At 59.6% G+C, this 57,453-nt stretch carries 50 protein-coding genes and 1 pseudogene (2 of these 51 cut by a window edge); 30 read left to right on the top strand and 21 right to left on the bottom strand.

Features of this window, described 5'->3' with window-relative positions; genetic code table 11:
- Positions 1 to 1,010: the 5' portion of a glucan biosynthesis protein D gene (locus ACA071_RS05480; RefSeq protein WP_497643463.1), read on the bottom strand. The gene continues 616 nt to the left of window position 1, outside the view; 1,010 of the gene's 1,626 nt are visible here — the first part of the coding sequence; it begins with the start codon at positions 1,008 to 1,010; the stop codon falls past the left edge of the window.
- Positions 1,011 to 1,426: 416 nt separating this feature from the next.
- On the opposite strand from ACA071_RS05480, the gene ACA071_RS05485 reads away from it, so the two are divergent.
- Positions 1,427 to 1,612, top strand: a complete 186-nt coding sequence (locus ACA071_RS05485; protein WP_497643464.1) for a hypothetical protein — start codon at positions 1,427 to 1,429, stop codon at positions 1,610 to 1,612.
- 249 nt (positions 1,613 to 1,861) lie between these two features.
- Here the strand turns inward: ACA071_RS05485 and ACA071_RS05490 are convergent, their stop codons facing one another.
- Positions 1,862 to 2,374, bottom strand: coding sequence for a BRO-N domain-containing protein (locus ACA071_RS05490; protein ID WP_497643465.1), 513 nt, complete (start codon positions 2,372 to 2,374; stop codon positions 1,862 to 1,864).
- A 772-nt stretch (positions 2,375 to 3,146) separates the two neighbouring features.
- Between ACA071_RS05490 and ACA071_RS05495 the strand changes: the two genes are divergently transcribed.
- Positions 3,147 to 3,299 (top strand): hypothetical protein, encoded by a 153-nt coding sequence (locus ACA071_RS05495; RefSeq protein WP_497643466.1) that lies wholly within the window; start codon positions 3,147 to 3,149, stop codon positions 3,297 to 3,299.
- 5 nt (positions 3,300 to 3,304) lie between these two features.
- A complete protein-coding gene (locus ACA071_RS05500) occupies positions 3,305 to 3,862 on the top strand; it encodes a hypothetical protein (RefSeq protein WP_497643467.1) in 558 nt (185 codons plus the stop codon).
- A 104-nt stretch (positions 3,863 to 3,966) separates the two neighbouring features.
- Here ACA071_RS05500 and ACA071_RS05505 read toward each other — a convergent pair whose 3' ends face one another.
- The 8 genes from ACA071_RS05505 to ACA071_RS05540 all read right to left on the bottom strand — a co-directional run bounded on the left by ACA071_RS05505 (position 3,967) and on the right by ACA071_RS05540 (position 14,006).
- Positions 3,967 to 5,451 (bottom strand): APC family permease, encoded by a 1,485-nt coding sequence (locus tag ACA071_RS05505; RefSeq protein WP_497643468.1) that lies wholly within the window; start codon positions 5,449 to 5,451, stop codon positions 3,967 to 3,969.
- 252 nt (positions 5,452 to 5,703) lie between these two features.
- Positions 5,704 to 7,128 (bottom strand): gamma-aminobutyraldehyde dehydrogenase, encoded by a 1,425-nt coding sequence (locus ACA071_RS05510; protein ID WP_497643469.1) that lies wholly within the window; start codon positions 7,126 to 7,128, stop codon positions 5,704 to 5,706.
- Between the two features lie 146 nt (positions 7,129 to 7,274).
- Positions 7,275 to 8,102, bottom strand: a complete 828-nt coding sequence (locus ACA071_RS05515) for an ABC transporter permease (protein WP_497643470.1) — start codon at positions 8,100 to 8,102, stop codon at positions 7,275 to 7,277.
- Positions 8,092 to 9,039, bottom strand: a complete 948-nt coding sequence (locus ACA071_RS05520) for an ABC transporter permease (protein WP_497643471.1) — start codon at positions 9,037 to 9,039, stop codon at positions 8,092 to 8,094. The genes ACA071_RS05515 and ACA071_RS05520 overlap by 11 nt, the downstream gene beginning before the upstream one ends.
- A 1-nt stretch (position 9,040) precedes the next feature.
- Positions 9,041 to 10,078 (bottom strand): ABC transporter ATP-binding protein, encoded by a 1,038-nt coding sequence (locus ACA071_RS05525; protein ID WP_429528682.1) that lies wholly within the window; start codon positions 10,076 to 10,078, stop codon positions 9,041 to 9,043.
- 189 nt (positions 10,079 to 10,267) lie between these two features.
- Positions 10,268 to 11,419: a putative ABC transporter substrate-binding protein YdcS gene (gene ydcS / locus ACA071_RS05530; RefSeq protein WP_497643472.1), complete on the bottom strand. Its 1,152-nt coding sequence runs from the start codon at positions 11,417 to 11,419 to the stop codon at positions 10,268 to 10,270.
- A gap of 82 nt (positions 11,420 to 11,501) precedes the next feature.
- Positions 11,502 to 12,959: a gamma-aminobutyraldehyde dehydrogenase gene (locus ACA071_RS05535; protein WP_497645273.1), complete on the bottom strand. Its 1,458-nt coding sequence runs from the start codon at positions 12,957 to 12,959 to the stop codon at positions 11,502 to 11,504.
- 132 nt (positions 12,960 to 13,091) lie between these two features.
- The gene (locus tag ACA071_RS05540; protein WP_169371442.1) at positions 13,092 to 14,006 is read right to left on the bottom strand and encodes a LysR family transcriptional regulator; all 915 of its coding nucleotides are present in this window, start codon (positions 14,004 to 14,006) and stop codon (positions 13,092 to 13,094) included.
- 187 nt (positions 14,007 to 14,193) lie between these two features.
- Here ACA071_RS05540 and ACA071_RS05545 point away from each other — a divergent pair, with 187 nt between their 5' ends.
- The 10 genes and pseudogenes from ACA071_RS05545 to ACA071_RS05590 all read left to right on the top strand — a co-directional run.
- Complete coding sequence (locus ACA071_RS05545) at positions 14,194 to 14,916, top strand: tellurite resistance TerB family protein (RefSeq protein ID WP_497643473.1); 723 nt, start codon at positions 14,194 to 14,196, stop codon at positions 14,914 to 14,916.
- Between the two features lie 256 nt (positions 14,917 to 15,172).
- Positions 15,173 to 16,264: an acyltransferase family protein gene (locus ACA071_RS05550; protein ID WP_497643474.1), complete on the top strand. Its 1,092-nt coding sequence runs from the start codon at positions 15,173 to 15,175 to the stop codon at positions 16,262 to 16,264.
- Between the two features lie 96 nt (positions 16,265 to 16,360).
- Positions 16,361 to 17,983, top strand: a complete 1,623-nt coding sequence (locus ACA071_RS05555; protein WP_497643475.1) for a methyl-accepting chemotaxis protein — start codon at positions 16,361 to 16,363, stop codon at positions 17,981 to 17,983.
- Complete coding sequence (locus tag ACA071_RS05560) at positions 17,983 to 18,519, top strand: chemotaxis protein CheW (RefSeq protein WP_497643476.1); 537 nt, start codon at positions 17,983 to 17,985, stop codon at positions 18,517 to 18,519. The genes ACA071_RS05555 and ACA071_RS05560 overlap by 1 nt, the downstream gene beginning before the upstream one ends.
- On the top strand, positions 18,516 to 19,787 hold the full coding sequence (locus ACA071_RS05565) for a CheR family methyltransferase (protein WP_497643477.1): 1,272 nt from the start codon (positions 18,516 to 18,518) through the stop codon (positions 19,785 to 19,787). The genes ACA071_RS05560 and ACA071_RS05565 overlap by 4 nt, the downstream gene beginning before the upstream one ends.
- Positions 19,784 to 20,467, top strand: coding sequence for a chemotaxis protein CheW (locus tag ACA071_RS05570; RefSeq protein WP_497643478.1), 684 nt, complete (start codon positions 19,784 to 19,786; stop codon positions 20,465 to 20,467). The genes ACA071_RS05565 and ACA071_RS05570 overlap by 4 nt, the downstream gene beginning before the upstream one ends.
- The gene (locus tag ACA071_RS05575; RefSeq protein WP_497643479.1) at positions 20,464 to 22,755 is read left to right on the top strand and encodes a hybrid sensor histidine kinase/response regulator; all 2,292 of its coding nucleotides are present in this window, start codon (positions 20,464 to 20,466) and stop codon (positions 22,753 to 22,755) included. The genes ACA071_RS05570 and ACA071_RS05575 overlap by 4 nt, the downstream gene beginning before the upstream one ends.
- Positions 22,752 to 23,762: a chemotaxis response regulator protein-glutamate methylesterase gene (locus ACA071_RS05580; protein ID WP_497643480.1), complete on the top strand. Its 1,011-nt coding sequence runs from the start codon at positions 22,752 to 22,754 to the stop codon at positions 23,760 to 23,762. Before ACA071_RS05575 ends, ACA071_RS05580 begins: the two co-directional genes overlap by 4 nt.
- A 48-nt stretch (positions 23,763 to 23,810) precedes the next feature.
- Complete coding sequence (locus ACA071_RS05585; RefSeq protein ID WP_497643481.1) at positions 23,811 to 24,812, top strand: diguanylate cyclase domain-containing protein; 1,002 nt, start codon at positions 23,811 to 23,813, stop codon at positions 24,810 to 24,812.
- A 195-nt stretch (positions 24,813 to 25,007) separates the two neighbouring features.
- Positions 25,008 to 25,133 (top strand): annotated as a pseudogene (locus ACA071_RS05590) (diguanylate cyclase domain-containing protein); the annotation flags it as partial.
- A gap of 102 nt (positions 25,134 to 25,235) precedes the next feature.
- Here the strand turns inward: ACA071_RS05590 and ACA071_RS05595 are convergent.
- The 5 genes from ACA071_RS05595 to ACA071_RS05615 are packed head-to-tail and all read right to left on the bottom strand — an operon-like array spanning position 25,236 to position 33,318.
- On the bottom strand, positions 25,236 to 25,787 hold the full coding sequence (locus ACA071_RS05595) for an AP2/ERF family transcription factor (protein ID WP_497643482.1): 552 nt from the start codon (positions 25,785 to 25,787) through the stop codon (positions 25,236 to 25,238).
- Positions 25,777 to 26,841, bottom strand: coding sequence for a hypothetical protein (locus ACA071_RS05600; protein ID WP_497643483.1), 1,065 nt, complete (start codon positions 26,839 to 26,841; stop codon positions 25,777 to 25,779). Before ACA071_RS05600 ends, ACA071_RS05595 begins: the two co-directional genes overlap by 11 nt.
- Positions 26,841 to 30,563, bottom strand: coding sequence for a toxin VasX (locus ACA071_RS05605; RefSeq protein WP_497643484.1), 3,723 nt, complete (start codon positions 30,561 to 30,563; stop codon positions 26,841 to 26,843). Before ACA071_RS05605 ends, ACA071_RS05600 begins: the two co-directional genes overlap by 1 nt.
- Entirely contained in the window at positions 30,560 to 31,255 is a 696-nt protein-coding gene (locus ACA071_RS05610; protein WP_497643485.1) for a DUF4123 domain-containing protein, read from the bottom strand. Before ACA071_RS05610 ends, ACA071_RS05605 begins: the two co-directional genes overlap by 4 nt.
- A complete protein-coding gene (locus ACA071_RS05615) occupies positions 31,252 to 33,318 on the bottom strand; it encodes a type VI secretion system Vgr family protein (RefSeq protein ID WP_497643486.1) in 2,067 nt (688 codons plus the stop codon). Before ACA071_RS05615 ends, ACA071_RS05610 begins: the two co-directional genes overlap by 4 nt.
- A gap of 253 nt (positions 33,319 to 33,571) precedes the next feature.
- Here ACA071_RS05615 and prfB point away from each other — a divergent pair.
- The 7 genes from prfB (at position 33,572) to ACA071_RS05650 (ending at position 40,492) form a co-directional block, all read left to right on the top strand.
- A protein-coding gene (prfB, locus tag ACA071_RS05620; RefSeq protein ID WP_201195569.1) for a peptide chain release factor 2 occupies positions 33,572 to 34,667 on the top strand; the annotation gives its coding sequence in 2 pieces (ribosomal slippage) (positions 33,572 to 33,643 and positions 33,645 to 34,667; 1,095 coding nt in all).
- Positions 34,668 to 34,770: 103 nt separating this feature from the next.
- Positions 34,771 to 36,273, top strand: coding sequence for a lysine--tRNA ligase (gene lysS, locus ACA071_RS05625; RefSeq protein ID WP_497643487.1), 1,503 nt, complete (start codon positions 34,771 to 34,773; stop codon positions 36,271 to 36,273).
- A 102-nt stretch (positions 36,274 to 36,375) separates the two neighbouring features.
- Positions 36,376 to 37,092 carry a TetR/AcrR family transcriptional regulator gene (locus ACA071_RS05630; RefSeq protein WP_497643488.1) on the top strand — a complete coding sequence of 239 codons (717 nt, stop codon included), beginning with the start codon at positions 36,376 to 36,378 and terminating at the stop codon, positions 37,090 to 37,092.
- 145 nt (positions 37,093 to 37,237) lie between these two features.
- Positions 37,238 to 37,792: a hypothetical protein gene (locus ACA071_RS05635; RefSeq protein ID WP_497643489.1), complete on the top strand. Its 555-nt coding sequence runs from the start codon at positions 37,238 to 37,240 to the stop codon at positions 37,790 to 37,792.
- 36 nt (positions 37,793 to 37,828) lie between these two features.
- Entirely contained in the window at positions 37,829 to 39,106 is a 1,278-nt protein-coding gene (locus ACA071_RS05640) for a flavohemoglobin expression-modulating QEGLA motif protein (RefSeq protein WP_497643490.1), read from the top strand.
- A 145-nt stretch (positions 39,107 to 39,251) separates the two neighbouring features.
- Complete coding sequence (locus tag ACA071_RS05645; RefSeq protein WP_497643491.1) at positions 39,252 to 40,166, top strand: alpha/beta hydrolase; 915 nt, start codon at positions 39,252 to 39,254, stop codon at positions 40,164 to 40,166.
- Positions 40,163 to 40,492 carry a PA3694 family proteiin gene (locus ACA071_RS05650; protein WP_497643492.1) on the top strand — a complete coding sequence of 110 codons (330 nt, stop codon included), beginning with the start codon at positions 40,163 to 40,165 and terminating at the stop codon, positions 40,490 to 40,492. Before ACA071_RS05645 ends, ACA071_RS05650 begins: the two co-directional genes overlap by 4 nt.
- A gap of 174 nt (positions 40,493 to 40,666) precedes the next feature.
- On the opposite strand, the gene lptF is transcribed toward ACA071_RS05650, so the two are convergent.
- The 3 genes from lptF to ACA071_RS05665 form a co-directional block, all read right to left on the bottom strand.
- Entirely contained in the window at positions 40,667 to 41,455 is a 789-nt protein-coding gene (gene lptF, locus ACA071_RS05655; RefSeq protein ID WP_497643493.1) for a lipotoxin F family OmpA-related lipoprotein LptF, read from the bottom strand.
- A 55-nt stretch (positions 41,456 to 41,510) separates the two neighbouring features.
- On the bottom strand, positions 41,511 to 41,924 hold the full coding sequence (locus ACA071_RS05660; RefSeq protein WP_497643494.1) for a DUF4398 domain-containing protein: 414 nt from the start codon (positions 41,922 to 41,924) through the stop codon (positions 41,511 to 41,513).
- Positions 41,925 to 42,300: 376 nt separating this feature from the next.
- Positions 42,301 to 42,645 (bottom strand): pilin assembly protein, encoded by a 345-nt coding sequence (locus tag ACA071_RS05665; protein ID WP_497643495.1) that lies wholly within the window; start codon positions 42,643 to 42,645, stop codon positions 42,301 to 42,303.
- Between the two features lie 202 nt (positions 42,646 to 42,847).
- Between ACA071_RS05665 and ppc the strand changes: the two genes are divergently transcribed.
- The 7 genes from ppc to ACA071_RS05700 all read left to right on the top strand — a co-directional run bounded on the left by ppc (position 42,848) and on the right by ACA071_RS05700 (position 50,125).
- A complete protein-coding gene (ppc, locus tag ACA071_RS05670) occupies positions 42,848 to 45,478 on the top strand; it encodes a phosphoenolpyruvate carboxylase (protein ID WP_497643496.1) in 2,631 nt (876 codons plus the stop codon).
- Positions 45,479 to 45,766: 288 nt separating this feature from the next.
- A complete protein-coding gene (adk, locus tag ACA071_RS05675; RefSeq protein WP_497643497.1) occupies positions 45,767 to 46,414 on the top strand; it encodes an adenylate kinase in 648 nt (215 codons plus the stop codon).
- A gap of 93 nt (positions 46,415 to 46,507) precedes the next feature.
- On the top strand, positions 46,508 to 47,182 hold the full coding sequence (tsaB, locus tag ACA071_RS05680; RefSeq protein WP_497643498.1) for a tRNA (adenosine(37)-N6)-threonylcarbamoyltransferase complex dimerization subunit type 1 TsaB: 675 nt from the start codon (positions 46,508 to 46,510) through the stop codon (positions 47,180 to 47,182).
- A 221-nt stretch (positions 47,183 to 47,403) separates the two neighbouring features.
- Positions 47,404 to 47,712, top strand: a complete 309-nt coding sequence (locus ACA071_RS05685) for a hypothetical protein (protein ID WP_497643499.1) — start codon at positions 47,404 to 47,406, stop codon at positions 47,710 to 47,712.
- Complete coding sequence (locus ACA071_RS05690; RefSeq protein WP_497643500.1) at positions 47,712 to 48,572, top strand: DUF72 domain-containing protein; 861 nt, start codon at positions 47,712 to 47,714, stop codon at positions 48,570 to 48,572. The genes ACA071_RS05685 and ACA071_RS05690 overlap by 1 nt, the downstream gene beginning before the upstream one ends.
- A gap of 33 nt (positions 48,573 to 48,605) precedes the next feature.
- The gene (locus ACA071_RS05695) at positions 48,606 to 49,427 is read left to right on the top strand and encodes an isocitrate lyase/PEP mutase family protein (protein WP_497643501.1); all 822 of its coding nucleotides are present in this window, start codon (positions 48,606 to 48,608) and stop codon (positions 49,425 to 49,427) included.
- Positions 49,428 to 49,429: 2 nt separating this feature from the next.
- Positions 49,430 to 50,125 carry an extensin-like domain-containing protein gene (locus ACA071_RS05700; RefSeq protein WP_497643502.1) on the top strand — a complete coding sequence of 232 codons (696 nt, stop codon included), beginning with the start codon at positions 49,430 to 49,432 and terminating at the stop codon, positions 50,123 to 50,125.
- 4 nt (positions 50,126 to 50,129) lie between these two features.
- Here ACA071_RS05700 and ACA071_RS05705 read toward each other — a convergent pair whose 3' ends face one another.
- Complete coding sequence (locus ACA071_RS05705; protein ID WP_497643503.1) at positions 50,130 to 50,750, bottom strand: energy transducer TonB; 621 nt, start codon at positions 50,748 to 50,750, stop codon at positions 50,130 to 50,132.
- Between the two features lie 94 nt (positions 50,751 to 50,844).
- Here ACA071_RS05705 and ACA071_RS05710 point away from each other — a divergent pair, with 94 nt between their 5' ends.
- Complete coding sequence (locus ACA071_RS05710) at positions 50,845 to 51,627, top strand: class I SAM-dependent methyltransferase (RefSeq protein WP_497643504.1); 783 nt, start codon at positions 50,845 to 50,847, stop codon at positions 51,625 to 51,627.
- Between the two features lie 120 nt (positions 51,628 to 51,747).
- Here the strand turns inward: ACA071_RS05710 and ACA071_RS05715 are convergent, their stop codons facing one another.
- Positions 51,748 to 52,392 carry a TetR/AcrR family transcriptional regulator gene (locus ACA071_RS05715; RefSeq protein ID WP_497643505.1) on the bottom strand — a complete coding sequence of 215 codons (645 nt, stop codon included), beginning with the start codon at positions 52,390 to 52,392 and terminating at the stop codon, positions 51,748 to 51,750.
- 93 nt (positions 52,393 to 52,485) lie between these two features.
- Between ACA071_RS05715 and ACA071_RS05720 the strand changes: the two genes are divergently transcribed.
- Both ACA071_RS05720 and ACA071_RS05725 read left to right on the top strand, forming a co-directional pair.
- Positions 52,486 to 53,586 carry an efflux RND transporter periplasmic adaptor subunit gene (locus ACA071_RS05720; protein WP_497643506.1) on the top strand — a complete coding sequence of 367 codons (1,101 nt, stop codon included), beginning with the start codon at positions 52,486 to 52,488 and terminating at the stop codon, positions 53,584 to 53,586.
- A 6-nt stretch (positions 53,587 to 53,592) separates the two neighbouring features.
- Complete coding sequence (locus tag ACA071_RS05725) at positions 53,593 to 56,658, top strand: efflux RND transporter permease subunit (protein WP_497643507.1); 3,066 nt, start codon at positions 53,593 to 53,595, stop codon at positions 56,656 to 56,658.
- 148 nt (positions 56,659 to 56,806) lie between these two features.
- Here ACA071_RS05725 and ACA071_RS05730 read toward each other — a convergent pair whose 3' ends face one another.
- Positions 56,807 to 57,453, bottom strand: partial view of a DUF4197 domain-containing protein gene (locus ACA071_RS05730; protein WP_169371412.1) — the 3' portion only. Its footprint extends 43 nt past the window's final position; 647 of the gene's 690 nt are visible here — the last part of the coding sequence; its start codon lies beyond the right edge, outside the window; the stop codon is at positions 56,807 to 56,809.

Raw genomic sequence — 57,453 nt, forward strand, 5'->3', positions numbered from 1 at the left:
GTCTGCACCAGGCCAAAACCTTTCGGATTAGTGTCGGCGAAGGCATTGAACTGCAGGGTCGCCGGGTTGTTCAGCGGACGGCAGATCCACTCGCCGTTACCGCGCCACATAGCCAGGCGATCGGAGTCGTGGATTTGCGGGTGAATGGTGTCGCACATGCGCCGTTCGTGGGTGCCGCAGCTGAACATGCTGGTCATCGGCGAGATGCCCAGTTGCTCGATGGCGGTGCGCGCATTGATGTGTGCGTCGATGGCCATGACCACCTGGCTCGCCTGGCAATCGATGTCGAAACGGTAGGCACCGGTAGCGCTCGGCGAGTCGAGCAGGGCGTAGACCACGAAGCGGGTGCTGTCCTTGTCCGGCGTCTCGAACCAGAACTTGGTGAAATCCGGGAATTCCTCACGCTTCTTGGCATAAGTGTCGATCGCCAGGCCGCGAGCCGAGAGGCCATATTGGCCAGACGCATCGACTGCGCGGAAGTAACTCGCACCGAGGAAAGACAATATGTCGTGCTTGTCCAGCTCCGGGGCCTTGAACAACTTGAACCCGGAGAACCCCAGGTCGCCGGTGAGCTGTTTGGTGTCGACCGTGGTTTTTTCATAGTTGAACAGCGACGGACGGAAATGCACTTCCCGCGCTTGACGGGTCTTGGGATCGACGCTGTACATGCGCACGGGTTGTTTGAAGCCCATGCCGACGTGGAAAAACCGCACGTCCAACTGACCGTTCAAGTCGTTCCACAGCGAGTGCTTGCCGTCGTACTGAATCGCGTTGAATTGTTGCGGCGCCATGGTCGCCAGCGTCGGCGGCAGCACCTGCTTGGTGTCCTGATAGCGACTGGTGGCAAGCTGCTTGGCCTGGATTTTCAGCGCTTCGAAGTCGAAGGCCTGCGCGTCGCCATCAGCGGCGCCATTCCCGGCCCAGGCGCGGGCGGCCAATAGGCCAGTAGCCGACAGACCGGTGTAGGCCGCGATAGCCATGGACGCTTTGAGCAAATTCCTGCGGTGCATAAGTACAACCTGTCGTGAACAATCCCGCGCCGTTCCTGGCACTGCTGGGATCAAAAAAAGAGGTTCGGACATGCCTTCGGCCAAACGCAACGGACTCTTAACAGATGCCAAATAGCTTAAACCGTTCGGTCGTGAAGAAAAAATGATTGATAGCACAACGATGTTGCGGCAATGAAACAAGACATGTCCGGTAACGTTTCCCACAGTACTTTCTGTTTTATAAGGCATTTGTGCCTTTTTCGACTAATTACTCTAAAAACCACTTTTCAGCGCCGATTTAATTCCTATTCTATGGACATGACCGGTTTCGCGGCCCTTCAGGCCGGTGGGTTCAGCGCGCACCAAGCGACTGCTGAAAGTAGTAGGGCGATGCGGTTTTCTGAAGTTTTCTTTGACGTATTAGAAGGACATCGTCCATGTCGAAAGTACAAGGCATCACCGAACTGTTGGGAATCCTCCCGTGCCTGGCCACCGGTCGGCGCAGGCGTCGGCTCAATTCGGAGGAAATGAAACTGGTGGAGCGGTATCGGGAGTTGTCCGAGAGTGATCGGATAGCGATGCGGTATCTGGTGGATGCGATGAGGAGTGTTTCGAGGTTTTGAGGAGGGGATTTGGCCGTGACATGTGTTGCGGCCGAAACACAATCATGTAGCAGCTGGCGAAGCCTGCGTTCGGCTGCGAAGCAGTCGTAAAACCTGAACGCACGGTCTTCCTGAAGCACCGCGTCGCCTGACTTCACGACTGCTTCGCAGTCGAACGCAGGCTTCGCCAGCTGCTACAAGGAGGGTGTTTCGACTAACCAAAGGGGCGGGCCGTGAGGTCTGCCCCCTTTTCATTTGTTCACCTGATCTTCAACTGCAAGTGCCCATGATCTTGAATGGTCGCTGTACCTGCATCAGATCAGGCATATCCCGCCACTTGATCCAGGCCTGATGCTGCCAGTGCAGCAGCGGCACCGAGATGCCGGCCCACTGCAACGAACTCAGGCTCGGAATGTTATCCACAGATGTCGCGCTCGATTCACGCAGCATCGGGATGACTTCGTTGCTCAGCCATTGGCGCAGGTTTCGGTTTTCCGGGATGAAATGGTGAATCAGAAGGGCGTACATCCCGGATTCGCTGACCATCAGTGATTCGACGGTGTTACCGCTTTTCAGCAGCCGGACGTTTCGACGCTGATCGGGATCGAGTTTCAGGGTGAGGTGTTCGTCCATTGGGCGGCCCATTAGGCGACCGAGATCGTGGACGCAGAACCAGGCTTGGTTGTCTTGCATGAGGGTGTGGAGGAAGCGGTTGTGGCGGGTGAAGACGGTGGGGGTGAAATGCGGATGGATTTCAGGCTGACGTAATTTGTGATCAAACATCGTTCGACTCCAAGTTGAAATGGGAGCCGCTACTCAAAGGAGCGCGGTTGCGCCGTCTTGATTGTGTTCCGGCTTCGACACCGGGTCGCTGATTTGGCAGCGACGAGGTTAAGCCTATCGTCCAGGCGCTCGCGGCGCCAAGCCTACTCTGGCGCTGCGTGTTGTAGGAATTGGAGCTTTTTCCGGAAGGCTCGGTCTGTAGGAATTTCCTGTTTTTGCATGAGGGGCCGCGCTACGCGGTGGTCGAGTGGTATTTCTAGTTTTCGTTGCCTGTGGTCAGAGAGCGCCAAGGAATTTTCGGTGCTTAACGGACAGGCTTAAAAAATGGAGAATGCCTTGAAAGTATGCTTGAAACAGATAAGCGGCCCTTGGGACCAGGGATGGGTGCTGGACAAGCACATGATTAGTAGTACCTTTCTAGGGGATGATGAGCGAGGAAACCCACGCTTCGATAATCTCCGTACAGAGGTAGGGCAAGCGACCTACCAGCTCAAATACTCAAATATCAGAAGGATTGGAGTCAGGTGAGCCCACTTGCTCAAGCTGTAGCGACAAATGTCTTACCTAAGCTTGCTCAGGTAGGATTCGTTGTTCCTATGCCTGCCTCAAATGTACGTGCTAGACAACCAGTTACTGAGGTTGCCGTGGAGCTAGGACGAATATAGGACGACCTGTTTTCTCGGATTTACTCCGAAAGACTACTACGGGGCAATCACTTAAAGATTTGCATTCCAAGGCTGAAAAGGTTGCTGCTATAGGAACTAGCTTCAGTGTGAATGATGAAATTATCAATGCAGGCTGTTGGAATGTTTTGATCGTTGATGATTTGTTTGACAGTGGGGTATCAATGGATGCCGCCTGTGCTGTTTTACGTAAGTATCCCAAGGTCGGAAATATCTACGTCGCGGCATTAACTTGGAAGTAAGATAAATGACAACTGTATTTATTGCGGGCTCTATTAATATCAAGCACCTTGATCCGAAGGTTAAAGAGCGTATCAATAATATTGTTGATTCAGAGTTTGACGTCGTCGTTGGCGATGCAGGCGGAGCTGATACATCTATTCAAGAGTATCTGTTAAGCCTGGTTAGATCTAAAACTACTATTTATTGCAGTGGCATGGTCCCGCGAAACAATCTTGGAGAATGGCCGGCTAGGACAGTGGAAACCAAACACTCCAAAGGGTCGCGAGCATTTTTTACCGCGAAGGATGTTGTCATGGCCGAGGCCGCTGATTACGGCTTGATGATATGGGATGCAAAAAGTACGGGAACACTGAGCAACGTAATTGAACTGTTGTCTCGAAAGAAAAAGTCGCTCGTTTTTGTTAATAAAGAAAAAGCTTTTAAGGTGGTAGGGAATGTGAGCCAGCTTGAGGAGCTTCTTGCATTTATGTCGGATTACGCTAAACAAAAAGCAGATGAAAAAATTAAACTTTTCGATCGCATCTCTTTGCTGAAACACGATCAAGCAGAACTGTTGCTTTGATATTTTTCGCTTCAGTCAATAGTCTTCATTAATTCCCCTTTCTCCAAGCGTGTGAGAAAGGGGAATCAGTTTCGGCACCACTAACACTGCCGAGGCAAAAATCTTTACCGACTAACCTTCCACGCATCCCCCGCAGGCGCAGTCCCGTGGTCATACGGCTTGGCAATCCACATGTAGATCAACCCCAACCCTATAACAATGGCCGTACTCAACACCATCGCATAGTTGATATACCAAGCCGCATCCGGCGTACGCGGCCAAGCCATGTTGATAATCGCGCCGACGCCATAAACCAGCGCACCGATGTTCACCGGCAACCCCCACGCGCCGAGGGTGAATTTTCCGCTCGGTTTCCAGCCTTTCATCCGTGCGTAAAGCGCCGCCAAGACGATCATCTGGAACGCCAGATAGATCCCGATCGCCGCGAAGCTAACAATGGTCGCTACCGCATCCTGCAAGAAGAATCCAAGCACGATGATCAACGCCGGCAGGACACCGGACACAAACAGCGCCGCAACCGGCACTTGAGTCGTAGGGGAAATCTTCTTCAGCAACGTGCTGCCAATGACCATTTCGTCCCGGGCGTAGGAATACAGCAGACGACTCGCCGCCGCTTGTAGGCTGATGACGCAGGAGATGAAGGAAATCATGACCACGCCCATCACCACTTTCGAGCCGACCGGGCCGAAGGCGTTGTTGAGGATGGTGGTGACCGGGTCTTTGTCGGTGCCGTTGATCACGGCTTGCATGTCGGGCACGGCGAGGATCAGGGCCAGGCAGGCGAACATCGCCGAGATACCGCCGATGTAGATGGTCATGCGCATTGCAATGGGGATTTGTTTGCTCGGGTTCGGGGTTTCTTCGGCGACATCGCCGCAGGCTTCGAAGCCGTAGTAGAGGAACATCCCGGCCAGCGAGGCGGTGAGGAAGGCTGGCAGGTACGAGCCGTCAATGCTGATGTCGAAGGTGTTGAACAACACGCTGATGGGTTGATGGCGTTCAAACACCAGCAAATACACACCCACGACCACCGCGCCGATCAACTCACAGAGGAAGCCGAACATGGCGATCCGTGCCAGCACTTTGGTGCCGCTGAGGTTGACCAGGGTGGCGAACAGGGTCAGGCACAAGGCGATGACGATGTTGGTGTTGTTGCTCGGTTCAAAACCCATCATCGCGGCGAGGTAGGGACCGGCACCGACGGCAACGGCAGCGATGGTTACGCACAGGGCGATGGAGTAGATCCAGCCGACCATCCACGCCCAGCGCTTGCCCACCAAGCGGCGAGCCCACGGGTAGACGCCGCCGGAAATCGGAAATTGCGAGACCACTTCGCCGAAGATCAGGCACACCAGCAGTTGGCCGCAACCGACTAGCAAATAGGCCCAGAACATCGGTGGCCCGCCCGCGGCCAGGCACAGACCGAAGAGGGTATAAACCCCTACGACCGGCGAGAGGTAAGTGAAGCCCAGGGCGAAGTTTTCCCACAGGCTCATGCTGCGATTGAAGTTCGAGGTGTAGCCCAGCTTGCGCAGTTGTTCGGCATCGCTGTCGGCAACGGCGGTGGAGAGATCGGGTGATGCACTCATGGTCTGTCAGCTCCGGAAAATCGGCAGATTTCGGATGTCCGAAACCGTGGCGGGGCCTTGGCGGCGCAGCCCGGATCGGTGGTTATTGTTTTGAATTGCGGTGAGGCCTTGTGGTAAATCGCCGACAACTTCCGTGTGTCTGCTGAAAAGATCGCAGCCTGTGGCAGCGCCTACATTGGCCGTATCCGCCGCAACTATTTCGCCTTGCACAACCCCTGTAGGAGCTGCCGAAGGCTGCGATCTTTTCGCTTTTTAATGCTTGAACATCACATGCCGAACGACGGTGTAGTCCTCCAGCCCATACATGGACATGTCCTTCCCGTACCCGGACAATTTCTGACCGCCATGCGGCATTTCACTGACCAGCATGAAGTGCGTATTCACCCAGGTGCAGCCGTACTGCAAACGTGCGGCCAGGCGATGGGCGCGACCGACGTCCGAGGTCCAGACCGACGACGCCAGGCCGTAGTCCGAATCGTTGGCCCAGCCCAGCACTTGCGCTTCATCGTTGAACTTGGTCACTGACACCACTGGCCCGAACACCTCGCGACGAACGATCTCATCATCTTGCTGAGCATCGGCCAGAACAGTCGGTTCGAAGAAGAAACCATTGCCCTCCACAGCCTTGCCACCCGTGATCAAACGGATGTGCGACTGCGCCACGGCTCGCTCGACAAACCCGGCCACGCGGTCGCGATGTTGTGCGGTGATCAGCGGCCCCAGCTCAGTCGCCGGATCATCCTGCAAGCCGTACTTGATGCTGCTGACTGCCGCGCCGAGCTTCTCTACAAATTTGTCGTAGATGCCTTTTTGCGCATAGATGCGGCACGCGGCGGTGCAGTCTTGCCCGGCGTTGTAAAAGCCGAAGGTGCGGATGCCTTCCACGGCGGCGTCGATGTCGGCGTCGTCGAAGATGATCACCGGGGCCTTGCCGCCCAATTCCATGTGCATGCGTTTGACGCTATCGGCGGTGCTGGAAATGATGTTGGCACCGGTAGCGATGGAACCGGTCAGCGAGACCATGCGCACTTTCGGATGGGTAACCAGCGGACTACCGACGGTAGGACCACGACCGAACACCAGATTGAGCACGCCCGCCGGGAAGATTTCCGACGCCAGTTCCACCAGACGCAACGCGGTCAGCGGGGTTTGTTCCGACGGCTTGAGCACCACGGTATTACCGGCGGCGAGGGCCGGGGCGATTTTCCAGGCGACCATCATCAGCGGGTAGTTCCACGGTGCGATGGAGGCGATCACGCCGACTGGATCGCGGCGGATCATCGAGGTGTGGCCGGGCAGGTATTCACCGCCCGCCGAACCGCTCATGCAGCGGCTGGCGCCGGCGAAGAAACGGAACACGTCGGCAATCGCCGGGATCTCGTCGTTCAACGCGGCGCTGTAGGGTTTGCCGCAGTTGTCCGATTCCAGTTTGGCCAACTCTTCGCCATGGGCTTCGATGGCATCGGCGAGTTTGAGCAGCAGCAGCGAGCGTTCTTTGGGCGGGGTTTGCGACCAGGCTTCGAAAGCATTGTCGGCGGCGCGCACGGCGGCATCGACCTGGGCTTCGCTGGCTTCGTTGATTTCCACCAAGACGCGGCCGAGGGCCGGGTTGAACACCGGTTGGGCGGGGCCTTCGCCGTCGATCAGTTGGCCGTTGATCAAGAGTTTGGTTTGCATGGTTCTGTCCTCATCGAAACTATTATTTTTCTGCCGGAACCGTTCCCTGTAGGAGCATGGCTTGCCCGCGATGGCGTCTTTGGATACGCCAAAAGCATCGCGGGCAAGCCTTGCTCCTACAGGGGTAGTCGTTGTCAGTTACTGATCTATTTCCCGCCACTGCCCGCCACGCTTTCACCACCCCGGGTCAGGTAATAGGCGCCGAGGATCGGCAGCATGGTCACCATCATCACCAGCATCGCGACGACGTTGGTCACCGGCACGTCCCGTGGGCGGCTGAGTTGGTTGAGCAGCCACAGCGGCAGGGTGCGTTCATGGCCGGCGGTGAAGGTGGTGACGATGATCTCGTCGAATGACAGGGCAAAGGCGAGCATGCCGCCGGCCAGCAACGCCGAACCGAGACTCGGCAGGACGATATAGCGGAAGGTCTGCCAGCCGTCGGCGCCGAGGTCCATCGAGGCTTCGATCAAACTGTGCGAGGTACGGCGCAAACGGGCGATGACGTTGTTGTAGACGATCACCACACAGAAGGTCGCGTGGCCGACGATGATGGTGAACATCCCCGGCTCGATCCCCAGCGTCTTGAACGTCGCCAGCAACGCGATCCCGGTGATGATCCCCGGCAACGCAATCGGCAGGATCAGCATCAACGAGATGCCCTGCTTGCCGAAGAATTCCCGGCGGTACAACGCCGCTGAGGCGAGGGTGCCGAGGACCATGGCGATCAACGTTGCGATGGCAGCAATTTCCGCCGACAACTTGATCGCTTCCAGCACGTCGGGACGCGAGAACGCCACGCTGAACCACTTCAGGGTGAAGCCCTTGGGTGGAAAGCTGAACGCCGCTTCTTCGGTGTTGAAGGCGTACAGGAAGATGATCAGGATCGGGAAGTGCAGAAACACCAGCCCACCCCAAGCCGCTATTTTCAGCCCCAGCGATGCTTGATCGCCTTGCTTCACAGGTTTAGAGCGCATCGAAGGCCCCCAGTCGTTTGACGATGGTCAGGTAAATGGCGATCAACACAATCGGCACCAGCGTGAACGCGGCCGCCATCGGCATATTGCCGATTGCACCTTGCTGGGCGTAAACCATGCTTCCGACAAAGTAGCCCGGCGGCCCCACCAGTTGCGGCACGATGAAGTCGCCCAAGGTCAGCGAAAACGTGAAGATCGAGCCCGCCGCAATACCCGGAATCGACAGCGGCAAAATCACCTGCATAAAGGTCTGGCGCGGCTTCGCCCCAAGGTCCGCCGAGGCTTGCAGCAGCGATGGCGGCAAGCGTTCCAGCGAGGCCTGGATCGGCAGGATCATGAACGGCAGCCAGATGTAGACGAACACCATGAATCGCCCCAGATGCGAGGTCGACAGCGTGCTGCCGCCAACACCAGGAATCCCGAGCACGAATTGCAGAACCGGCTCCAACCCCAAGTGCTGAACGAACCATTGCGCGACCCCGCCCTTGGCCAGCAGTAACGTCCAGGCATACGCCTTGACGATGTAACTGGCCCACATCGGCAACATCACCGCGATGTAGAAAAACGCCTTGGTCTTGCCGGTGGTGTAACGCGCCATGTAGTAAGCAATCGGGAACGCGACGATAGCGCTGGCAATCGACACGACAATCGCCATGCTCAGCGTGCGCAGGATGATGTCGAAGTTCGACGGCTGAAACAGCGCGGCAAAGTTCGCCAGGGTCAGGTCGGGGGTGACCGCCATGGTGAAGTCATCGAAGGTGTAGAAGCCTTGCCACAACAGCACCAGCAGCGAGCCGAGGTAGATCGCGCCGAACCACAGCAGCGGCGGCACCAGCAACAGCGCCAGGTAAAAATTCGGTCGGCGATACAGCAGGTTGGAAAACCGCCGCAGCGGCGAACCACTGGTCGGGGTTTGAGAGATTGCCAAGGTGTTCATCTCACACCCCGCCAACAACATTGTCGTGCAACGGAATCATGGCTTCGCGCGCCCAACGGGCGCTGATGCGTTGCCCGGTCTGGTGCTGGGCGCTGGTGTCCAGCCACTGGACATTGGCCTGGCTGATGTTCAGGGTCTGGCCGTTTTCCAGTTTCACTTCATAGCGAGTGGCACTGCCCTGGTACTGAATGTCGTGGAGCAATCCGCTGACTTCGATCTCATGGCTGGCCAGCGGGCCTTCAGCGAAGCGCACGTGTTCCGGACGGATCGAAAACGGCTGCGGATTGCCGCTCAACTGCTTGGCCAGATCGCCGCGAATCACGTTGGAGGTGCCGACGAATTCGGCGACGAACGTGGTCGCCGGTTTCATGTAGAGGTTGCGCGGGGTGTCGACTTGTTCGATGCGACCTTTATTGAATACGGCCACGCGATCGGACATCGACAGCGCTTCAGTCTGGTCGTGGGTGACGAAGATGAAGGTGATGCCGAGCTGGCGTTGCAGCTTCTTCAACTCGCCCTGCATTTGTTCGCGCAGCTTCAAGTCGAGGGCGCCCAATGGCTCATCGAGCAACAAGACCCGTGGGCGATTGACCAAGGCGCGGGCCAGGGCCACACGCTGGCGTTGACCGCCCGAGAGTTGCACCGGTTTGCGCTCGCCGTAGCCCCCGAGGGCGACCATGTCGAGGGCTTCTTCGGCGCGTTTCAGGCGTTCGGCCTTGCCGACGCCTTTGACTTTCAAACCGTAGGCGACGTTGTCGCGAACGTTCATGTGCGGGAACAGCGCGTAATCCTGGAACACCGTGTTCACGTCACGCTGATACGGCGGCAGCCCGGCGGCTTCTTCACCGTGAATGCGGATCGAGCCTGTGCTCGGTTGTTCGAACCCGGCGATCAGGCGCAGGCACGTGGTTTTGCCCGAGCCGGAAGGGCCGAGCATGGAAAAGAACTCGCCGTCCTGGATATCGATGGAAACCCGGTCAACGGCCTTCACTTCGCCGAACTGCCGGGAAACGTTGGTGAATTGGACTGCAAGTGTCATGGTGCGGTGCTCCAAAAAGGCGAGGGCCGTCGCAGCGGCCCTGCCTGGACTTCTGAAAAATCTGAATCGAGGTGAAGAGCCGTAGCAGCTGCCGAGGTACGAGGCTGCGATGGGCTGCGCAGCGGCCCCCGAGGGCGGTCCTGCGGACACGCAACGCAGCCTCGTGCCTCGGCAGCTGCTACGAGGGGCTTAGCGACCGCCCATAATCGCGATGTAATCCTGGGTCCAGCGGCTGTACGGCACGAACTTGCCGCCTTCAGCCTGCGGGGTTTTCCAGAAGGCGATCTTCTCGAACTGGTCGAAACCGTTGGTCTTGCAGCCCTCGGCACCCAACAGTTCACTGCCGGTACACGCCGCCGGCACCGCTGGCAACGAACCGAACCACGCCGCTACGTCACCCTGGACTTTCGGTTGCAGCGACCAGTCCATCCATTTGTAGGCGCAGTTCGGATGCTTGGCCTCGGCGTGCAACATCGTGGTGTCAGCCCAACCGGTAGCGCCTTCTTTCGGAATGGTCGAGGCGATCGGTTGCTTCTCGTTGATCAGGCCGTTGACCTGATACGGCCAGGCGCTGGACGCGACCACGCCTTCGTTTTTGAAGTCACTCATCTGCACAGTCGTGTCGTGCCAGTAGCGGTGAATCAACGGCTGCTGGGCGCGCAACAGATCGAGCACGGCCTTGTACTGGGTTTCGGTCAGTTGATACGGATCTTTGATTCCCAGTTCCGGCTTGGTGCTCTTGAGGTACAGCGCCGCGTCGGCGATGTAGATCGGGCCGTCATACGCCTGCACGCGGCCCTTGTTGGCCTTGCCGTCCGGCAGGTTTTGCGCATCGAACACCACGCCCCAACTGGTCGGCGCAGTCTTGAACACGTTGGTGTTGTACATCAGCACGTTCGGGCCCCACTGATAGGGAGTGCCGTAAGTCTGCTGGTTGACCACGTACCACGGCGCATCCTTGAGGCGTGGGTCGAGGCCTTTCCAGTTCGGGATCAACGCGGTGTTGATCGGCTGCACCCGCTTGCCGCCGATCAACCGCAGCGACGCATCGCCGGACGCAGTCACCAAGTCGTAACCACCCTTGGCCATCAGGCTGACCATTTCATCGGAGGTGGCGGCGGTTTTCACATTGACCTTGCAGCCGGTTTCCTTCTCGAAACCGGTCACCCAGTCGTAGGCCTTGTCGCTCTCGCCACGTTCGATGTAGCCGGGCCAGGCCACGATATCCAGCTGACCTTCGCCGGCACCGACGGCTTTCAGCGGTTCGGCGGCCTGGATACTGGCACTGGCGAGGAGCGCAGTGGTGATTGCACTGAGCAGTGCGGTCTTGTGCACGAACATGGGGTTTCCCTCTTCTTTAATTATGGTCGGGGCAGTTGTGAACGTGGTGAAGCATGCCGTTGGCGGCTTGTTATTAGCGTAGTCAGAGATGCTGGCCGTGGCGGGCCATGATGTGCCGCACCACGCTGTAGTCCTGCAGCGAATCGCTGGATAAGTCTTTGCCGTAGCCCGAGCGTTTCAGGCCGCCGTGGGGCATTTCGCTGACCAGCATGAAGTGGCTGTTGATCCAGGTGCAGCCGTACTGCAAGCGCGCCGCCACCTGCATGGCTTTGTCGAGGTTCTGGGTCCAGACCGAAGAGGCGAGGCCGTATTCCGAATCGTTGGCCCAGTCCACCGCTTGCTCGAGTTCATCGAAACGGGTGACGGTGACCACCGGTCCGAACACTTCGCGCTGGACGATCTCATCGCTCTGTTTGCACCCTGCGAGCAAGGTCGGCTGGTAATAAAAACCGGCGCCGGAATGCACCGCCGCGCCAGTGACGCGTTCGATGTGCGGCTGGCCGAGGGCGCGCTCGACGAAACTGGCCACGCGGTCGCGCTGGCGGGTGCTGATCAGCGGGCCGATTTCATTGTCGGCGTCGCGTTTACCGGCGAAGCGCAGGCTGCTGACCGCTGCGCCCAGTTCGGCGACCAAGCGGTCGTGAATCCCGGCCTGTGCATAAATCCGGCACGCGGCGGTGCAGTCCTGACCGGCGTTGTAATAGCCGTAGGTACGCACGCCTTCGACCACCGCTTGAATGTCCGCGTCATTGCAGACGATCACCGGCGCTTTGCCGCCGAGTTCGAGGTGGGTGCGTTTCAGGGTTTTCGCCGCGGCTTGCAGGATTTTCTGCCCGGTGACGATATCGCCGGTCAGCGAGACCATGCGCACTTTCGGATGGCTGACCAAATGGCTGCCAACGCCTTCACCGCCACCGCAGATGATGTTGATCACCCCGCGCGGCAGGATTTCGGCCAGCACTGGCGCCAAAGCCAGAATCGACAGCGGCGTATGTTCGGACGGCTTGAACACCAGCGTGTTGCCGGCGGCCAGGGCCGGGGCGATTTTCCAGGCGGCCATCATGATCGGGTAGTTCCACGGCGCAATCGACGCGACGACCCCGATAGGATCGCGCCGCACCATGCTGGTGTAACCCGGCAGGTATTCGCCGCTGAGCTGGCCGGTCTGGCAACGCACGGCGCCGGCGAAGAAACGGAACACATCCACCGTGGCGCTCAAATCGTCCTGACGGGCCAGGTGCAACGGCTTGCCACAATTCAGGGATTCGAGACGGGCGAGGAGGTCGGCGTTTTTTTCGATGGCGTTGGCGATGTCCAGCAACAAGTTCGAGCGTTGCTGCGGCGTGGTCCGTGACCAACTGGCAAAGGCGCGGTGGGCGGCGAGGATCGCGGCTTCGACTTGCTCGGTGCTGGCTTCGGCGATATGCGTCAGCACTTCACCGGTGGCGGGGTTGAGGATCGGCTCGACAAAGCCCTGGCCCTGGACCAATTCGCCATCGATCAACAACGCGGTGAACAACGGGGTCTGCGCGCCAGCCATTTTTCGGGTTCTCTTTTCTTGTGTGGCCATGGTGCTCCCAGTGACTGGGGCCCGGCCGTCTTATAAATATGTAACAAGACTAGTGCGCGGGCCCGAGGTCGACAAATGCTAAATACTGAAGGTGGCGTTCGATTAAATAGATGGCTTGCGCCCGCCATGAGGCTGCTCACGGGCGACGGTCAGGAATGGATCGACCAGTGCTGGGCGCGCGGTGCCTCTGCGCCAGGCGAGGCCGACATCCAGGGTCTGGCTGAGGTCGGCAATCGGCCGGGCTTCGATGATGTCGCCTTCCAGAGACCATGGGCGGTAAGTCATGTCGGGCTGGATCGACACGCCCAAACCTGCGGCGACCAGGCTTCGCACGGCTTCCGTCGACGCGGTCCGCAGGGTGATGCGCGGTTGCAGCGAGGCCGCCGACCACATGCGCTGGGCGTTGCGGTCCATTTCATCGACGTTCAACTGAATCAGCGGCTCGCGCGTCACGTCGGCGAGGTTGATGCTGTCGTGTTCCAACAGCGGGTGCTGGGCCGGCAGCCACAAGCGGTGGGGCGAATGGGTCAGGACTTCGGTCTGTAACGCGTGGCGGTCTTCGAGGTTAGAGAGGATCAGCACACCGACATCGATTTCGCCGCTGACCAGCAAGTGCTCGATGTACGGGCGCTCGTCCTCCATCACGCGGATCTCGACGTTGGGGTAGGCGCGCTGGAATCGAGTCAGTAAATCCGCGAGGTAGTAACCGGCGACGAGGCTGGTCACACCGACGATCAACTGCCCGGCGACTTGGTCGGTACTCTGTTGCAGGCTGCGTTTGGCGTTATCCACGGTCGCCAGAATCAAGTGCGCCTGGCGCAGGAATTGATGACCCTGGTGCGTAAGCGTCATGCCCTTGGCGTGACGGTTGAACAGGCTGACGCCGATTTCCTGTTCCAGTTGCTGGATCGCCAGGGTCAGGGTGGACTGGGAAATAAACGCGGTTTGCGCGGCGGCGGAGATCGATCCGGTCTCGGCCACGGCGATGAAATGTCGGATCTGACGCAAGGTCATCATGGAAAAAGTACCCAGTGGGCGGTTTTTATAGATTTGCTCGAGTGTATATCTTTTTAATCGATGGCCCGAATTGAGCGAGTGTTGCCAAGCAACATCTCGAAGCACTCTCACAGGCAGGCGCCGGGCACTTTCGATCTAGGCTGGTGACCTTAATGATCCGGTTACCCCGAATTCGTGGAGGCAGCAAATGAACACCCGTGGATTGCTCGATCAGCTACTCAAGTCCGGTCAGGACATGTTGCAGAAGAAGTCTGGCGGTCATCAGAACAAACCTTCTGGCGGTGGCCTGGGCGGCTTGCTCGGCGGCAGCGGTGGCTCGGGCGGCCTCGGCGGCTTGCTCTCGGGGGCGGGCGGTGGTGCTTTGGCGGCTGGGGCGATGGGGCTGCTGATGGGTAACAAGAAGGTCCGCAAAGTCGGCGGTAAAGTCGCTATCTACGGCGGGCTCGCGGCGCTGGGCGTGATTGCCTACAAGGCCTACGGCAACTGGCAGGCCCAGCAGGGCACGGCGCCGAAGACTGAACCGCAAACCGTCGATCGCTTGCCGCCGGCGCAGGTTGAGTTGCACAGCCAGGCGATCCTCAAGGCATTGGTGGCAGCGGCCAAAGCCGATGGCCACGTCGATGAGCGCGAACGCGCGTTGATTGAAGGTGAATTCACCAAGCTCGATAACGATCAGGAACTGCAACACTGGCTGCACGCCGAACTCAACAAACCCCTGGACCCGACCGACGTCGCCCGCGCCGCCAGCACCCCGGAAATGGCCGCCGAGATGTACATCGCCAGTGTCATGCTGGTGGATGAGGAGAACTTCATGGAGAAGTCCTACCTCGATGAACTGGCGCGGCAGTTGAAGCTTGAGCCGGGGTTGAAGGTGGAGCTTGAGAAGCAGGTGCGGCAGGCTTCCATGTAAATTTTGAAATCCCCTTCGCGGGCAAGCCTCGCCCCTACATGATTTGAGACCCTGTAGGAGCGAGGCTTGCCCGCGAAGGCATCCTCAACCCCAACACATCTCCCAATGACCAATCCACGGCCCATTTCTGCCGATACGCCACTGGCACTCCTTCCCCGAGATAGCGGAAAGTCCCCGCTCTACACCGCTGCCTGCAACGGCACGGAAACTTGATATTGCCGACGCCAAAGCGCAGGCCTCGCAAAGGATGCAACGCATGACCTCGCAGAATCGCCTGTCGCACCTGGATGCCCTCAGAGGCATCGCTGCGATGATGGTCGTGGTGGCTCACTTCATCGAACGAACACCGCTCAAAGACACCTTCTTTTTCACCTACGTGAACCTTGGGCAAATGGGTGTCGTCATCTTTTTCCTGCTCAGCGGGATGGTCATTCCCTATAGCCTGAAAGAAGGAAAACATGCGTTAGTTGCCTTTGGCATTTCCAGATTCTTCAGGCTGTACCCGGCTTACTGGTTTTCCATAGCGCTGGCCGTGATCAGTTCGTACTGGTTTTTATCGACGCCGGTCCCGGTTAATACCGTACTGATCAACATGACGATGTTTCAGTCACTGTTGAGGGCGCCCGATTTGTTTGGTGTCTATTGGACGCTGATCATGGAGATGTTTTTTTATATGTCCTGCGCTGCGCTATTTAGCGTCGGCTTGCTGGGACGTGTCTCCGTACGATTTGGCGCGGCTGTCGGGCTGTTGGTCGTGGCGCTGGTTTTTTCAGTTGCCAGATTCTATCTGGCCAAAAAAATCCCCGTGGGATTGCCGTTATGCCTGTCGATCATGTTCTTTGGCAGTTTCTGGCGAGACGTCAGTTTGGGTTCCACCAGCAAGTTGGATCGCAAGTACGTTTATATATGGATCGCACTGTTCTTCGTTTTCCTGCCTTTCATTTGTTTTCTCGCCTATAACGCCAATTATGGGCATAACGAAAACCCCTACTCCTATTGGGTCAGCTACCTGGCAGGGATAGCGTTTGCTATCGCCATGACCCTGTTTTTGCGCCGGCCAATAAAAGGCCTGATCTATCTGGGCACCATCAGTTATTCGGTTTATCTCGTGCATCCCTTCTTTCTGGAGTGGGCGGCGTCCGCCACAAACTTGCCGGCGGCGTTCAACGTGGGTGTTTTTCTGTTGTACATCCTGGCGACGCTCGCACTCTCGAGCATCAGCTATACCTTGCTGGAAAAGCCCTGCGTCAGCCTCGGAAGATCCCTCAACAAGAGGCTACAGTCCGGCACCACACACAGTGCGCCGCCGCTGAATACACCGGCAAACGACAGCAGCGCTGGAAGGTAGTGGCGCCAGAATGAGAAGTGGCAGGTCTGCCGTCTTATAAATGAGACACCCTCAGCTATACTCCGCAGCATTTGAAAATGGCCCCGAGGACATACTGTGAAGAACTGGACGTTGCGCCAACGCATCTTGGCGAGCTTTGCGGTCATTATTGCCATCATGCTGTTGATGGTGGTCGTCTCGTATTCCCGGCTGCTGAAGATAGAAGTCAGTGAACAAAGCGTGCGTGACGACGCATTGCCCGGGGTTTATTACAGCTCGACCATTCGTGGCGCCTGGGTCGACAGTTTTCTCCAGACCCAGGAAATGCTCGGCTTGAAGGAAGGGCAGGGCATCAGTGCCGAAGACGCCGCCGACTTCAAAAGCTTCGAGGCGCGCGTAGTCGATGCGATGGACAGCTATCGCAAAACGGTCACCACGGAGGAGGACAAGGTCGAATTCGCCGCCTTCGAAACACTCCATGAGCAATACAACAAGACCCTCGCCGCGGTGCTCGATTTGCATAAGCGCAATCAGGAAGCCGAGGCCATCAAGATGTTCAACGAACAACTGACCCCGACCTGGACCGCAGGGCGCGTGAAGCTCAATGACATCCTGCGTGAAAACAAAGCCGTGGCCGACCAGGACATGGCGAACATCGATGACGCCGTGGTCACCGCGAAGATCATCATGGGCGTTTCCCTGCTGATTGCCGTGTTGGCCGCGGGCCTCTGTGGCCTGTTGCTGATGCGCGCCATCATGGCGCCGATGAATCGCATCGTGCAGATACTCGAAATCATGCGCACCGGCGACCTCAGCAGTCGTCTGAACCTGGAGCGCAAGGACGAATTCAACGCCGTGGAAACCGGCTTCAACGACATGATGACCGAGCTCACGTCGCTGGTGTCCCAGGCCCAGCGCTCTTCGGTGCAAGTCACCACCTCGGTCACCGAAATCGCCGCTACGTCCAAGCAACAACAAGCCACCGCCACCGAGACCGCCGCCACCACCACTGAAATCGGCGCGACGTCCCGGGAAATCGCCGCCACGTCCCGCGACCTGGTGCGCACCATGACCGAAGTCTCCACCGCCGCCGATCAGGCCTCGGTATTGGCCGGTTCCGGGCAGCAAGGCCTGGCGCGCATGGAAGACACCATGCACTCGGTGATGGGCGCGGCCGATCTGGTCAACGCCAAGCTGGCGATCCTCAACGAGAAGGCCGGCAACATCAACCAGGTGGTGGTGACCATCGTCAAGGTCGCCGACCAGACCAACCTGTTGTCGCTCAACGCCGCCATCGAAGCCGAGAAGGCCGGAGAGTACGGGCGCGGTTTCGCCGTGGTCGCCACTGAAGTGCGACGGCTGGCGGACCAGACCGCTGTAGCCACTTACGACATCGAGCAGATGGTCCGTGAGATTCAGTCGGCGGTATCGGCCGGGGTTATGGGCATGGACAAGTTCTCCGAAGAAGTGCGCCGCGGCATGTCCGAAGTGACGCAGGTCGGCGAGCAGTTGTCGCAGATCATCCATCAGGTCCAGGCGCTGGCGCCGCGAGTATTGATGGTCAACGAGGGCATGCAGGCCCAGGCCACTGGCGCCGAACAGATCAACCACGCGCTGGTGCAGTTGGGCGATGCCAGCAGCCAGACCGTCGAGTCCTTGCGCCAGGCCAGCTTCGCCATCGACGAACTGAGTCAGGTGGCGGTCGGGCTGCGCAGCGGCGTCTCGCGATTCAAAGTCTGATGAGCGAACTCGCGGCCAAACGCACTGCCGTGGTGTCGGCGAAGCAGGCGCTGTTCCTGGTGTTCCGCGTCGGTAACGAGCGTTACGCCCTGCAAGCCATCGAGGTGGCGGAAGTGCTGCCGCGCGTGCCATTGAAGCCGATTGCCCGGGCGCCCGATTGGGTGGCCGGGGTATTCGCCTATCGCGGCGCGGTGGTGCCAGTGATCGACCTCAGCGCGCTGACGTTCGGCCAACCGGCCCAGGCTCGCACCAGCACGCGGCTGGTGCTGGTGCACTATCGGCCGGACGAGGCCACGCCTGCGCAACTGCTCGGGCTGATCCTGGAGCAGGCCACCGATACCCTGCGCTGCAACCCGGCGGATTTTCAGCCTTATGGCTTGGACAATCGCCAGGCGCCGTACCTCGGTCCGGTGCGCAAGGACGCCCAGGGTTTGCTGCAATGGGTGCGGGTTGCCGATCTGCTGGATGAGCAGGTGCGTGCGCTACTGTTCCCATCGCCGCCCCTGGACCTGACACAGGTTGAGGAACAGCCATGAGCAGCGACCAGCGCTTTTTCGATTTTCTCAAGGACCGCATCGGCCTCGACGTCGCGTCGGTGGGCCCGGCGATCATCGAACGTGCCGTGCGTCAACGCACCACCGCCTCCCAGGCGCTGACCGCCGACGAGTATTGGCACACCTTGCAGGGTTCGCGGGATGAGCAACAGGCGCTGATCGAAGCGGTGATCGTTCCGGAAACCTGGTTTTTCCGTTACCCGGAATCCTTCGCCACGTTGGCGAAACTGGCGAGCAAACGCCTGGCCGACATCAACAACATGCGCGCCTTGCGCATCCTCAGCCTGCCGTGCTCCACCGGCGAAGAGCCGTATTCCATCGCCATGGCCTTGCTCGATGCCGGACTCAAGCCGCATCAGTTCAAGGTCGAAGGCATGGACGTCAGCCCGCTCTCGGTGGAAAAAGCCAGGCGCGCGGTGTACACCAAGAACTCCTTTCGCGGGCAGGACATCGCCTTTCGTGAGCGGCATTTCAGTGCCGAAGGGGAGGGTTTTCGACTCAGCGAGCGGGTACTGGAACAGGTGCGTTTGCAGGTCGGCAACCTGCTGGATCCGGCCCTGCTGGCCGGCGAACCGCCCTATGACTTTGTGTTCTGTCGCAACCTGCTGATCTATTTCGACCAGCCGACCCAGCAGCAAGTTTTCGAAGTGCTCAAGCGCCTGACTCACGTCGACGGTGTGCTGTTTATCGGTCCGGCCGAGGGCAGCTTGCTCGGGCGTCTGGGCATGCGTTCGATCGGCATTCCGCAGTCGTTTGCCTTTAGCCGCCAAAGCGTGCCGGAGCCAGAGCCTTTGCCGACGTTCGTTCCAACTCCGCTGCCAGTGCGTCAACCGGTGCGCAGCGTGACTCCGCCGCCGGTGCGCAGCCGCCCGTTCGCCACCGTGGTGCCGTTGCCCAATACCGTGAAAACCGCCAATCCGGACGCCGCCGCGCTGCTGGCGAACATCGCCGCCCTGGCCAACGAAGGCAAAAGTGCCGAAGCTCGTGCGGCCTGCGAAAGTTATCTGCGCAGCCACGAGCCGGTGGCTCAGGTATTTTATTGGCTGGGACTGCTCAGTGATGTGGCCGGCCGCGCACTGGAAGCCCAAGGGTTTTATCGCAAAGCGTTGTACCTCGAACCGCAGCACCCCGACGCGTTGATGCACCTGGCAGCCTTGCTGCAATCCCAGGGCGACACGGCGGGCGCCAGACGATTGCAGGACCGCGCCGCCCGCAGCGAGCGCGCCGCCGACAGTGAGCGTAAACGATGAGCATCAGCGACACTTTGAGCGTCACCCATGAAGATGCCCAGGCCATCGACGACTGCTGGAACCGTATCGGCATCCACGGTGACAAGTCCTGCCCGCTGCTGGTCGAACACATTCACTGCCGCAATTGCGCGGTGTATTCCGCCGCCGCCACCCGTTTGCTCGACCGCTATGCCTTGCAGCAGGAACATCACGAGCAAGTGGCGACGGCGGTTGAAACCGACGTCAAGACCCGCTCGCTGCTGATGTTCCGCCTCGGCGAAGAATGGCTGGGCCTGGCCACTCGCAGCTTGGTGGAAGTGGCGCCGCTGCAAACCATTCATTCCTTGCCGCACCAGCGCTCCCGGGCCTTGCTCGGCGTGGCGAATGTGCGCGGCGCCCTGGTGGCGTGCCTGTCGCTGGTGGAATTGCTCGGCCTCGACACCACCAACCCGGTGGCAAATGGCGCTCGGGTCATGCCGCGCATGCTGATCATTGCTGCCCGGGGTGGCCCGGTGGTGGTGCCGGTGGACGAGGTGGACGGAATTCACGCCATCGACGAACGCATCCTCGATGCCGCGTCCCAGTCCGGTGCCCAGACTAGTGCGAAATACACCCGTGGCGTGCTGCAATTCAAAGGTCGCAGCCTGCGTTGGCTGGATGAAGAACAGCTGTTGTCCGCCGTGACCCGGAGCCTCACATGACCCCCGAGCAAATGCGCGACGCCTCTTTGCTGGAACTGTTCAGCCTGGAAGCCGAGGCCCAGACTCAGGTGCTGAGCACTGGTCTGTTGGCCCTCGAACGCGATCCGACCCAGGCCGATCACCTGGAATCGTGCATGCGTGCGGCGCACTCGCTCAAGGGGGCGGCGCGGATTGTCGGCGTGGACGCCGGGGTCAGCGTCGCCCATGTGATGGAGGATTGCCTGGTCAGTGCTCAGGAAGGGCGGCTGTATCTGCGCCCGGAGCACATCGATGCGTTGTTGCAGGGCACCGACCTGTTGATGCGCATCGCGACGCCGACCAATGCCCCTTCGGCGATAGAAATCGATGCCTATGTGGCGCTGATGGGACGGTTGCTCGATCCGATGGCGCTGGCGCCGCCGATCAGCACGCCGATTGCGCCATTCATGGACGAACAGCAATTACAGCCCCCCGTGGTCGAAGTGCCGATTCCGGTCGTCGAATCGCCACCGATCGCCCCCGCCGAGCCGCCACGCAAGACCAAACGCACCACCGAAAACGGTGAGCGGGTGTTGCGGGTCACCGCCGAACGCCTGAACAGCCTGCTCGATCTGTCGAGCAAATCCCTGGTGGAAACCCTGCGGCTCAAACCGCACCTGGCCACCATGCAGCGTCTCAAACGCACGCAGAGCAATGGCCTGCGCGCCCTGGAAAACCTCAACGTCCATCTCAAGGATCAGAACTTGAGCCTGGAAGCCCAGGAAGCGCTGGACGATGCCCGGCGGTTATTGGCCGAATCCCAGCAATTACTGGTGGAAAAGAACGCCGAACTCGATGAATTCGCCTGGCACGCCAGTCAGCGTGCGCAGGTGTTGTACGACACCGCGCTGGCCTGTCGCATGCGGCCATTTGCCGACGTGCTGACCGGGCAGGTGCGGATGGTCCGTGATCTGGGCCGCGACCTGGGCAAGCAGGTGCGCTTGGAGATCGAAGGCGAAAAGACCCAGGTCGACCGCGACGTGCTGGAAAAACTCGAGGCGCCGCTGACCCATCTGCTGCGTAACGCCGTGGACCATGGCATTGAAACCCCGGAACAACGGCTGCTGGCCGGCAAACCACCTGAAGGCTTGATCCGTCTGCGCGCGTCGCACCAGGCCGGTCTACTGGTGCTGGAACTGAGCGATGACGGCAATGGCGTCGATCTGGAGAAGGTTCGCCGCAGCATCATTGAGCGGCAATTGTCTCCGGCGGAAACCGCTGCGCAGTTGAGCGAAGAAGAACTGCTGACGTTCCTGTTTCTGCCGGGTTTCAGCCTGCGGGACAAGGTCACTGAAGTCTCCGGGCGTGGCGTCGGACTCGATGCGGTTCAGCATATGGTCCGGCAATTGCGCGGCGCGGTGGTGCTGGAGCAGACGGTGGGCGAGGGCAGTCGTTTCCATCTGGAAGTGCCGCTGACCCTGTCGGTTGTGCGCAGCCTGGTGGTGGAAGTCGGCGACGAGGCCTATGCCTTTCCGCTGGCGCACATCGAGCGCATGTGCGACCTGGAGCCGGAAGACATCGTTCAGCTCGAAGGTCGCCAGCACTTCTGGTACGAAGGCCGGCATGTCGGCCTGGTGGCGGCCAGTCAGTTATTGCAGCGCCCGGCGAGCCAGAACAGTCCGCAAACCCTCAAGGTCGTGGTGATTCGCGAGCGCGATGCGATCTATGGCGTGGCGGTCGAGCGCTTTATTGGCGAGCGGACATTGGTCGTATTGCCGCTGGATGAGCGGCTGGGCAAGATTCAGGATATTTCCGCCGGGGCCTTGCTCGACGACGGTTCGGTGGTATTGATCGTCGACGTCGAAGACATGCTGCGTTCGGTGGACAAACTGCTCAACACCGGGCGTCTGGAGCGCATTGCCCGCCACAGTAATCAAACCCCGGAAGCGGCGCGCAAGCGGATTCTGGTGGTGGACGATTCCCTGACCGTGCGCGAGTTGCAGCGCAAGTTGCTGCTCAATCGCGGCTACGACGTGGCCGTGGCGGTGGATGGGATGGATGGTTGGAACGCCCTGCGTTCGGAGGATTTCGATTTGCTGATCACCGACATCGACATGCCGCGCATGGATGGCATCGAACTGGTGTCTTTATTGCGCCGGGACAATCGCCTGCAATCGCTGCCGGTTATGGTGGTGTCCTATAAAGATCGCGAAGAAGACCGTCGTCGTGGACTGGACGCCGGAGCCGACTATTATCTAGCCAAAGCCAGTTTTCATGACGACGCCCTGCTCGATGCAGTGGTTGAGCTCATCGGGGGAGCGCGGGCATGAAAATCGCTATCGTCAACGACATGCCCATGGCGGTAGAGGCCCTGCGCCGCGCCGTGGCATTCGAACCGGCGCATCAGGTGATCTGGGTGGCCAGCAACGGCGCCGAGGCGGTGCAACGTTGCGCCGAGTACACCCCGGACTTGATCCTGATGGACTTGATCATGCCGGTAATGGATGGCGTGGAGGCGACCCGGCGAATCATGGCCGACACCCCGTGCGCCATCGTGATTGTTACGGTGGACCGCCAACAGAACGTGCACCGGGTGTTCGAAGCCATGGGCCACGGTGCGCTGGATGTGGTCGATACGCCCGCCATCGGCGCCGGCAATGCGGCTGAGGCGGCGGCGCCGTTGCTGCGCAAGATCATGAACATCGGTTGGCTGATCGGCGACAAGGGCAACCGGGTGCGGTCGGCGCCGAGCCCGCTGCGCAGTTCGGGGTCGCGGCAAAAACTGGTGGCCATCGGTTCATCTGCGGGCGGGCCGGCGGCGCTGGAAGTCCTGCTCAAGGGCCTGCCGCGGGATTTTTCGGCCGCCATCGTGCTGGTCCAGCACGTGGACCAGGTGTTCGCCGCCGGCATGGCCGAATGGCTCAGCAGCGCCAGCGGCCTCAACGTGCGCCTGGCCCAGGAAGGCGAACCACCCCAGGCCGGCACGGTGTTGCTGGCCGGCACCAATCACCATATTCGCTTGTTGAAGAACGGGACGCTGGCCTACACCGCCGAACCGGTCAACGAGATTTACCGGCCCTCGATCGATGTGTTTTTCGAGAGCGTGGCCAGTTACTGGAACGGCGACGCCGTGGGCGTTTTGTTGACCGGCATGGGGCGCGACGGGGCGCAGGGGCTTAAACTCATGCGCCAGCAGGGCTACCTGACCATCGCTCAGGACCAGAACAGCAGTGCGGTGTACGGCATGCCGAAGGCGGCCGCAGCCATCGACGCGGCCGTGGAAATTCGCCCACTGGAAAAGATAGCGCCACGATTGCTGGAGATATTCCCCAAATGAAGACTTTTCCCAGCAATCCTGGCCCAAGTAGTACTCAGGTGACCGCACATGAATGACTTACAGCTCGACGACTTCAAGACCGACGAAAACGCCGCCATGGTGTTGTTGGTGGACGATCAGGCGATGATCGGCGAGGCGGTTCGGCGCGGTCTGGCGAATCAAGAGAACATCGACTTCCACTTTTGCGCCGACCCGCACCAGGCCATCGCCCAGGCGATTCGGATCAAGCCGACGGTGATCCTTCAAGACCTGGTCATGCCCGGTCTCGACGGTTTGACGCTGGTGCGCGAGTACCGCAACCACCCGGCGACCAAGGATATTCCGATCATCGTCCTGTCGACCAAGGAAGACCCGCTGATCAAAAGCGCGGCGTTCGCGGCTGGGGCCAACGATTATCTGGTGAAACTGCCGGACAACATCGAACTGGTGGCACGTATCCGCTATCACTCGCGCTCCTACATGACTTTGCTGCAACGGGATGCGGCTTATCGCGCATTGCGGGTCAGCCAGCAGCAGTTGCTCGACACCAACCTCGTTTTGCAGCGTTTGATGAACTCCGACGGCCTGACCGGCCTGTCGAACCGCCGCCACTTCGACGAATACCTGGAACTGGAATGGCGCCGTTCGTTGCGCGACCAGACTCAGCTGTCGCTGCTGATGATCGACGTGGACTACTTCAAGTCCTACAACGACAGCTTCGGCCACCTGGAAGGCGACGAAGCCCTGCGCAAAGTCGCCACCGCGATTCGCGACGCCAGCGCCCGGCCTTCGGACTTGCCGGCGCGTTATGGTGGCGAAGAGTTTGTGCTGGTATTGCCCAACACCTCGCCGGGCGGCGCGCGGCTGGTGGCGGAGAAGCTGCGCCAGACGGTAGCGGCGTTGAAGATTCCGCATGTGTTTCCGGTCGAAGGTTCCAGCCTGACCATCAGCATCGGCCTGTCGACGATTACCCCGCAGCCGGGCAGCGATTGCCGGCAATTGATCTCGGCGGCGGACAAGGGGCTGTATCTGGCGAAGAATAATGGGCGCAATCAGGTGGGGATTGAATAATCCACCACCATTCCTTGGTAGCAGCTGCCGAGCTCGCGAGGCTGCGTTCGGCGGCGAAGCCGTCGTAAAACCAGACGACTCGTTCTTTCAGGTATGACGCGGTGGCGAGGACTTCGTCCTCGAACGCAGCCTCGCAGGCTCGACAGCTGCTACAAACGCCATCCTCCTCGTGGTTCGGGCCAAATCATTCACCCCATCAGCATCGGCCTGTCGACGATTACCCCGCAGCCGGGCAGCGATTGCCGGCAATTGATCTCGGCGGCGGACAAGGGGCTGTATCTGGCGAAGAATAATGGGCGCAATCAGGTGGGGATTGAGTGACGGGCACCGATGTGTCTTTGACATAGATCTCTCGCCTGTCTAACACCCTGTGGTGAGGGGGCTTGCCCCCGTGGGCTGCGAAGCGGCCCACCAGCATTCCTCCTACGCTGTCGAGACCCCCAGCAGCAATTCGCCGTAGAGTTTTTCACCGCCATGATGACGAAAAGTCCGATGCTCGATGGTCGCTAGCTGCTCCTTTCGCGCCTCGATAGCCTTGTGTTTCGCCTGCTCTTCCCCGAACTTTTCCACGTTGAATGACCGGGACAGTTTTTTGCCTTCACGGGTCGTCGTTTGCGCGATCCAGTAGGTGTTCTTGCCGTTCGTCTGTCGTGAAACACCCGCCAGGCCACTGGTGTTACTGGCACGCAGCTTTTGCCGGATCGTGCGGCTCAGTGGCGGTGGGAAGCGGAGCATCTGTTTGTTGCGAAACTGCTCGGCAGCGGCACGCGCCGGACGCTCACCGCCATGGCTGATGAACGTAAATTCCTTATGAACCTTCGTGACGCCTTCCCTAAACAACGATACGCGCCAAGCCAAAGCCCCCGACTTCTTGTGGCGAACTCGGATGATTGCGTAGTCGTTGGTGTTTGCGGGTGCATCGGGGTTATCAGTGTGCAGTGGACCGTTATCGGGTGGTGGCTGATTAATCGACATACGTCACATACCTGGCCATCAGGTTCGGTCGTTGAAACGTATCGATGCTGGCGACGCGTTGATGCATCTCCCTGACCACCTGCTTGAACGTTGCTTCGTCCATGTCGATCCAGAAACGCGGGTTGCGACCGGTGCGGCGGTCGTATTCGGCTGTGGTGGGGTCGAGGTGGCGGTATTCCTCGTATTGGGGCAGGTCCGGTAAGGGGCGGCTGACGTCCATGTAGTTCTGGATGAAATCCCACAGGGCGCACGCGGGTTGCGACTCGGGGCCGGGGCAGAGTAATGCGCCGAAGTTGATCATGATGTTGCGGTAGCGATGGGCGAGGTAAAGCACATTCATCGGCATGCCCTGGCTGTCCGGGGACGTGGCGATGTAGGCGTCGAATTCGTAGAACGGCGCGGTGAGTTCACCGATGGTGCCGTTCTTTTTGTATTCACCGTTGTTTTTGTAGTCGAAGACGGTGACCAGACCGGTGCGGCGGTTGAGTTCCCAGATGGGGCCTCGGGAGGGTTTTAGCCAGAGGCTGGGGAAGTGTTTGATGACTATTGAGCCGATTGCCCAGGATAGGAGTGGTATGCCGAAAAACCAGGAGTAATACTCGAATATTGAGCGTTTTGTCAGTTTCCAGAATGGTTCTGTAGTTGCTGAAGTCATCACGAAGTGACTTGGAATGCTAAATATGAAAAATATGTAAAAAAACCATTTTCCGAAGGCTTTCATATATAGCCAGAAGTGAGAGCTCGCAGGAAGCGTCGCGTATCTGAATCGTTCATGGTCATCCCTTATGTGGAAATCAATAAGTTCTTGTGGGGTGGGAGAATAGTTGTCTGCTGCAATTTTCTCTTCACGCTCTTTTTTAATTTCTTCATGTTGACGTAGTGTTTTTGGTGAGAATTTTTCGAGATGGTTTACCGACGTTATGTCATCCGTATTGCCCCAAGGCAGTCTGGCCTTGGCAAAACGCATTATCCACGGACGTTCCGCCGAGCGTTCTTGTTGGGGGGGCTCATTCCATCCATAGGCAGTCTGGGCGTACCAAGATTGATCAGTCATTAGTTGCCATTCCGCGATTTATTTGTAAGTTCATCAGCCCAATAAAGTTCACCTTCGTTTTCGAAGTTCGGTTTTTTGTGGGACTCATCAAATGGCGTGCCGTCCTTTGGCGGTGGCGCATGAAAGTGCCAGCGTTGATTTTTTTGTTCCAGCACACACTGCGCTCTCACTTGCCATTGTTGTGCGACGCCAGAAGACCCTGTAACCAAATCGAAGGCGTAGTTCGGTGAGGTGTCGAAAAATAGTTCCAGACCTTGCGGTATAAGCCTTTGTGCTTTGGGCGAGACGAGCTGAATGTTAATCAGTTTTTTGAATGGCACGGTTTCACTTTTTAGGCGCCCACCCTTGAGTTCGAATGTATTGAGTCGGCAGTGAGCATTGATACTGAGCGTGCCCAAGTTTGAAATTAAACCTGGTAAGTTACTTTCGATGCGGATGCAAGTGTTAGACGAGATCACTTGAAACGGCGTCTTTGCGTGAATGTCATGTTTGGCGTTGGGCACGAATTCAGGGTTGGAACCCACGCTGATGCGGATGTCCGCAAACAAACTGATCAGATAATAGAAACCGCGCTGTGGATCCAGCAGGTGCGTATTGTCAGAATGAACTTGAGTGCCGAAAGGGCCATTAACCAGCCATTCTTCGATGGGCTTGTCGGTCAGCCACCAAGCGAGACCAGCGCCGATCAGGATCAATATCAGTGCCACCCAACCCGCCGGACCAAGTCCAAGAAAGGTGACGCTGCTGATAACCAGGCCACTGAGAGCGCTGGCTGCTCCACCCACAGCCATCATCAGATAGCCCCAACTGGCGTCATCGCCCCATGTCCATGCATACCAAGCGTCTGTCAGGCAAATGGCCGCAAGAACCAAACCACTGGTTATTTGCGCAACCAGACGCACGGTAAATTCCTTAACTAAATACTTGGCTAAGAGAGAATTTAAGGTTTTCACGGTTTCATCTGAAATACTGAACAGCACCTTGCGACCAGCCGCTAAAACTGATTCGGTACCGGCAAGTTTTACTGTCAGCATTTCCAAAGCGATAGCTAGATCCAACCCAGCTCCGAATGCGCCAATGTTTACACGAAATAACCCTTTTTCCCGTGCGACCTGCTTCCGACTTTCCCACTCCGTCCGAACATTCCAAACCTCCAACATCAAAACCCCCGCCGCAAACGGCAACGAGCCCAACACGCGATGCATCCGGCTATTAGCCAAATCCGCATGCTCATCCACTCCACGCTGCAACGCGCCTTTCACTGTCGCGTTATCCGTCCCCCGAGCCTCAACATCCGCTTTATGCACAGCATTAATCCGCCGATTCAGCTCACTAAGACTGTGCACCGTCGGATGATCCACCGGCATCACCAGCAGTTTGTAATTCCCTATACGCGGGGCACTTGGCGTCTCAAACACATCTGCCGCATTCCCCACTTTCAACGGCCGCCCCTGAGCATCCAGATACTCCCCCATCACCCGCCGTGGCCGCTGATCCCCCACCGGCACGTCGGACAAACCAAACAGGTGATACCGCTGCGGATCAGCATCCCGCCGATTGATGAAGTGCATTTCACCAAAGGTCTTGGGCATCAAACTGCGCAACAACCCCACGCCAAGTCCATGCAGATAGGCGCTGGTGGGGGCGTGTGCGACCTGTGCCTTCACCGCACTGCTGGCGGTTTCTAAAGCGCCAGCGAGATTTTCGTAAATGCTGACTAACGTGCTGGCCGCCGCTTTCGATTGGCCAGTCAGTGTGCTGTTCAGGCTGCCACTGGCCAGTAACCCTTCCAGTAAATGCCCGTCGAGGTGTTCGACCTGCGGGTAGTAAGGCCCCGGGTCGGTTTCGAATTCAGCGAGGTGTTGGGCTCGTAAACAACCATCGCCCTCGTTAACCGTTTTCTCGGTGGGCGGCACGTAAGGCGCAGCCAACGCGGCTTCATCAACGGCCGGCCAAAGCATCCCGTGCAGCGGGTGCGTCGGGTCGTGAGCGATGTCATTGAGCAACGTCTGGCCAACACTGGCCTGCGGGCTGTAAAGGCTCAACCCGGTCAGCGCATGGGTGACATCACCATTGCGGGCCAGCGGATCAAGTTGCGCGGGCACGGTGGCGAGGCTGGCGAAAACCTGGCTGACGGCAAACAGCGCCGCCAGGTAATCGAAGTCTTCCAGGCTCAAATGATCGGCCAACGTTTGCTGGGTGACCGGTTGTTGCAGGCACTCGGCAAGCAGAGCCTGCGCCATGTTCAGTTGTTGCCAAAGCAACGCGCGTTCAGCCGTGGCGGTGAAGCGGTTGATGTCGCGGCGGCCCGCCTCTTTCACTTTGTCGAAGCAGGCGTGCAACGGGTTTTTCTGGCCGCCGATGGTCGCCGGCACGATCAGTTGCTGAACCATGACCGCGCTGGCGTGGTGGGGGTGCAGGCTGGCGCGCTCGGCATACAGCGTCAGCAGTTGCTGTTGTTGCTGGATCTGCGACACCAGATGCCGCACACGGTGGCGTGGGTCTTCCAGCAGCACGCCGCACACACGCCGTTGCCGAGCGCCTTCCAGCACGTCAACGACCGTGGGCTGGGGCTGCCAGAGATCGGCGTCATCGGTGTTCGGTGTTTTTCCACGCAATTGATCCAGCAACGTGGCGAGGCAATCGGCCCAAGCGCTGCTTTCAAACGTTTCAGGTAACGCAGCTGTAGCACCTTGCTCCCACTGATCCAGACAGGCCTCGGCTTCGGTTTTACGCTGCGCCGCGAATTGTCCCGAGAGGTCGCACACGTAGCGCCCGGGATGCTCCAGCACATATTCGAAACCGCTTTGGCGTGCCCGTTGCGTGGCGATCAGGCTGACGGGAAAGGCTCGTGCGGCCAGGTTGTGCCACGTGATGCTGGCCTTGGTTGCGGCATCGGACGCTTGTGCATCCCATAGGTTGAAACCACTGAAGGCTTCCTGCATCGCCTGCCCATCGGGCTGCTGGTCAAAAAGCCGTTCGAACGTCTGGCTCTCGCACTGTAATGCGGGACTCTGACACCGCTGGGCGCGCAACTCTGGGTCCTCCTCCAGACGTTTCAGGCGTGCAGCGCTGAGCTGGATTTCGCTGAAACACAGTTGCACAGCTTCGGCAGGCAGATTGTTCCAGGTCGCGGGCAGCCAGATGTCGCTGAGATCGACGCCACTGGCCTGTCGGTAATCGCTGCTGAATGCCTGATTCAGGCGATAGGCCTGCAGATCGATATCGCGATAAGTCGTGAGTTCGTCGTCCTGTCGCACCTCCAGCTCCCGCCAGAGACGATCACGGTAAAACACGTAGACATAACCGCTGCGGCACAGCACCGGCGTCCCGAGGTCGTACTTGCTGCGAGTCCCGGGCAGCGCGACGAAAGGCAGCACCGGCACGATCTGATTCCACTGCGCTTCCAGTTGACGCGGTGTGACACGCACATCCTCCAGCAACGGCAGGCGAATGGGCGGGCCTTGGGCGGTGGCAATCTCCAGCCACAATTGGTGCTTGAGCGGTGCCGACCAATCCCACACAAACAGTTCGCTGTGGACGTTGGTTGAACGCTCGGTTTCGCACACGGCCTCATCGGTCAGGGCTTGGAGTGGTCCCAGGCCCGACTGATCAACGATCAGCAGTCGCTGGTTTTTCGAATGTCCCGTGCTAATGACCTGGACAATCAGCTTGTCGCGCTCGCAGCCTGGGCCTGCGGTCAACTTTCCGAGGCGCGTCATGACTGAACCTGCGTGCAGTGGGCGCTCAGGAAGGCGCTGATGTCTTCGCTGTCGTCGATGCCCTGAGTCAGGGCTTGTTCCAGCAAATAACTGGCTTGCACAAAGGAATGCTGGGGATGTTGCTGCCACCAGTGATAGAGAAATTGTTCATTGCGCTGGCGCGTCAGTGCCTCTTCCTGAGGGACGCTCAGCACCATTGCCCGGTGTGTCCATTCAATGCGCCAGTCCGCCGCGTGCGGGTTGTGCAACTGTTGCCAGCCGATTTCATCTGTCACTTGGGCGGCCCACGTCGCACCGAACCAGCGCAGACGACTGATCGGGCCGAGCCACAGGCTGAGGTCTTGCGCGGTACACGCGGAAAAAAAATAGCTGGCGACGGTCGGGTTGCTGTAGCGCAGCACGCCTTTGCGTTGCTGGTCGAAGTTGACGAACAGCATCTGGCGCAGATGCGCGAGTACCGAGGGCTTGTCACACGTGCTTTCGATCAGCAGACCGGGCCATTGCGCCGGGGTTTGCTCGATCGCCTGAGAGAGCGTTGGCTGGTTGTTCAGCCGGACCAGCAGCGGGCTGTGCTCGGCGAAACCGTCGAGTGAAGTGCCGGTGAACAGCTTCTGGGTGTCGGGATGTGCCGCCAAGCGATAGAGCGTTTCGAGTTGCGCGGCGGGGCGCTCCAGCAAAATCCATGTATTCATGAGCGATCTCCATAGCCCAGGGCTTTGCGGCATTGGCAGTCGCTCAGCGGGCAGTCCATCGGCGTACCGCCGCTGGGCATCTGGCAGAGTTCAATCAAGGCTTCGTCGCCGAGCAGTTGTTTGAGTAAGGCGGTTGAAACTGTTTCGGCGAGTGCTGGCTCGCTCGCGTCGAGCGCCACGGGGGTGGCCGCCATCGGCGGCATGGGCGAACCGCCTTGCGCAACCGGCACGCTGCTGAAAATGCCGGCCGCATTGATCGTGATCCACGCGCCACCGGCCTGGATCGTGACGCTGGCGCCACCATCGATGACGACGTGTTGGCCGGCGCTGACGTGGACCTGCTGTTGAGCGCTCAACCGGTGGTTGGTGGCGCGGATATGGCGGTCGCCATGCACCGTCAGGTGGTCGTCTTGGCGAATTTCCGTCAGCCGGTTGCCATGGGTGATGCGCTGTTCTTCGGCGCGCAGTTCATGACGGTCGTTGCCGCCGACCACAATGCTGCGCTGATTGTCGATTTGAACCCGTTCGTCGTTCAGCACGTGCTGTACGTAATCGCGCTGGGCACGGACGGAAATTTCCTCGGCCCCTTTGCGATCTTCGATACGCAGTTCGTTGAAACCGCCGCCGCCAGGGCTGCTTTGGGTTCTGAAGGTGCTGCGGGTTTTCTCGGCGGGGAGGTCGAGCGGGGGCCGATTCGCGCCATTGGCCAGGCAAGCGACGATCAACGGTTTGTCTGGGTCGCCTTGGTAAAAACCGACGATCACTTCCATGCCGACGCGGGGGATCAGCACGCTGCCATAACGGTCGTGAGCCCAGCCGCTGGCGACGCGCACCCAGCAACTGGAGTGATCGTTGTGCTCACCGTCGCGGTCCCAGGGGAACTGAACACGGACACGCCCATATTCGTCGCAGTGGATTTCTTCGCCGGGTGGGCCGCAGACCACGGCGTGTTGGTAGCCGTTGATCGTGGTTTTGGGGTGAACGAGCGCGGGCCTGAAAGGGGTGTCCCACGGTGTCGCAAGAAAGGTGTTGCGGTAGCCTTGGGAAAAATCGTCGCTCGGGGCGCTGGTGATCGACTCTTCGAGCACTTGCGGTTGTTTCGCGGTGTGGATGACTTCTGTCAGCAACCACAAGTCGTTCCATTCCTGGCGCGGGTGGTCGGTCAGGGGCAGGAAATGGCCACTGAGCAGCATCGGCTGATCGCTGCGTCCGGTGGCTTGCCGATAATCGCTGCGGTGCCGCTCAAGGGCTCGCCGGGCGCGGTGCTTGCCCTGTTCGCGGTCGGTGAAATGACCGGGGAAGCCGTAGTCTTCGAGTCGTAGCGGCGAAGGATCTTTCGCACCGCTTTCCAATTGCAGCAAAGGCTTTTCGAAGTCGTAGTCGCGGCGGGTCACGGCAGTGGCGCGAGTTTCCAGGGCGAGGGTGAAGGCGTTGATCACCGGGGCATCGGCGACCATGGCGCTGTCTTGCAGGTAGGCGGTGGGGCGGTGGAGTCTGGGAAATACCGTTTGATCATCGCCGAACACCAGCACGTGCCCCTCGCGGCTGTGCTCAAAGTGGTAATGCAGGCCTTCTTCTTCGCACAGTCGCTGCAGAAAACTCAGGCAGCTCTCGCCGTACTGGACGCAGTAATCCCGTGGGCGGTAATCGGTGCCGAGGGTGAAGCGGTAGCCATCACGGAGGATGCCGTGGCTTTCCAGGACCTGGGCGATGATCTGCGGCACGCTCAGCTTCTGGAATATTTTCTGGTTAACGCGGTGGCCCAGCCAGGCAAGGCTGGGCATCAGGCTGAGCTGGTATTGGGTCAGGCGCTTGCCCGCATCGCCCTGTCCGACGCGGTAAACCTGGCCATGAATGCCGGCGCCGTGGCGGTCGAAACTGAGAAAAGCCATTCGATGCAGAAGGCTTTCCAGGTCCAGATCGGGACGTTCGCTGACCAGTTTCAGATCAAAGCGAAAAGGTTGGCTGATGGCTTCCTTGCCGGTGAACTCAAGGACTCGCAGATCGTGGGCAAACCCCTCGATGTCCAGGAGGAAAGAGGCTTGGTTGGCAGGGCCGAACATCACACATCCCTAGTGCTGTTTTAGAAGGGCGGGACTGTGAATGAGTGAATGCGGGGTTTATGCAGGGCAAGTCTGTTTCGGGTGTAGGAATAGTCGTTTTGCTGATATGGATTTTTTCTGTGGAAGATTTCCTTCATTTGAGGCTGACAAAACGGAATTGAAGCGCATTCAGTCCGCCAGGCGGGCTGCCGTGACAGCCTGTTTACGTTATACTCGCCGGCTTTCAAAAGTTCGCCAACGAGTGCTGCCCGCCATGGAAATCAACCCGATCCTTAACAGTATCAAGGACCTGTCCGAGCGCTCCGAAACTATTCGGGGGTATCTTTGACTACGATCAAAAGCATGAGCGTCTGACTGAAGTCAATCGCGAGCTTGAAGATCCGGCTGTCTGGAACAACCCGTCGTACGCACAGGAACTGGGTCGCGAGCGCTCGCTGCTGGCTCAGATCGTCGAAACCCTCGACGAAATGCACACCGGTCTGGCCGATGCCAAAGACCTGCTGCTGATGTCCGCCGAAGAAGAAGACCAGGCTGCCGTCGATGACGTCGCTGCCGAAGTCGAACGTCTGCGCGAATCCCTGGAAAAACTCGAATTCCGTCGCATGTTCAGCGGTGAGATGGACGCCAACAACGCCTACCTGGACATCCAGGCCGGCTCTGGCGGTACCGAGGCCCAGGACTGGGCCAACATCCTGCTGCGCATGTACTTGCGCTGGGCTGACAAACGCGGTTTCGACGCGACCATCATGGAACTGTCGGCCGGTGAAGTCGCCGGTATCAAAGGCGCCACGATCCACATCAAGGGCGAATACGCCTTTGGCTGGTTGCGTACCGAAATCGGCGTGCACCGCCTGGTGCGCAAGAGCCCGTACGATTCCGGCAACCGTCGCCACACCTCGTTCTCGGCCGTGTTCGTGTCGCCGGAAATCGATGACAACATCGAAATCGACATCAACCCGTCGGACCTGCGCATCGACACCTACCGCTCCTCCGGTGCCGGTGGCCAGCACGTAAACACCACCGACTCGGCCGTACGTATCACCCACGTACCGTCCAACACCGTGGTCAGCTGCCAGAACGAACGCTCCCAGCACGCCAACAAAGACACCGCGATGAAAATGTTGCGGGCGCGCTTGTACGAGCAGGAAGTGCAAAAACGCAACGCCGCCTCCCAGGCTCTGGAAGACACCAAGTCGGACATCGGCTGGGGTCACCAGATTCGCTCTTACGTGCTCGATGCGTCGCGGATCAAGGATTTGCGCACTAACATCGAACGCAGTGACTGCGACAAGGTGCTCGACGGCGACATCGACGAATACTTGGTAGCAAGCTTGAAACAAGGGCTCTAAGGCACGCCCTACAGAATCTGCGGATACCTGTAGGAGCGAGGCTTGCCCGCGAACCCCGGCTCACAGCCGGGGGCAACGAACCTGTGATGGAATTTTTAAAGACATGAGCGACCTAGAACTCGACCCGCAAGCCCTGCAACAGGAAGAAAACTCCCTGATCGCCCTGCGCAAGGAAAAGCTGGCTGCCGAGCGCGCCAAGGGCAATGCCTTCCCGAACGACTTCCGCCGCGAAAACTACTGCGAAGAACTGCAGAAGAAATACGCGGACAAGACCAAGGAAGAGCTGGCAGAGGCTGCAATCCCGGTCAAGGTTGCCGGTCGCATCATGCTCAACCGTGGCTCGTTCATGGTGATCCAGGACATGACCGGTCGCATTCAGGTTTACGTCAACCGTAAAACCCTGTCCGAAGACACCCTGGCCTCGGTGAAAACCTGGGACATGGGCGACATCATTGCAGCCGTTGGCACCCTGGCGCGTTCCGGCAAGGGCGACCTGTACGTCGAAATGACCGAAGTGCGCCTGCTGACCAAATCGCTGCGTCCGCTGCCGGACAAGCACCATGGCCTGACCGACACCGAACAACGCTATCGCCAGCGTTACGTTGACCTGATCGTCAACGAAGAAGTGCGCAATACCTTCCGCGTGCGTTCGCAAGTGATTGCCCACACCCGTGCCTTCCTGATGCAGCGTGACTTCCTCGAAGTCGAAACGCCGATGCTGCAAACCATCCCGGGTGGCGCGGCGGCCAAGCCGTTCGAAACGCACCACAACGCGCTGGACATGGGCATGTACCTGCGCATCGCGCCGGAGCTGTATCTGAAGCGTCTGGTAGTCGGCGGTTTCGAGAAAGTGTTCGAGATCAACCGCAACTTCCGTAACGAAGGCGTCTCGACCCGTCACAACCCTGAATTCACCATGTTGGAGTTCTACCAGGCTTACGCCGACTACGAAGACAACATGGACCTGACCGAAGAACTGTTCCGCGAACTGGCGCAGCTGGTTCTGGGCAGCACTGACGTTCCTTACGGCGACAAAGTGTTCCACTTCGGCGAGCCATTCGTGCGTCTGTCGGTGTTCGACTCGATCCTCAAGTACAACCCTGAGCTGACCGCTGACGACTTGACCGACATCGACAAAGCGCGTGCCATCGCCAAGAAGGCCGGCGCCAAGGTGCAGGGCTTCGAAGGTCTGGGCAAGTTGCAGGTGATGATTTTCGAAGAGCTGGTCGAGCACAAGCTGGAACAGCCGCACTTCATTACCCAGTACCCGTTCGAAGTGTCGCCGCTGGCCCGTCGCAACGATGACAACCCGAACGTCACCGACCGTTTCGAGCTGTTCATCGGTGGCCGCGAAATCGCCAACGCCTACTCCGAGCTTAACGACGCGGAAGACCAGGCAGAGCGCTTCATGGCCCAGGTGGCCGACAAGGACGCTGGCGACGACGAAGCCATGCACTACGACGCCGACTTCGTTCGTGCGCTGGAGTACGGCATGCCGCCAACGGCGGGTGAAGGGATCGGCATCGACCGACTGGTGATGTTGCTGACCAACTCACCGTCGATCCGCGACGTGATCCTGTTCCCGCACATGCGGCCGCAAGCGTAAACGTTTCAGTTAAAAAGCCGCCTAAAACAGGCGGCTTTTTATTGCCTGTCTGGTACAAACGTATCAATTGGTTACTTTTGGCGTGAGAGAGGAAGACCTGTCGTGAATCGTGCAATGGCTCAAGAAGGTGCAGCGGGTATCGCCACTGCGGTCGCTGAAAGTGTTCAGTACCAGGGCCGCAAGGCCAGCCGACAGGGCAGCGAACAGCGTCGACAGGACATTCTCGATGCGGCCATGCGCATTGTCGTGCGCGATGGCGTACGGGCGGTGCGTCACCGCGCGGTGGCGGCCGAGGCCGGAGTGCCGTTGTCGGCCACCACTTACTACTTCAAGGATATCGATGACCTGCTCACCGATACCTTCGCCCAATACGTGGAACGCAGCGCGGCCTACATGGGCAAGCTGTGGGCCAGCAATGAAGGCTTGTTGCGCGAAATGGTGGTCAGCGGCGATGGCTCGCCGGAGTCGCGCTCACAGTTGGCGGACGATATTGCCCGGCTGATGGCGGACTATGTCCACCGCCAGTTGATCAACCGTCGCGAGCACTTGATGGCCGAGCAGGCCTTCCGCCAGGAAGCGTTGCTCAACCCGCGCCTGGCGCTGTTGGTGCGCTCCCATCAGCAGATCTTGTTGCAGGGCACCTGCCAGCTTTTCGAGGTATTGGGTTCCCGTGAGCCACAACAGGATGCCAAAGTGTTGACGGCGATTATCGGACGGATGGAATATCAGGGCCTGCTCAACGACGCCGAGCCTGCGGCCGAAGCCGAAATGCTCGGTATCCTCACGCGCTACATGCATTTGGTCTTGGCGTCGGTGTAACTCACGATCGTTCCCACGCTCCGCGTGGGAATGCCGCCCGGGACGCTCCGCGTTCCTAGCCCGGCGTGACGCAGAGCGTCACAGGATGCATTCCCACGCGGGAGCGTGGGAACGATCATCGTGCTGTATCGATAGGGAGTGTTGAATGAAAGCCTGGCGCGTCGTTGTGATCGCCTTGTCGTTCCTGCTGCTCAGTGGCTGCCTGGTGACCTTCAAGGATCCGCTGCCTTCGAGCGACCCCGCACCCAAAGGGCTGCTCGGCAAATGGACCAGCACCAACGCCTGGGGCGAGCCGATGAACCTGGAGCTGACGCGCATCGGCGACAACCGCTATCAGGCGGTCAGCTATTTCAAGGCCAAACCTCGCGAGCGCGAAGCCTATCCCTTCACGGTGTCCCGTCACGGCAGTCGCTGGTACTTGTCGGCGCCGGTGCCGGCCAGATTCGGCGGCCACTTCACAATCGCCGGGTTCGAAGTCAACGAAAAGCACGAACTGGTGGTCTACAACCTCGACCTCGAGCAGATCAACCAGGCCATGGGGCAAAAAGTCCTCAGTGGCGAAGGCTTCCAGACGGACGACGGCGATGGCGTGCTGATCAACACCGACATGAACCAAGTCTTCGCTTACCTCGACGACCCGGCCAATTCCGATGTGTTCGTCGAAGCCGTGCGCTACCAGCGCCTGGCCAAAGTCAAATAAAGCCATCACCTAACGGTTCTAGTACAGGAGTTTCGGGTGGACGATTACCAGCAGACGATACGCATTTTGTCCGATCGCATAGTGCTGGCACAGACGCCGATTCGCGTCCTCGATGCGGTCAAGTGGGACGACAACATCCGCAAGGGTTTCCTCAAGGCCAAGGGCAAGGAAATGCCGGCGGTGGACCGCGACTATTACCTGAACCGGCCGCTGGCCTTCGACTCCAGCAAAGTGAAACTGGAATTCCAGAACATCGAGCGCGACATCACCCGGCAGCTCGGCCAGTTCAACCCGGTCGGCCAGATCATGCGCCGCATGTGCAAGGAATACCGGATGGTGGTGCGCATGCTCGAAGCGCGCGGCACCGAGGATTTCGGGCTGATTTCCCAGGAGCTGTACGGCGCTGCGTCCGATGCGTTCCACGCCGGCGACCCGACCCTGGCCGACCTCGGCCTGATGATGTCCGACTACCTGAACAACATCGATGGCCGTGGCGATCTGAAGGATGAACCGAAAATCCTCACCGCCAAGGACGCCGTGCATCTATTGCAAACCCGCTTGAACAAGGTGTTTGGCGAGGCTGAGGAAACCATTCGGGTGTTCGAGTCCGACGGGATCGTCGCTGATGCGGCGGCCGGTGCCGACTACATCAAGATCCGCGCCGACGCGATGTTCAACGACCGTGACGTGCGCGCCCTGGAAGTCCATGAGGGCTTGGTGCATGTGGGCACGACCCTCAATGGTCTGAACCAGCCGATTTGCACCTTCCTGTCCAAAGGCCCGCCATCATCGACCGTGACCCAGGAAGGCCTGGCGATCCTGATGGAAATCATCACCTTCGCCTCTTACCCGAGCCGCTTGCGCAAACTGACCAACCGTACCCGCGCCATTCACATGGTGGAGGAGGGTGCGGACTTCTTGCAGGTGTTCGAGTTCTTCCGCGAGCAGGGCTTCGAAATGGGCGAAAGCTATGGCAACGCCAGTCGGGTTTTCCGTGGCTCGGTGCCCAATGGCCTGCCATTTACCAAAGACTTGTCCTACCTCAAGGGCTTTATCATGGTTTACAACTACATTCAGTTGGCCGTGCGTAAAGGCAAGCTGGAACAGATACCGCTGCTGTTTTGCGGTAAGACCACCCTGGAAGACATGCGGACCTTGCGTCAGTTGGTGGATGAAGGCCTGGTGGTAGCGCCCAAGTATTTGCCGGACCAATTCCGCGACTTGAACGCATTGTCGGCGTGGATGTGCTTCTCCAACTTCCTCAATCACTTGAGCCTGGACCGGATCGAAGCGGATTACTCGAACATTTTGTGAGCATCACACTGATCGTTCCCACGCTCTGCGTGGGAATGCATCCCGTGACGCTCCGCGTCACAGAGGGCGCGGAGCGCCCATGGCGGCATTCCCACGCGGAGCGTGGGAACGATCAATCTCACCCATCTCTGCGAGGTTTCAACGGATGAGAATCCTCGGCATCGTCTGCCTGCTCCTGACCCTCGGCGGTTGCAGCTCGCTGTTGTTCTACCCCGAGCCCGGCCAGCCGTTCACCCCGGATAAAGCCAAACTCGAATTTCGCGACATCACCCTGACCACCGCCGACGGCCTGAAGCTGCATGGTTGGTGGCTGCCGGTGGCCAAAGGCGTCGAGGTCAAAGGCACGGTGCTGCACCTGCACGGCAATGGCGGCAACCTGTCTTACCACTTGGGTGGCAGCTGGTGGTTGCCGAAAGAGGGTTACCAAGTGTTGCTGGTGGACTACCGCGGTTATGGCTTGTCCGAAGGCAAACCGAGCCTGCCGGCGATCTACCAGGACATCGACGCCGCGTTCAAATGGCTCGACCAGGCGCCCGAGGTCAAGGGTAAGCCGTTGATCGTCCTGGGCCAGAGTCTTGGCGGGTCGATGGCCGTGCATTACCTGGTCCAGCACCCGGAACGCCAGCTTCAGCTCAAGGCGTTGATCCTCGACGGCGCGCCCGCCAGCTACCGCGATGTCGGTCGATTCGCCCTGACTACCTCGTGGCTGACCTGGCCGTTCCAGGTGCCGTTGTCGTGGCTGGTGCCCGACGGCGACAGCGCGATCAACTCCATGGCGCAACTCAAAGGCGTGCCGAAACTGATCTACCACAGCATCGACGATAACCTCGTGCCCCTTTCCAACGGCATTCGTCTGTATCAAGCTGCGCCGCCACCGCGGGTGCTGCAACTGACCCGTGGCGGTCACGTGCAGACCTTCGCCGACCCGGTCTGGCGCCAGGTGATGCTGCGCTATCTCGAAGACCCACAGCATTTCAACGGTCTGCGCCGCCTGGGCGAAATCCCGAATTACCCGGTGCCCCTGAATTCAAAAGATGAACCACCAGAGAGTCCGCAATGAGTGAAGAACGTAACGCCATCCCGATGATCCTCACCGGTATCTGCACCATCCTCGGCACCGTTGGGGTGCTGTGGTACTACGGCTACCTGCACTTCGCCAAACCCGAGGATGCGTTGCTGCTCAGCGACTTCACCATGCTCAAGACCGTGCCGGGCGAAGACTACAAAGTCGCTCTGGAACCGGCGCCGCAAGTCGCCCAGTGCATCGATGGCGTGCTGGTGCTGTTCGACACCGAGCAAAAAGGCCTGACTGGTGTGTTGATCAACGGCCAGAAAAAAGCCGTGCGTTGCATGGGCCAGGAAACGCCGCAGAAGCTGGAACAGTAGAACGTCCGAAAAGATCGCAGCCTCGTTTCACTCGACAGCTCCTACACCGCTCCTACAGAGTCCGCGTGCTCCTGTAGGAGCTGTCGAGTGAAACGAGGCTGCGATCTTTTGATCCTAAAAACAAAAGCCCCGCCTGATCAGATCAGGCGGGGCTTTTGCGTTACCGCGTGACGCTTAGTTCGAGCTGACAGCCGAACGTGGCACCACTGGCTGGTTGTCGTTGGAAATGGTCACTTCCACCCGACGGTTCATCGCACGGCCCGACACGCTGCCGTTTTCAGCAACCGGGTATTCCTTGCCATAACCCTGGGCGACGATGCGTGCCGGATCAACACCCATCTTCACCAGCGCCATGCGCACGGAACCGGCGCGACGCTCGGACAGCGACTGGTTGTGGCTCGCGGTACCGGTGCTGTCGGTATAGCCTTCGACAATCGCTTTACGGTCCGGGTTTTCCTGAAGGAACTGCGCCAGTTTGTTGATATTCACCAGACCGCTGGACTTCAGATCAGCACGGTCGGTAGCGAACAGCACGTCACCGAAAGTCACCAGGGTGCCGCGATCAGTCTGCTTGGCGTTCAGGCTGTCTTGCAGTTGCTTGATCTGCTGGTCACGGGCATCCAGGCGAGCCTGGGCACGTTGCGCGGCGGCGTTCTTCAGATTGTTTTCAGCGGTGCGCAGGGCGATGGTCTGCTTGGCCACTTCCACGCGCTGATTGGTCAGGTAGGCCAGTTGATCGACCTTGGCCTGGTCTTGTTTGTCTTGATAAGCCTTGTCGGCCTTGTCCAGGTAATCACTGGCGTCTTTGGTCTCAAGGGCCGCGACTTTGCTCGCTTGCGGGTTGGCTTGCAGGCCGGAGTAGTTCACGCGGGCCTGTTCCAGGTTCGCGTTCGGCGGCGTGGAGCAAGCAGCCAGGGCAACGCTTGCGGCCAGGAGAGCGGGGATCATCAATTGTTTACGCATAATGGTTCGTCCTTTCTATCGATAAGAGCTTCAGGCATGGGGTCCGGATGCGCGCTTACTGCACAGTGCGCTGGCTTTCCTGACGCAGTTCCTGAACACCTTTCTGGGAATCCTTCACAGCCTGTTCGGCTTTCATCGCCTGGGCCTTGCGTTCGGCGACGCGAGCGTCCCACTCGGCCTGTTCGGCGAGGGTCCGGGCTTCGTCAAACTTCTTGTCGTGCATGGCGATTTCGGCCTGTTTCAGTTTGTCCTGGGCGGACTTCATTTCCACTGCGGCGAATTCAGTACCACCAGCGCTGACGGCGCTGTTCACGGCGGACTGGGTCACAGCGTATTGCTCGGTCGGCGGGTTGCCAGCGCAACCGGCGAGTACGAAGGTGCTGCCGATTGCCAGGGCAGCCAGTTTCAGACCGCGCAGGTGGGTGAACGAGGATTTGGCAGTGCTGGTCTTCATGGTCTTCAACTCCATTGGATATCTCCTGAAAAACATCTAAATCCATCCTGGTCCAAGGGGCCGTAACCGAACTTTCACAGCGATATTTGAAACGGCCGTACCAGGCGTGGTTACTGGGTACGACCCGAGGCGTTTTTCAAAAGTTCAGAGAAGATGGCCTATCGCCTAAAAAAACTTTGACCGAACGGACAAGGCTCTAGAACGGGAACTTTCGTGATGCGCAGGGGTATTCCCAGGCTTTTCAGGTCTCGGGATTACGCCATTTTTGAAGGGGAGTGCGGTTCATGTGGGAGCGAGCCTGCTCGCGAAAGCGGCGGGTCAGCCAACATGAATTTGACTGGACTGACGTCTTCGCGAGCAGGCCCGCTCCCACAGGTTTATCCCTGCGGGATCAATGTTTTGGCTTGTCGTTGCCAGCCGACAAATCATGCAAATGCCGACGAGACAACGCGAGGAATCGTGGAGTCGGACCGACGTCTTCGTACAGCGGATCGCCCTCTTCATCGGTGGCGACCACGGTCTGTCCTTTCACATACGGGAAGCTCGCTTCAAGCTCTTCCAGCGCCGCTCCGATCAATTCGCCCAGCAGCTCTTCGGGATGCCGTTTCGGGTACATCTCGGTGATCGCTGCCAGCCGGGCGGCGGCTTCCACATCCAGGTGAATCGTGTAGCCAGTGTCGGTCAGGCGACCCTTGGCGTTTTCTTCCCAATGCTGGGCCAGCTCACGGATTTTCATAATGACCTCATGGCGCTCCTGCTCATGGCAGGCGGTGTGAGTGTCCGGCGATGTCCGCCGGTAAGCCGTTGTGCGGCTTACTGTTGAGACTAGCTTTTAGCCACAAGGTTTAAAGTCCCTTTGTCGTGTTGCTTGTAAGAACCGGTCTGGAGCGGCACTCTTTAAGGTCTTAGCCGCCCGGATTTTTGCTGGAGAACTGCTGATGACCGATATTGATGCACGCTTGCGCGAGGACGTTCACCTGTTGGGTGAGCTGTTGGGCAACACCATTCGTGAACAGTACGGGGACGGTTTTCTCGACAAGATCGAGCAGATCCGTAAGGGCGCCAAAGCCGACCGTCGCGGTTCGATGGACGCCGAGCTGAGTGCCAGCCTCAACCAGTTGAGCGAAGACGAGTTGCTGCCGGTGGCGCGGGCGTTCAACCAGTTTCTCAACCTGGCCAATATCGCCGAGCAATATCAGCTGATTCACCGCCGCGAAGAGTCGCAGCCCGCGCCGTTCGAAGCCCGAGTGCTGCCGGAGCTGCTCGCTCGATTGCGCGCCGAAGGCCACAGCGCCGAATCCCTGGCCCGGCAACTCGGTCGGCTGGAGATCGAGTTGGTGTTGACCGCGCACCCGACCGAAGTCGCGCGCCGCACGCTGATCCAGAAATACGACGCCATCGCCGCGCAACTGGCGGCCCAGGACCATCGTGACCTGACCACTGCCGAGCGCGAGCAGATCCAGGCGAAATTGCAGCGCCTGATCGCCGAAGCCTGGCACACCGAAGAAATTCGCCGCACGCGCCCGACACCCGTCGACGAAGCAAAATGGGGCTTTGCGGTGATCGAACATTCGCTGTGGCAGGCGATCCCCAACTACCTGCGCAAGGCCGATCTGGCGCTGCACGCCGCCACCGGCCTGCGTTTGCCGCTGGAGGCCGCGCCAATCCGCTTCGCCTCGTGGATGGGTGGCGACCGTGATGGCAACCCGAATGTCACGGCGGCGGTCACCCGCGAAGTGCTGCTGCTGGCGCGCTGGATGGCCGCTGATTTGTACCTGCGCGATGTCGATCACCTGGCGGCCGAGTTGTCGATGCAGCAGGCCAGCGAAGCGCTGAAAGCCAAGGCCGGCGACAGCGCCGAGCCTTACCGCGCAGTGCTTAAGCAACTGCGTGAACGGCTGCGGGCGACCCGTAATTGGGCTCATGCCTCATTGACGAAGACCACGCCGGCCCCGGCCGATGTGCTGCAAAACAACCGCGACCTGCTTGACCCGCTGGAGCTGTGTTTCAACTCGCTGCACGAGTGCGGCATGGGCGTGATCGCCGACGGTCCGCTGCTCGATTGCCTGCGTCGGGCGGTGACCTTCGGCTTGTTCCTGGTGCGCCTCGACGTGCGTCAGGACTCGTCCCGACACACCGCGGCCATGACCGAAATCACCGATTACCTGGGCCTCGGTCGTTACGAAGACTGGAGCGAGGAAGAGCGCATCGCCTTCCTGATGCGCGAGCAGAATAATCGTCGGCCACTGCTGCCGGCGTACTTCAAACCGTCCGCAGACACCGCCGAAGTGTTGGCGACTTGCCGGGAAATCGCCGCCGCACCAGGTGCTTCCCTCGGCTCCTATGTGATCTCCATGGCCGGTGCCGCCTCTGACGTACTGGCCGTGCAACTGTTGCTGAAAGAGGCTGGTGTATTGCGGCCGATGCGCGTGGTGCCGCTGTTCGAGACCCTCGCCGACCTCGATAACGCCGGCCCGGTGATCGAAAAACTGTTGCTGCTGCCAGGCTATCGCGCGCGCCTGCATGGGCCGCAGGAAGTGATGATCGGCTACTCCGACTCGGCCAAGGACGCCGGCACCACGGCGGCGGCCTGGGCGCAGTATCGGGCGCAGGAGCGTTTGGTGGATATCTGCCGCGAGCAACAAGTGGAACTGCTGTTGTTCCACGGTCGCGGTGGCACCGTGGGCCGTGGCGGCGGCCCGGCGCACGCGGCGATTCTGTCGCAGCCGCCAGGGTCGGTGGCGGGGCGTTTCCGCACCACCGAGCAGGGGGAAATGATTCGTTTCAAATTCGGCCTGCCGGACATCGCCGAGCAAAACCTCAATCTGTACCTGGCCGCCGTACTCGAAGCGACCTTGCTGCCGCCACCGCCGCCGGAGCCAGCCTGGCGCCATCTGATGGACGAATTGGCGGCTGATGGTGTCAGCGCTTACCGCGCCGTGGTGCGGGAAAATCCGCAGTTCGTCGAGTACTTCCGCCAGTCGACCCCGGAACAGGAACTCGGCCGTTTGCCGTTGGGCAGCCGCCCAGCCAAGCGCCGCGCTGGCGGGATTGAAAGCCTGCGGGCGATTCCATGGATCTTCGGCTGGACCCAGACGCGCCTGATGTTACCGGCCTGGCTCGGTTGGGAAGCGGCCCTGAGCAAGGCGCTGGAACGTGGCGAAGGTGAGCTGTTGGGGCAAATGCGCGAGCAGTGGCCCTTCTTCCGTACCCGCATCGACATGCTGGAAATGGTGCTGGCCAAGGCCGACGCGGACATCGCGCAGTCCTACGACGAGCGGCTGGCCGAGCCCGATTTGCTCCCTTTGGGTGCGCATTTACGCGACCTATTGTCGCAGGCCTGCGCAGTGGTCCTTGGGCTGACTGGTCAGTCGCAGCTACTGGCACATAGCCCAGACACCCTGGAATTCATTCGCCTGCGCAACACCTACCTCGACCCGCTTCATCTATTGCAGGCCGAACTGTTGGCCCGTTCGCGGCAACAGGAAGTGGCGCAGGGTAGCCCGGTAGAACAGGCGCTGCTGGTGTCTGTGGCGGGGATTGCCGCCGGTTTGCGAAATACCGGCTAAGGTTTTCCTCTTGGGTCCGTGCACTTGGCTCGCGGGCCAGGTGCCCGTGGGCGAGGGGCCGCAAAGGTCTGGCAGGCGACAGTTAATGACGGGGTTGCGACTAGGGGCACCTCATCCAAAGGTCGCGACAGGCACGGGTTTCTCCGACTTTCGGCGGCTTGTGTGGTCAGGGCCTGCTGTGTATCTTGATCAGCCTTTGGCCGTTTGGGCGGCCACGACCCTATTTTTGAGATTGGCCCCACGAGGCGAATCTGACGTTATCTATATAAAAAATTGAGGAGCACATCGATGCGCGTCATTCTGCTGGGAGCTCCCGGGGCCGGTAAAGGTACTCAGGCTAAGTTCATCACCGAGAAATTCGGCATTCCGCAAATCTCCACTGGCGACATGCTGCGTGCAGCGGTCAAGGCCGGCACCGAGCTGGGCCTGGTCGCTAAAAGCATCATGGACAGCGGTGGTCTGGTCTCCGATGACCTGATCATCAATCTGGTCAAGGAACGCATCAGCCAGGCCGATTGCGCCAATGGTTTCCTGTTCGACGGCTTCCCGCGCACCATTCCCCAGGCTGAAGCACTGGTGAAGGCGGGCGTTGAGCTGGACCACGTGGTTGAAATCGACGTTAAAGACGAAGACATCGTCCAGCGTATCGCCGGTCGTCGTGTACACGAGGCTTCCGGCCGCGTGTACCACATCGTCTACAACCCGCCGAAAATTGCCGGTAAAGACGACATCACCGGTGAAGAGCTGGTGCAGCGCAAAGACGATACCGAAGAAACCGTGCGTCATCGCCTGTCGGTCTACCACGCTCAGACCGAGCCTCTGGTGAAGTTTTACCAAGAGCTATCCGCTGCTCAAGGCAAACCGAAGTACAGCCACATCGAAGGTGTTGGCTCGGTTGAAGCGATCACCGGCAAGGTGCTTGAAGCGCTGAACTGAAAAGTCTGAACCGCTTCATCTTCTACGGCCCGCTTGCGGGCCGTAGTTGTTTATACTGGCGCACTTTTTCTGACCTCTCTTACGGAAACATCGATGAGCACCTTGCTGGCCCTGGACACCGCGACTGAAGCTTGCTCCGTTGCCTTGCTGCATGACGGCAAAGTCACGAGCCATTACGAGGTGATCCCGCGCCTTCATGCGCAGAAACTGTTGCCGATGATCCAGCAACTGTTGGCCGATGCCGGCACCACCCTGCAAGCGGTGGACGCCATCGCATTCGGCCGTGGGCCGGGCGCGTTCACCGGTGTGCGGATCGCCATCGGCGTGGTGCAGGGGCTGGCGTTTGCGCTGGAGCGTCCAGTGTTGCCGGTGTCGAACCTGGCCGTGCTGGCCCAGCGCGCCTATCGCGAACATGGCGTCAGCCAGGTCGCGGCGGCCATCGATGCGCGGATGGATGAAGTGTATTGGGGCTGCTACCGCGAAACGGCGGGGGAGATGCGGCTGGTGGGCAATGAAGCCGTGCTGCCTCCGGAAGTGGCGGCGTTGCCGGCTGATGCCAGTGGCGAGTGGTTTGGCGCGGGCACCGGTTGGGGGTATGCCGAGCGGATCGACGTCAGCCTGACCGGGCAGGACGCAGGCATGTTGCCCCATGCTGAAGACCTGTTGACCCTGGCGCGCTTTGCCTGGGAACGCGGTGAGGCGATTGTGGCGGATGAGGCGCAGCCGGTTTATTTGCGCGATAAGGTGGCGACCCCCAAAGCGCGGTAATCCGGTCAAAAAGATCGCAGCCTTCGGCAACTCCTTGCCGAGCGCATTTCCCTGTAGGAGCTGCCGAAGGCTGCGATCTTTTCTTTTGAATCCGCCAATCGTCAGTTTCTACCCCCCGGCTTTAAACCTTTTTCCTTTTATGTGTTCTAGTTATCACTCGACAGTTTGCGAAGTGGTCCATGCGCCACTAAACTGCCATCACTGATACCGAGCATGCACTTATGCGTATAGACGGCCTTTCCTCTCAGTCCTACCCCATCAAGCGCAAGCCTCGCAAAGGCAATATCGTGCTGGATGAATCCGTCGATGACATCGACGGCGAGCTGGAATTTCCGACTGAAGAGCAACTGGCCGCCCGCGCCGCCAAAGCTTCCGCGCAACGCTTGAGCAATCTCCCCGCCCGTCAGCAAGACATGATTTATCACCGCGCCATGAGCAAAAGCGTAGCGATGGCCCTGGCCAGCTACCTGAGCACCGCCGGTTTTGTCGATTGGGATGCCGATGTGCTGGGTCTCGATCTGTACATCTGATGCTGTTGCCTTACTACCTCGGTTGCCCGTCCTGGAGTGAAAACGCCTGGCGCGACTATCTCTACCCGCAAGACGCCAAACCCGCCGAATTCCTCAATCTCTATTCCCAAGTGTTCAACGCCGTAGAAGGCAACACGACCTTCTACGCGAGCCCGGCTGCCGCCACCGTGCAGCGCTGGGCCGAAACCATGCCCGAACACTTTCGCTTCACCGCCAAGTTCCCCGGCGACATCAGCCACAGCGGCGACCTGCGCGAACAATTGACCGCCGTCGACACCTTCCTGCAATTGCTCAGCCCGCTGGGCGAGCGTGTTTCTCCGGTCTGGCTGCAATTGTCCAAAAGCTTCACCCCGCAACGACTGTCGGAACTGGCCGGTTTTATCGACGCCGTGGATCGACCATTGGCAGTCGAAGTGCGGCATGACGCGTTCTTCGCCAAAGGTGACGCTGAGCGCATGCTCAATCGCCTGCTGCTGGATCGTGGTGTCGAGCGTATCTGCCTCGATCCGCGAGCGTTGTTCAGTTGCATCTCGACTGACCCTTCGGTGCTCCATGCTCAATCGAAGAAACCCCAAGTGCCACCGCGTCCGGCGGCGTTTACGCAATTCCCGCAGGTGCGATTCATCGGCCATCCGCAGCTGGAGGCCAACGATCCGTTCCTGGTGCCGTGGGTCGAGAAGATTGCCGTGTGGATTGAAGAGGGCCGCACGCCCTATATCTTCCTGCACACCGCCGACAACCTGCTGGCCGCCAAACTGGCGCAACGTTTTCACGCAAAACTGATGCTGCGTTTGCCTGGCTTGCCGCCGCTGCCTGAGCTATACAGAGAGCCCGCCGCCGAGCAACTTGGCCTGCTCTGAGGCGGTTTCCTTCCTCTTCTCAGGAGCCTGCCAATGGATGCGCAAACCCGTCGAGCCCAGGCGTTCAAAGCACTGCATGAACGCGCGGGGGCTTTTGTCATTCCCAACCCGTGGGACGCCGGTTCGGCGAAAATGCTCGCCAGCCTTGGCTTCGAGGCACTGGCGACTACCAGCGCCGGTTATGCCTTTTCCAATGCACGCCCCGATGGCGGATTGTCGCTGGACGATACCCTGGCGAATGTTCGGGCAATTGTCGCGGCAACTGATTTACCGGTGGCGGTCGATCTGGAAAACGGTTTCGCTGATGATCCCGCCGAATGCGCCCAGAGCATTTTGCGTGCGGCAGAGGCGGGTGCGGTCGGCGGTTCGATAGAAGATGCCACCGGTAATGAAGACGCGCCGATCTACTGCTTCGAACATGCCGTGGCGCGTGTCGAAGCGGCTGTAAAAGCGGCTCGCAGCCTGCCGTTCCCTTTTATGCTAACGGCCCGCGCCGAGAATTTCTTGCACGGCAATCCTGATCTGGACGACACCATCCGCCGCTTGCAGGCGTTCGCCGAGGCGGGCGCCGACGTGTTGTATGCGCCGGGCCTGCGCAGCGCCGAAGACGTGTTGGCGGTGGTTCGCGCCGTGGCGCCGAAACCGGTCAATGTGTTGATGTCCGGCGGGCTCAAGTTGACGGTCGAGCAGTTGAGCGAGATGGGCGTCAAACGCATCAGCGTCGGTTCGGCGCTGGCCCTGGCGGCGTATGGCGAGTTCTTCCGCGCGGCTGAGGAGATCAAGACGTCGGGCACGTTCAGCTTTACATCGCGTTCAATGCCGTACGCGCAGGCCAATAAATTGTTCAAAGGCTGACGATGCGGTTTGCAAAGGGATTGCTGCTGGTGCTGTTGATGATTGGGGCGGCGGGGCTGAGCGTCTGGCGCGGTTGGATTCCCGTGCCCGCGCAGTGGAATCCCTGGGCGCCACTGGACGTGAACGCCGCGCCCAATTTTCTGACCCGCTACAAACTGATGCGCCTGCGCGATGACCCGCAGTTGTGCGATCAGGCACTGAGCAGTTCCGGCCTTCGCGTTTCGCGCCAGGCCGACAGCCCGGACGCGGCATGCCCGCTGACCAACACCCTGCGCGTCCAGGGCGGCGAGGTGGCCCTGAGCAGCAGTTTCCTCGCCAGTTGCCCGTTGGCCGTGGCGTTCGCCCTGTTCGAGCGCCACGCACTGCAGCCAGCGTCACAGGCGGTTTATGGTCAGGCCGTGACGCGGGTCGATCACCTCGGCAGTTTCGCCTGCCGCAACATGTACAACCGCGAGAACGGTGCCCGCAGCCAACACGCCAGCGCCAATGCCCTGGATATCGCCGGTTTTCGTTTGGCCGATGGCCGAACCATCAGTGTGCTCAAGGATTGGCCCAAGGATAATCGGGACGCACGTTTCCTACGGCAGGTCCGTGATGGCGCCTGCGACATGTTCAGTGTGGTGTTGAGCCCGGACTACAACGCCGCCCATCGCAATCACTTTCATCTGGATGTCGGGCCGTGGTGGGTGTGTCGCTGAAGGCTTAAGCGGCGATGCGCAGGTTTTGCAGAACGATCGGGCGCGCCCAGCCGTTATCGAAATCGAGTTGTTTCTGTTGCTCCACCAATTCGTCGGGCGAGAACGGCGGGAACGGTTTGTCCAGCAGGTGCAGTTCGAACTCGGCGATGGGCAGATGCAGCGGACGCGGTTGCGGCGCCGGGCCGGCTTCCGGGACAGGTTGGCCAGCAGTGAGCACGATCGGGCGGACCCAGCCGCTTTCAAAATTCTGCTGTTGTTGCTGGGCGACGATTTCTTCCGGTGGGAACGGCGGGAAGGGTTTGTCGGCCAAGTCCATTTCGAACTCGGCAATCGGCAGGAACAGCGGCTCTGGCGGCTTGACCTGGGTTTCTGTCACATCGCACTCACGCTGGGACACGATGTGCGCGTAGAGCTCGCTGCCGACGGTCGGTTCGACCGGGCTCTCCAGATCCACCGGTGGAAAAGTCCCGCACGCCGGCACCACATCGCTCGACTGTTCGGCCAGGGCCTGGGCAAAAAAATCTTGCCACAGGTGACTGACGCCGCTCAGTGCTTGGGAGTTTCGCAGGCCATAATCGCCATGACGCGATAGGTAGCCTACGGATGTGGTTTGAATGTCTGACATTTTTCTCGGTCGACGCTCAGCTCTGGCAAAATGCTCGATAGTTTTGTTATCGGACGTTTTTTGCCGATCATTAATTTTTTGAGCACCTTTTCCCATGATTGAACAACCCGCGGCCTGCCGCATCCATGTCGAGGCCTCGTCCCCGGCGTTTCAGCCACAGGCCGAGCAATGGGCCGAGCGCCTGGGCTTGCCCCTGCAGGTGGATGATGGCGAGTTTGCCTTGCAGGTGGGCGAACAGGGTTTGCAGCTGCAACAATTGGGGCCTGACGCACCGGGGCCGGTGCGGGTGGACTTCGTCGAGGGCGGCGCAGCCCATCGTCGGTTGTTCGGCGGCGGCACCGGGCAGATGATCGCCAAAGCTGTCGGCATCGCCCAAGGCGTGCGCCCACGGGTGCTGGACGCCACGGCGGGGCTGGGCAAGGATGCGTTCGTGTTGGCGAGCCTGGGCTGCGAGATGAGCCTGATCGAGCGTCAGCCGCTGATCGGCGCGTTGCTGGAGGATGGCCTGGCCCGTGGCGCGGAAGATTTCGACGTAGCGCCAATCGTCGCGCGGATGCGCTTGCTCAAGGGCAATTCGATTGAAGTGATGCGCAATTGGGAAGGGGAGCCGCCGCAGGTGATCTACCTCGACCCGATGTTCCCGCACCGTGAGAAAACTGCGCTGGTGAAGAAGGAAATGCGCCTGTTTCGCCCGCTGGTGGGCGATGACCCGGATGCGCCGGCACTGCTCGAAGCGGCGTTGGCCCTGGCCAGCCATCGGGTGGTGGTCAAGCGCCCGCGCAAGGCGCCGTGCATTGCGGGGCCCAAACCCAGTCATGCGCTGGATGGGAAATCCAGTCGGTATGACATTTACCCGAAGAAAGCGCTCAAGCCCTGATTCAACACTGATCGTTCCCACGCTCTGCGTGGGAATGCAGCCCGGGACGCTCCGCGTCCCTGCCGAAGCTGACGCGGAACGTCCATTGAGGCATTCCCACGCAGAGCGTGGGAACGATCATCAGGCTGTCTCAGACCTGTAAGCCCGCATAAACAACCCCACCACTTCCCGCACGTGGCTTTCCGCCGCCTCGCCAATCAACGGCTCACCGCAGCCGTACAACAACCGGAAATTCCCCGCCCCCTTGAGCAGGCAAAAGAAATGCTCGGCTGCATTGCGCGGTTTATCGATGCTCAGTGCGCCGGTCTGATCGATCCGGCTCAGCAACCGCTCCATGCCATTGAGCATGCGCTCTGGCCCGGCCTCGAAAAAAATCAGCGAGAGTTTCGGGTCCTGGCTACCCAGGCTCATCATCAAACGATGCAGATTCACCGATTCGTCGCTGTTGATCAGCTGATGAAAGCCACGGGCGATGTTCAGCAGCACGGTTTCCACCGTGATGCCATCCGGCAACTCGAAAAACAGCGGCGGCAGTTGCTCTTCGCACTTGGCCACCACGGCGGCGGAGAACAGCGTCTCCTTGTCGTTGAAATGGCTATAGACCGTCAGCTTCGACACCCCGGCCTCGGCCGCCACGGCGTCCATGCTGGTGCTCGCATAACCATTACTCAGGAACAGAATTTTCGCCGCGTCGAGGATGGCCTGGCGCTTGGCCAGATCCTTGGGACGGCCCGGGCCGTTGGATGCTGAAAGATTGTTCGACATTCTTCGCTTTAATACTGGACTGGTGAGTTTGCTATTAATAACATACCGGCAAGTATAATTATTCCAAGCACCATTAGCGAAAGGTCCTTCACCATGTTCCGCTATGCCTTGCCCCTCGCGTTGCCAGTCAGTCTGGCTTTTTTGTTGTCGGCGTGCGGTCACGACGAGGCGCCGCAAGTCAGCGTGCGACCGGCCATGGTGGTGCACCCCGAGCCTTCGGCCCAGGCGATGGAAAGCTATCCCGGTGAAGTTCGCGCCCGCTATGAGCCGGACCTGGCGTTTCGCATCGGCGGCAAAGTCAGCCGACGACTGGTCGAGGAAGGCCAGCGGGTCAAGGCCGATCAGCCTTTGGCCGAACTCGATCCCCAGGACGTGCGCCTGCAACTGGAAGCCACCCGCGCTCAAGTCACCGCCGCCGAGGCCAATCTGAACCTGGTCCGCGCCGAGCGTGATCGCTACAAGACCCTGATGGACCGTCAGATGGTGAGTAAGTCTGCGTACGACAATTCCGAAAACCTTTACCGATCCGGTGAAGCGCGCCTCAAACAAATCAAAGCCGAATTCAACGTATCGACCAATCAGGCCAGTTACGCGGTGCTGCGTGCGCCGCAGGATGGGGTGGTGGCCAAGCGTGCAGTCGAAGTTGGCCAGGTGGTCGCCGCCGGGCAAACCGTATTTACCCTCGCCACCGATGGCGAGCGCGAAGTGTTGATCAGTCTGCCGGAGCAAAGCTTCGGCCGTTTCAAGGTCGATCAGCCGGTGTCGGTAGAGCTCTGGACCCAACCTGATCAACGTTTTACCGGGCGTATCCGTGAACTGTCGCCCGCCGCCGATCCAAAATCCCGGACCTTCGCTGCGCGCATTGCCTTCACCTCCGGCAAAGTCCCGGCTGAACTCGGCCAAAGCGCCCGGGTGTTTATCCAGACCGCCGCCGTGGTGTCGCTGGCAGTGCCGCTGTCAGCCGTTACCGCAGAAAACGGTGCCACTTACGTATGGGTGGTCGGCGCCAACAATACGTTGAAGAAAGTCCCGGTTCGGGTGGGTGCCTTCGGTGAGAAAACCGTGCCGGTGCTCGAAGGGTTGAACGCCAGCGACTGGGTGGTGGCCGCCGGTGTCCATGTGCTTCACGACGGGCAGCAAGTGCGCCCGGTGGATCGCTCCAACCGCGTGGTCAATCTGGCGGACAAGGAGTAATCCCCGATGGGTTTCAATCTTTCCGAATGGGCGCTGCGCAACCGCCAGATCGTACTGTTCCTGATGCTTTTGCTGGCGATTGTCGGCGCGCTTTCCTACACCAAGCTCGGCCAAAGCGAAGACCCGCCGTTCACCTTCAAGGCCATGGTCATTCGCACCAACTGGCCGGGGGCCACGGCCCAGGAAGTCTCACGCCAGGTCACCGAGCGCATTGAAAAGAAGCTGATGGAAACCGGCGAGTACGAGCGCATCGTTTCGTTCTCTCGTCCGGGAGAATCCCAAGTGACGTTTGTCGCTCGTGACTCCATGCATTCCGCGCAGATTCCGGAGCTCTGGTATCAGGTCCGGAAAAAGATCAGCGATATCCGCCAGACCTTGCCGCCGGGCATTCAGGGCCCGTTTTTCAACGATGAGTTCGGCACTACTTTCGGCAACATCTACGCCCTGACCGGCGACGGTTTCGACTACGCGGTGCTCAAGGATTACGCCGATCGCATCCAGATTCAGCTGCAGCGGGTCAAGGATGTGGGCAAGGTCGACCTGCTCGGCTTGCAGGACGAGAAGATCTGGATCGAACTGTCCAACGTCAAACTCGCCACCCTCGGCTTGCCGCTGGCAGCCGTGCAGCAGGCGCTTGAGGAGCAGAACGCGGTGTCGACTGCCGGGTTCTTCGAAACCAGCAGCGAGCGTTTGCAGCTACGGGTTACCGGGAATTTTCAGACAGTTGATCAGATAAAAAGCTTCCCGATTAGGGTCGGTGATCGTACGTTCCGCATCGCCGATGTGGCAGACGTGCGTCGAGGTTTCAACGATCCACCGGCGCCACGCATGCGCTTCATGGCCGAAGACGCCATCGGCCTCGCCGTGGCGATGAAGGACGGCGGCGACATTCTGGTGCTGGGCAAGGCCTTGGAAGTCGAGTTCGACCGCATCCAGAAAAATCTCCCTGCCGGTATGCAACTGCGCAAAGTCTCGGACCAGCCCGCTGCGGTGAAAACCGGCGTTGGCGAATTCGTTCAGGTGCTGGTGGAGGCTCTGGCGATTGTCTTGCTGGTGAGCTTTTTCTCCCTCGGCGTGCGCACCGGCATGGTGGTGGCGCTGGCCATTCCGCTGGTGCTGGCGATGACCTTCGCCTGCATGTATTACCTCGGCATCGGTCTGCACAAGATTTCCCTCGGTGCGCTGGTGCTGGCCCTGGGGTTGCTGGTGGACGACGCGATCATCGCCGTGGAAATGATGGCGATCAAAATGGAGCAGGGCTTCGACCGGATCAAGGCCGCCAGCTATGCCTGGACCAGCACAGCGTTCCCGATGCTCACCGGTACGCTGATCACCGCTGCCGGATTCTTGCCGATCGCCACGGCGCAGTCGGGAACCGGCGAATACACCCGCTCAATCTTCCAGGTGGTGACCATCGCGCTGCTGGCGTCGTGGATTGCCGCTGTGGTGTTTGTGCCGTACCTGGGAGAAAAACTCCTGCCGGACCTGGCGAAGATTCACGCAGCCAAACACGGCACCGCTGACGGTCAGACCGACCCTTACGGCACGCCGTTCTATCAACGGGTTCGGCGCTTGGTGGAGTGGTGCGTGCGCTGGCGCAAGACCGTGATCGTGTTGACCGTGGTGTTGTTCATCGCCTCGATCGTGCTGTTCCGCTTTGTGCCGCAGCAGTTCTTCCCCGCCTCGGGTCGTCTGGAATTGATGGTCGATCTGAAACTGGCTGAAGGCGCGTCCCTGAGCAACACCACCGACGAGGTTAAACGCCTTGAAGGTCTATTGAAGGATCACGCCGGCATCGACAATTACGTGGCTTACGCCGGCACCGGTTCGCCGCGATTTTACCTACCGCTGGATCAGCAACTGCCTGCGGCGAGTTTCGCCCAGTTTGTCGTCCTGGCGAAAACCATCGAAGAGCGCGAAACCCTGCGCACCTGGCTGATCGAAACCCTTAATGAACAATTTCCGGCCTTGCGTTCGCGGGTCACGCGCCTGGAAAACGGTCCACCGGTTGGCTATCCAGTGCAGTTCCGCGTCACCGGCGAGCACATCGAAGAGGTCCGCGCTCTGGCCCGCAAAGTCGCGGCCAAGGTTCGCGAAAATCCCCACGTGGTCAACGTCCATCTGGACTGGGAAGAACCGAGCAAAGTCGTGTACCTGAACGTCGATCAGGACCGCGCCAGGGCACTCGGCGTCAGCACCGCCAACCTGTCGAAGTTTTTGCAAAGCTCCCTGACCGGCTCCAGCGTCAGCCAGTACCGCGAAGACAACGAGTTGATCGAAATCCTCCTGCGCGGCACCGTGCATGAACGCACCGAACTGTCGCTGTTACCGAGCCTGGCGGTGCCCACCGACAACGGCAAAAGCGTTGCGCTGTCGCAGATCGCGACCCTGGAATATGGCTTTGAAGAAGGCATCATCTGGCACCGCAATCGTCTGCCTAACGTGACGATTCGCGCCGACATCTACGGCAAGGAACAACCGGCGACCCTGGTGCAGCAGATCATGCCGACCCTCGACCCGGTTCGCGCCGAATTGCCGGACGGCTACTTGCTGGAAGTCGGCGGCACCGTGGAAGACTCGGCCCGCGGGCAGAACTCGGTGAAGGCCGGTGTGCCACTGTTCATCGTCGTGGTGCTGACGTTGCTGATGCTGCAACTGCGCAGTTTCTCACGCACGGTGATGGTGTTTCTGACAGCGCCATTGGGTTTGATCGGCGTGACTTTGTTCCTGATGGTGTTCCGCCAGCCATTTGGTTTCGTCGCCATGCTCGGGACCATCGCCTTGTCCGGGATGATCATGCGCAACTCGGTGATCCTGGTGGATCAGATCGAACAGGACATCGCCGCCGGGCTCAAACCGTGGCAAGCGATCATCGAAGCCACAGTGCGGCGCTTCCGGCCAATTGTGCTGACGGCACTCGCCGCGGTGCTGGCGATGATCCCGCTGTCACGCAGCGTGTTCTTCGGGCCGATGGCCGTGGCGATCATGGGCGGGTTGATCGTGGCGACGGCGTTGACGTTGCTGTTCCTGCCGGCACTGTATGCAGCGTGGTTCAGGATCAAAAAGGAATAGACCTGATCACCCCGCAGGCTGCGATCTTGATCGTTCCCACGCTCTGCGAGGGAATGCCGCCATGCACGCTCTGCGTCCGCTTCAAAAGTGATGCAGAGCGTCACGGGATGCATTCCCACGCGGAGCGTGGGAACGATCAACAGAGGGTTTACAGCGTACCGAAGACTTTCTTGGCCAAACTGGTCGCCGCAGCTGCCGGGTTCTGGCGGATGGTTTCTTCCTGCTTGCCGATCATCTCGAACAATCCGTTCAGCGCCTGCTCGGTCACGTAGCTTTCGATGTTGGCGCTCTTCGCATCCACCACGCCCAGCGTTGCGGCTTGGCCGGCGAACGAGTTGTACTGTTTGGCCAGACCGACCTGGTCAGTGGCTTGCTTGACGATCGGCAGGAACTTGGCGCGGATCTGTTCGCGGCTGGACTTGTCCAGGTACTGGGTGGCCGAGTCCTTGCCGCCGCTGAGAATGCCCTTGGCATCGGCCACGCTCATTTTCTTCACGGCATCCACCAGGATCGGCTGGGCCTGGGTCACGGCGGTTTCCGCCGCTTTGTTCATGCTGGTTTCCAGTTGATCGACCTGGGCGCCCATGCCGAAGGCTTTCATCTTGCTGGCGACCTTGCCCAGTTTGCCAGGCAGCTCAATCTTCACGTCCGGGTTGTTGCTGAAACCGCCCGGCGTACCGAGTTGTTTAACGGCCAGTTGCGCGCCTTGGGTCAGGGCGTCTTTCAGGCCGCCAGTGGCGTCTTGTTGCGACAGGTCGCTGAGGGACAGCGCGAGAGCACTGGCGGAAATCATCA

This window comes from Pseudomonas sp. LBUM1646 (assembly GCF_059716165.1).

Bases quoted from the DNA above. Each gene is read 5' to 3' on its own strand.
- ACA071_RS05485 (WP_497643464.1), top strand. From the start codon at position 1,427: ATGTCGAAAGTACAAGGCATCACCGAACTGTTGGGAATCCTCCCGTGC.
- ACA071_RS05490 (WP_497643465.1), bottom strand. From the start codon at position 2,374: ATGTTTGATCACAAATTACGTCAGCCTGAAATCCATCCGCATTTCACC.
- ACA071_RS05500 (WP_497643467.1), top strand. From the start codon at position 3,305: ATGACAACTGTATTTATTGCGGGCTCTATTAATATCAAGCACCTTGAT.
- ACA071_RS05505 (WP_497643468.1), bottom strand. From the start codon at position 5,451: ATGAGTGCATCACCCGATCTCTCCACCGCCGTTGCCGACAGCGATGCC.
- ACA071_RS05510 (WP_497643469.1), bottom strand. From the start codon at position 7,128: ATGCAAACCAAACTCTTGATCAACGGCCAACTGATCGACGGCGAAGGC.
- ACA071_RS05515 (WP_497643470.1), bottom strand. From the start codon at position 8,102: ATGCGCTCTAAACCTGTGAAGCAAGGCGATCAAGCATCGCTGGGGCTG.
- ACA071_RS05520 (WP_497643471.1), bottom strand. From the start codon at position 9,039: ATGAACACCTTGGCAATCTCTCAAACCCCGACCAGTGGTTCGCCGCTG.
- ACA071_RS05525 (WP_429528682.1), bottom strand. From the start codon at position 10,078: ATGACACTTGCAGTCCAATTCACCAACGTTTCCCGGCAGTTCGGCGAA.
- ydcS (WP_497643472.1), bottom strand. From the start codon at position 11,419: ATGTTCGTGCACAAGACCGCACTGCTCAGTGCAATCACCACTGCGCTC.
- ACA071_RS05535 (WP_497645273.1), bottom strand. From the start codon at position 12,959: ATGGCTGGCGCGCAGACCCCGTTGTTCACCGCGTTGTTGATCGATGGC.
- ACA071_RS05540 (WP_169371442.1), bottom strand. From the start codon at position 14,006: ATGATGACCTTGCGTCAGATCCGACATTTCATCGCCGTGGCCGAGACC.
- ACA071_RS05545 (WP_497643473.1), top strand. From the start codon at position 14,194: ATGAACACCCGTGGATTGCTCGATCAGCTACTCAAGTCCGGTCAGGAC.
- ACA071_RS05550 (WP_497643474.1), top strand. From the start codon at position 15,173: ATGACCTCGCAGAATCGCCTGTCGCACCTGGATGCCCTCAGAGGCATC.
- ACA071_RS05560 (WP_497643476.1), top strand. From the start codon at position 17,983: ATGAGCGAACTCGCGGCCAAACGCACTGCCGTGGTGTCGGCGAAGCAG.
- ACA071_RS05565 (WP_497643477.1), top strand. From the start codon at position 18,516: ATGAGCAGCGACCAGCGCTTTTTCGATTTTCTCAAGGACCGCATCGGC.
- ACA071_RS05570 (WP_497643478.1), top strand. From the start codon at position 19,784: ATGAGCATCAGCGACACTTTGAGCGTCACCCATGAAGATGCCCAGGCC.
- ACA071_RS05575 (WP_497643479.1), top strand. From the start codon at position 20,464: ATGACCCCCGAGCAAATGCGCGACGCCTCTTTGCTGGAACTGTTCAGC.
- ACA071_RS05580 (WP_497643480.1), top strand. From the start codon at position 22,752: ATGAAAATCGCTATCGTCAACGACATGCCCATGGCGGTAGAGGCCCTG.
- ACA071_RS05585 (WP_497643481.1), top strand. From the start codon at position 23,811: ATGAATGACTTACAGCTCGACGACTTCAAGACCGACGAAAACGCCGCC.
- ACA071_RS05595 (WP_497643482.1), bottom strand. From the start codon at position 25,787: ATGTCGATTAATCAGCCACCACCCGATAACGGTCCACTGCACACTGAT.
- ACA071_RS05600 (WP_497643483.1), bottom strand. From the start codon at position 26,841: ATGACTGATCAATCTTGGTACGCCCAGACTGCCTATGGATGGAATGAG.
- ACA071_RS05605 (WP_497643484.1), bottom strand. From the start codon at position 30,563: ATGACGCGCCTCGGAAAGTTGACCGCAGGCCCAGGCTGCGAGCGCGAC.
- ACA071_RS05610 (WP_497643485.1), bottom strand. From the start codon at position 31,255: ATGAATACATGGATTTTGCTGGAGCGCCCCGCCGCGCAACTCGAAACG.
- ACA071_RS05615 (WP_497643486.1), bottom strand. From the start codon at position 33,318: ATGTTCGGCCCTGCCAACCAAGCCTCTTTCCTCCTGGACATCGAGGGG.
- lysS (WP_497643487.1), top strand. From the start codon at position 34,771: ATGAGCGACCTAGAACTCGACCCGCAAGCCCTGCAACAGGAAGAAAAC.
- ACA071_RS05635 (WP_497643489.1), top strand. From the start codon at position 37,238: ATGAAAGCCTGGCGCGTCGTTGTGATCGCCTTGTCGTTCCTGCTGCTC.
- ACA071_RS05645 (WP_497643491.1), top strand. From the start codon at position 39,252: ATGAGAATCCTCGGCATCGTCTGCCTGCTCCTGACCCTCGGCGGTTGC.
- ACA071_RS05650 (WP_497643492.1), top strand. From the start codon at position 40,163: ATGAGTGAAGAACGTAACGCCATCCCGATGATCCTCACCGGTATCTGC.
- lptF (WP_497643493.1), bottom strand. From the start codon at position 41,455: ATGCGTAAACAATTGATGATCCCCGCTCTCCTGGCCGCAAGCGTTGCC.
- ACA071_RS05660 (WP_497643494.1), bottom strand. From the start codon at position 41,924: ATGGAGTTGAAGACCATGAAGACCAGCACTGCCAAATCCTCGTTCACC.
- ACA071_RS05665 (WP_497643495.1), bottom strand. From the start codon at position 42,645: ATGAAAATCCGTGAGCTGGCCCAGCATTGGGAAGAAAACGCCAAGGGT.
- ppc (WP_497643496.1), top strand. From the start codon at position 42,848: ATGACCGATATTGATGCACGCTTGCGCGAGGACGTTCACCTGTTGGGT.
- adk (WP_497643497.1), top strand. From the start codon at position 45,767: ATGCGCGTCATTCTGCTGGGAGCTCCCGGGGCCGGTAAAGGTACTCAG.
- tsaB (WP_497643498.1), top strand. From the start codon at position 46,508: ATGAGCACCTTGCTGGCCCTGGACACCGCGACTGAAGCTTGCTCCGTT.
- ACA071_RS05685 (WP_497643499.1), top strand. From the start codon at position 47,404: ATGCGTATAGACGGCCTTTCCTCTCAGTCCTACCCCATCAAGCGCAAG.
- ACA071_RS05690 (WP_497643500.1), top strand. From the start codon at position 47,712: ATGCTGTTGCCTTACTACCTCGGTTGCCCGTCCTGGAGTGAAAACGCC.
- ACA071_RS05695 (WP_497643501.1), top strand. From the start codon at position 48,606: ATGGATGCGCAAACCCGTCGAGCCCAGGCGTTCAAAGCACTGCATGAA.
- ACA071_RS05700 (WP_497643502.1), top strand. From the start codon at position 49,430: ATGCGGTTTGCAAAGGGATTGCTGCTGGTGCTGTTGATGATTGGGGCG.
- ACA071_RS05705 (WP_497643503.1), bottom strand. From the start codon at position 50,750: ATGTCAGACATTCAAACCACATCCGTAGGCTACCTATCGCGTCATGGC.
- ACA071_RS05710 (WP_497643504.1), top strand. From the start codon at position 50,845: ATGATTGAACAACCCGCGGCCTGCCGCATCCATGTCGAGGCCTCGTCC.
- ACA071_RS05715 (WP_497643505.1), bottom strand. From the start codon at position 52,392: ATGTCGAACAATCTTTCAGCATCCAACGGCCCGGGCCGTCCCAAGGAT.
- ACA071_RS05720 (WP_497643506.1), top strand. From the start codon at position 52,486: ATGTTCCGCTATGCCTTGCCCCTCGCGTTGCCAGTCAGTCTGGCTTTT.
- ACA071_RS05725 (WP_497643507.1), top strand. From the start codon at position 53,593: ATGGGTTTCAATCTTTCCGAATGGGCGCTGCGCAACCGCCAGATCGTA.